The organism is Ruegeria sp. HKCCD4315 (assembly GCF_013112245.1).
In the GTDB taxonomy this organism is placed as follows: domain Bacteria; phylum Pseudomonadota; class Alphaproteobacteria; order Rhodobacterales; family Rhodobacteraceae; genus Ruegeria.
The window spans coordinates 562,501-619,355 of record NZ_WVRN01000001.1 but is presented as its reverse complement, the minus strand read 5'-3'; the positions used below and the strand labels follow the sequence as shown (position 1 = coordinate 619,355).

At 56.6% G+C, this 56,855-nt stretch carries 55 protein-coding genes, 1 tRNA gene and 2 rRNA genes (2 of these 58 only partly in view); 31 read left to right on the top strand and 27 right to left on the bottom strand.

Annotation, left to right across the window (positions count from 1 at the left end):
- Together GS646_RS03000 and GS646_RS02995 are read left to right on the top strand one after the other, a co-directional pair.
- Positions 1-363, top strand: partial view of a division plane positioning ATPase MipZ gene (locus GS646_RS03000; RefSeq protein ID WP_171096222.1) — the 3' portion only. Its footprint begins 447 nt before the window's first position; only the last 363 of its 810 coding nucleotides appear in the window; its start codon lies beyond the left edge, outside the window; it ends in the stop codon at positions 361-363.
- Between the two features lie 196 nt (positions 364-559).
- Positions 560-841: an HlyU family transcriptional regulator gene (locus GS646_RS02995; protein WP_171188850.1), complete on the top strand. Its 282-nt coding sequence runs from the start codon at positions 560-562 to the stop codon at positions 839-841.
- A 166-nt stretch (positions 842-1,007) separates the two neighbouring features.
- Here the strand turns inward: GS646_RS02995 and GS646_RS02990 are convergent, their stop codons facing one another.
- On the bottom strand, positions 1,008-2,258 hold the full coding sequence (locus tag GS646_RS02990; protein ID WP_171188848.1) for an adenylate/guanylate cyclase domain-containing protein: 1,251 nt from the start codon (positions 2,256-2,258) through the stop codon (positions 1,008-1,010).
- Positions 2,259-2,318: 60 nt separating this feature from the next.
- Positions 2,319-2,771 carry a MarR family winged helix-turn-helix transcriptional regulator gene (locus GS646_RS02985; protein ID WP_171188845.1) on the bottom strand — a complete coding sequence of 151 codons (453 nt, stop codon included), beginning with the start codon at positions 2,769-2,771 and terminating at the stop codon, positions 2,319-2,321.
- A gap of 57 nt (positions 2,772-2,828) precedes the next feature.
- On the opposite strand from GS646_RS02985, the gene hmgA reads away from it, so the two are divergent.
- The 8 genes from hmgA to GS646_RS02945 all read left to right on the top strand — a co-directional run bounded on the left by hmgA (position 2,829) and on the right by GS646_RS02945 (position 10,136).
- A complete protein-coding gene (gene hmgA / locus GS646_RS02980; protein WP_171648497.1) occupies positions 2,829-4,184 on the top strand; it encodes a homogentisate 1,2-dioxygenase in 1,356 nt (451 codons plus the stop codon).
- Positions 4,181-4,804, top strand: a complete 624-nt coding sequence (locus GS646_RS02975) for a LysE family translocator (protein ID WP_171188843.1) — start codon at positions 4,181-4,183, stop codon at positions 4,802-4,804. The genes hmgA and GS646_RS02975 overlap by 4 nt, the downstream gene beginning before the upstream one ends.
- 21 nt (positions 4,805-4,825) lie before the next feature.
- Positions 4,826-6,082 (top strand): fumarylacetoacetase, encoded by a 1,257-nt coding sequence (fahA, locus tag GS646_RS02970; protein WP_171648499.1) that lies wholly within the window; start codon positions 4,826-4,828, stop codon positions 6,080-6,082.
- A gap of 86 nt (positions 6,083-6,168) precedes the next feature.
- Positions 6,169-7,119, top strand: a complete 951-nt coding sequence (locus tag GS646_RS02965) for an MBL fold metallo-hydrolase (RefSeq protein WP_171188839.1) — start codon at positions 6,169-6,171, stop codon at positions 7,117-7,119.
- A 131-nt stretch (positions 7,120-7,250) separates the two neighbouring features.
- A complete protein-coding gene (locus tag GS646_RS02960) occupies positions 7,251-8,861 on the top strand; it encodes an FAD-dependent oxidoreductase (RefSeq protein WP_171648501.1) in 1,611 nt (536 codons plus the stop codon).
- A gap of 5 nt (positions 8,862-8,866) precedes the next feature.
- Entirely contained in the window at positions 8,867-9,064 is a 198-nt protein-coding gene (locus GS646_RS02955) for a DUF2783 domain-containing protein (protein ID WP_171105539.1), read from the top strand.
- An 11-nt stretch (positions 9,065-9,075) separates the two neighbouring features.
- A complete protein-coding gene (gene maiA / locus GS646_RS02950) occupies positions 9,076-9,714 on the top strand; it encodes a maleylacetoacetate isomerase (protein ID WP_171188835.1) in 639 nt (212 codons plus the stop codon).
- A gap of 86 nt (positions 9,715-9,800) precedes the next feature.
- Entirely contained in the window at positions 9,801-10,136 is a 336-nt protein-coding gene (locus GS646_RS02945) for a DOPA 4,5-dioxygenase family protein (RefSeq protein ID WP_171188833.1), read from the top strand.
- Here GS646_RS02945 and GS646_RS02940 read toward each other — a convergent pair.
- Positions 10,133-11,761 carry an acyl-CoA synthetase gene (locus GS646_RS02940; protein WP_171188831.1) on the bottom strand — a complete coding sequence of 543 codons (1,629 nt, stop codon included), beginning with the start codon at positions 11,759-11,761 and terminating at the stop codon, positions 10,133-10,135. The genes GS646_RS02945 and GS646_RS02940 overlap by 4 nt on opposite strands.
- A 222-nt stretch (positions 11,762-11,983) precedes the next feature.
- Here GS646_RS02940 and GS646_RS02935 point away from each other — a divergent pair, with 222 nt between their 5' ends.
- Positions 11,984-13,375: an aspartate aminotransferase family protein gene (locus GS646_RS02935; RefSeq protein WP_171096246.1), complete on the top strand. Its 1,392-nt coding sequence runs from the start codon at positions 11,984-11,986 to the stop codon at positions 13,373-13,375.
- 154 nt (positions 13,376-13,529) lie between these two features.
- The gene (locus GS646_RS23190) at positions 13,530-14,015 is read left to right on the top strand and encodes a DUF3124 domain-containing protein (RefSeq protein WP_171180915.1); all 486 of its coding nucleotides are present in this window, start codon (positions 13,530-13,532) and stop codon (positions 14,013-14,015) included.
- 256 nt (positions 14,016-14,271) lie between these two features.
- Here GS646_RS23190 and GS646_RS02925 read toward each other — a convergent pair whose 3' ends face one another.
- The 6 genes from GS646_RS02925 to pyk all read right to left on the bottom strand — a co-directional run bounded on the left by GS646_RS02925 (position 14,272) and on the right by pyk (position 19,743).
- Positions 14,272-15,078 (bottom strand): phytanoyl-CoA dioxygenase family protein, encoded by an 807-nt coding sequence (locus tag GS646_RS02925; RefSeq protein ID WP_171188829.1) that lies wholly within the window; start codon positions 15,076-15,078, stop codon positions 14,272-14,274.
- 201 nt (positions 15,079-15,279) lie between these two features.
- Positions 15,280-15,645, bottom strand: coding sequence for a 50S ribosomal protein L20 (rplT, locus tag GS646_RS02920; RefSeq protein ID WP_152457001.1), 366 nt, complete (start codon positions 15,643-15,645; stop codon positions 15,280-15,282).
- A gap of 14 nt (positions 15,646-15,659) precedes the next feature.
- Positions 15,660-15,860 (bottom strand): 50S ribosomal protein L35, encoded by a 201-nt coding sequence (rpmI, locus tag GS646_RS02915; protein ID WP_005981143.1) that lies wholly within the window; start codon positions 15,858-15,860, stop codon positions 15,660-15,662.
- 184 nt (positions 15,861-16,044) lie between these two features.
- Positions 16,045-17,595, bottom strand: coding sequence for a sodium:alanine symporter family protein (locus tag GS646_RS02910; RefSeq protein WP_171188827.1), 1,551 nt, complete (start codon positions 17,593-17,595; stop codon positions 16,045-16,047).
- A gap of 13 nt (positions 17,596-17,608) precedes the next feature.
- Positions 17,609-18,046: a universal stress protein gene (locus tag GS646_RS02905; RefSeq protein ID WP_171096253.1), complete on the bottom strand. Its 438-nt coding sequence runs from the start codon at positions 18,044-18,046 to the stop codon at positions 17,609-17,611.
- Positions 18,047-18,297: 251 nt separating this feature from the next.
- Positions 18,298-19,743 carry a pyruvate kinase gene (pyk, locus tag GS646_RS02900; protein WP_171188824.1) on the bottom strand — a complete coding sequence of 482 codons (1,446 nt, stop codon included), beginning with the start codon at positions 19,741-19,743 and terminating at the stop codon, positions 18,298-18,300.
- A gap of 141 nt (positions 19,744-19,884) precedes the next feature.
- Here pyk and GS646_RS02895 point away from each other — a divergent pair, with 141 nt between their 5' ends.
- From GS646_RS02895 to GS646_RS02885, 3 genes are all read left to right on the top strand, one after another.
- On the top strand, positions 19,885-20,622 hold the full coding sequence (locus GS646_RS02895) for an N-formylglutamate amidohydrolase (RefSeq protein WP_171188822.1): 738 nt from the start codon (positions 19,885-19,887) through the stop codon (positions 20,620-20,622).
- 87 nt (positions 20,623-20,709) lie between these two features.
- Positions 20,710-20,949, top strand: a complete 240-nt coding sequence (locus tag GS646_RS02890; RefSeq protein WP_171648503.1) for a DUF6868 family protein — start codon at positions 20,710-20,712, stop codon at positions 20,947-20,949.
- Between the two features lie 80 nt (positions 20,950-21,029).
- Entirely contained in the window at positions 21,030-21,344 is a 315-nt protein-coding gene (locus GS646_RS02885; RefSeq protein ID WP_170469595.1) for a DUF1244 domain-containing protein, read from the top strand.
- A 39-nt stretch (positions 21,345-21,383) separates the two neighbouring features.
- Here the strand turns inward: GS646_RS02885 and GS646_RS02880 are convergent, their stop codons facing one another.
- The 3 genes from GS646_RS02880 to dgcN all read right to left on the bottom strand — a co-directional run bounded on the left by GS646_RS02880 (position 21,384) and on the right by dgcN (position 24,296).
- On the bottom strand, positions 21,384-22,244 hold the full coding sequence (locus GS646_RS02880; RefSeq protein ID WP_171188817.1) for a D-amino-acid transaminase: 861 nt from the start codon (positions 22,242-22,244) through the stop codon (positions 21,384-21,386).
- Positions 22,245-22,254: 10 nt separating this feature from the next.
- The gene (gene dgcA, locus GS646_RS02875) at positions 22,255-23,220 is read right to left on the bottom strand and encodes an N-acetyl-D-Glu racemase DgcA (protein ID WP_171648505.1); all 966 of its coding nucleotides are present in this window, start codon (positions 23,218-23,220) and stop codon (positions 22,255-22,257) included.
- 74 nt (positions 23,221-23,294) lie between these two features.
- Positions 23,295-24,296, bottom strand: a complete 1,002-nt coding sequence (gene dgcN, locus GS646_RS02870) for an N-acetyltransferase DgcN (RefSeq protein WP_171188813.1) — start codon at positions 24,294-24,296, stop codon at positions 23,295-23,297.
- Between the two features lie 295 nt (positions 24,297-24,591).
- Here dgcN and GS646_RS02865 point away from each other — a divergent pair, with 295 nt between their 5' ends.
- A complete protein-coding gene (locus GS646_RS02865; RefSeq protein ID WP_171188811.1) occupies positions 24,592-25,554 on the top strand; it encodes an L-malyl-CoA/beta-methylmalyl-CoA lyase in 963 nt (320 codons plus the stop codon).
- Between the two features lie 45 nt (positions 25,555-25,599).
- Here the strand turns inward: GS646_RS02865 and GS646_RS02860 are convergent, their stop codons facing one another.
- Both GS646_RS02860 and GS646_RS02855 read right to left on the bottom strand, forming a co-directional pair.
- Positions 25,600-26,178 (bottom strand): PA14 domain-containing protein, encoded by a 579-nt coding sequence (locus GS646_RS02860; protein WP_171188809.1) that lies wholly within the window; start codon positions 26,176-26,178, stop codon positions 25,600-25,602.
- 119 nt (positions 26,179-26,297) lie between these two features.
- Complete coding sequence (locus tag GS646_RS02855; RefSeq protein WP_171188807.1) at positions 26,298-26,750, bottom strand: Lrp/AsnC family transcriptional regulator; 453 nt, start codon at positions 26,748-26,750, stop codon at positions 26,298-26,300.
- A 73-nt stretch (positions 26,751-26,823) separates the two neighbouring features.
- Between GS646_RS02855 and GS646_RS02850 the strand changes: the two genes are divergently transcribed.
- Positions 26,824-27,420 (top strand): LysE family translocator, encoded by a 597-nt coding sequence (locus tag GS646_RS02850; protein WP_171188805.1) that lies wholly within the window; start codon positions 26,824-26,826, stop codon positions 27,418-27,420.
- An 81-nt stretch (positions 27,421-27,501) separates the two neighbouring features.
- Positions 27,502-29,016 (top strand): malonyl-CoA synthase, encoded by a 1,515-nt coding sequence (locus tag GS646_RS02845; RefSeq protein ID WP_171648507.1) that lies wholly within the window; start codon positions 27,502-27,504, stop codon positions 29,014-29,016.
- A 12-nt stretch (positions 29,017-29,028) separates the two neighbouring features.
- Here the strand turns inward: GS646_RS02845 and GS646_RS02840 are convergent, their stop codons facing one another.
- Genes GS646_RS02840 through GS646_RS02830 form a run of 3 tightly spaced genes read right to left on the bottom strand, consistent with a single transcriptional unit; the run spans position 29,029 to position 31,099 of the window.
- Positions 29,029-29,826, bottom strand: a complete 798-nt coding sequence (locus GS646_RS02840; protein WP_171648509.1) for an iron chelate uptake ABC transporter family permease subunit — start codon at positions 29,824-29,826, stop codon at positions 29,029-29,031.
- On the bottom strand, positions 29,826-30,584 hold the full coding sequence (locus tag GS646_RS02835; protein ID WP_171648511.1) for a metal ABC transporter ATP-binding protein: 759 nt from the start codon (positions 30,582-30,584) through the stop codon (positions 29,826-29,828). The genes GS646_RS02840 and GS646_RS02835 overlap by 1 nt, the downstream gene beginning before the upstream one ends.
- A 2-nt stretch (positions 30,585-30,586) precedes the next feature.
- Positions 30,587-31,099, bottom strand: a complete 513-nt coding sequence (locus GS646_RS02830; RefSeq protein ID WP_171648513.1) for a transcriptional repressor — start codon at positions 31,097-31,099, stop codon at positions 30,587-30,589.
- 57 nt (positions 31,100-31,156) lie between these two features.
- Between GS646_RS02830 and GS646_RS02825 the strand changes: the two genes are divergently transcribed.
- Entirely contained in the window at positions 31,157-32,374 is a 1,218-nt protein-coding gene (locus GS646_RS02825) for a zinc ABC transporter substrate-binding protein (protein ID WP_171648514.1), read from the top strand.
- 182 nt (positions 32,375-32,556) lie between these two features.
- On the opposite strand, the gene GS646_RS02820 is transcribed toward GS646_RS02825, so the two are convergent.
- Positions 32,557-33,450 (bottom strand): LysR family transcriptional regulator, encoded by an 894-nt coding sequence (locus GS646_RS02820; RefSeq protein ID WP_171188794.1) that lies wholly within the window; start codon positions 33,448-33,450, stop codon positions 32,557-32,559.
- Between the two features lie 99 nt (positions 33,451-33,549).
- Here GS646_RS02820 and leuB point away from each other — a divergent pair, with 99 nt between their 5' ends.
- The 5 genes from leuB (at position 33,550) to GS646_RS02795 (ending at position 40,797) form a co-directional block, all read left to right on the top strand.
- On the top strand, positions 33,550-34,635 hold the full coding sequence (gene leuB, locus GS646_RS02815) for a 3-isopropylmalate dehydrogenase (RefSeq protein ID WP_171676380.1): 1,086 nt from the start codon (positions 33,550-33,552) through the stop codon (positions 34,633-34,635).
- Entirely contained in the window at positions 34,632-36,284 is a 1,653-nt protein-coding gene (locus GS646_RS02810) for a GMC family oxidoreductase (protein ID WP_171648520.1), read from the top strand. The genes leuB and GS646_RS02810 overlap by 4 nt, the downstream gene beginning before the upstream one ends.
- The gene (locus GS646_RS02805) at positions 36,281-37,762 is read left to right on the top strand and encodes an aldehyde dehydrogenase (protein ID WP_171648522.1); all 1,482 of its coding nucleotides are present in this window, start codon (positions 36,281-36,283) and stop codon (positions 37,760-37,762) included. The genes GS646_RS02810 and GS646_RS02805 overlap by 4 nt, the downstream gene beginning before the upstream one ends.
- 166 nt (positions 37,763-37,928) lie before the next feature.
- The gene (locus GS646_RS02800) at positions 37,929-39,275 is read left to right on the top strand and encodes an MmgE/PrpD family protein (protein ID WP_171648524.1); all 1,347 of its coding nucleotides are present in this window, start codon (positions 37,929-37,931) and stop codon (positions 39,273-39,275) included.
- Positions 39,262-40,797, top strand: a complete 1,536-nt coding sequence (locus GS646_RS02795; RefSeq protein ID WP_171648526.1) for a trimethylamine methyltransferase family protein — start codon at positions 39,262-39,264, stop codon at positions 40,795-40,797. The genes GS646_RS02800 and GS646_RS02795 overlap by 14 nt, the downstream gene beginning before the upstream one ends.
- A 123-nt stretch (positions 40,798-40,920) precedes the next feature.
- Here the strand turns inward: GS646_RS02795 and GS646_RS02790 are convergent, their stop codons facing one another.
- From GS646_RS02790 to GS646_RS02770, 5 genes are read right to left on the bottom strand one after another with little or no spacing between them, the layout of a single operon-like run.
- On the bottom strand, positions 40,921-41,928 hold the full coding sequence (locus tag GS646_RS02790) for an Ldh family oxidoreductase (RefSeq protein ID WP_171648528.1): 1,008 nt from the start codon (positions 41,926-41,928) through the stop codon (positions 40,921-40,923).
- A 12-nt stretch (positions 41,929-41,940) separates the two neighbouring features.
- A complete protein-coding gene (locus GS646_RS02785) occupies positions 41,941-42,570 on the bottom strand; it encodes a DUF3726 domain-containing protein (protein WP_171188780.1) in 630 nt (209 codons plus the stop codon).
- On the bottom strand, positions 42,567-44,255 hold the full coding sequence (locus tag GS646_RS02780) for a hypothetical protein (RefSeq protein ID WP_171188778.1): 1,689 nt from the start codon (positions 44,253-44,255) through the stop codon (positions 42,567-42,569). The genes GS646_RS02785 and GS646_RS02780 overlap by 4 nt, the downstream gene beginning before the upstream one ends.
- A 4-nt stretch (positions 44,256-44,259) precedes the next feature.
- Positions 44,260-45,234: a membrane dipeptidase gene (locus tag GS646_RS02775; RefSeq protein ID WP_171648530.1), complete on the bottom strand. Its 975-nt coding sequence runs from the start codon at positions 45,232-45,234 to the stop codon at positions 44,260-44,262.
- Complete coding sequence (locus GS646_RS02770) at positions 45,234-46,679, bottom strand: aldehyde dehydrogenase family protein (protein ID WP_171188774.1); 1,446 nt, start codon at positions 46,677-46,679, stop codon at positions 45,234-45,236. The genes GS646_RS02775 and GS646_RS02770 overlap by 1 nt, the downstream gene beginning before the upstream one ends.
- 99 nt (positions 46,680-46,778) lie before the next feature.
- On the opposite strand from GS646_RS02770, the gene GS646_RS02765 reads away from it, so the two are divergent.
- The gene (locus GS646_RS02765; protein WP_171188771.1) at positions 46,779-47,651 is read left to right on the top strand and encodes a LysR family transcriptional regulator; all 873 of its coding nucleotides are present in this window, start codon (positions 46,779-46,781) and stop codon (positions 47,649-47,651) included.
- Positions 47,652-47,682: 31 nt separating this feature from the next.
- On the opposite strand, the gene GS646_RS02760 is transcribed toward GS646_RS02765, so the two are convergent.
- Positions 47,683-48,582, bottom strand: coding sequence for a LysR substrate-binding domain-containing protein (locus GS646_RS02760; protein WP_171188769.1), 900 nt, complete (start codon positions 48,580-48,582; stop codon positions 47,683-47,685).
- Between the two features lie 134 nt (positions 48,583-48,716).
- On the opposite strand from GS646_RS02760, the gene GS646_RS02755 reads away from it, so the two are divergent.
- The 6 genes from GS646_RS02755 (at position 48,717) to GS646_RS02730 (ending at position 54,969) form a co-directional block, all read left to right on the top strand.
- Positions 48,717-49,805: an aromatic ring-hydroxylating dioxygenase subunit alpha gene (locus tag GS646_RS02755; protein ID WP_171188767.1), complete on the top strand. Its 1,089-nt coding sequence runs from the start codon at positions 48,717-48,719 to the stop codon at positions 49,803-49,805.
- The gene (locus GS646_RS02750; protein ID WP_171648532.1) at positions 49,805-50,533 is read left to right on the top strand and encodes a class II aldolase/adducin family protein; all 729 of its coding nucleotides are present in this window, start codon (positions 49,805-49,807) and stop codon (positions 50,531-50,533) included. Before GS646_RS02755 ends, GS646_RS02750 begins: the two co-directional genes overlap by 1 nt.
- Positions 50,530-51,174: an enoyl-CoA hydratase/isomerase family protein gene (locus tag GS646_RS02745; protein WP_171188764.1), complete on the top strand. Its 645-nt coding sequence runs from the start codon at positions 50,530-50,532 to the stop codon at positions 51,172-51,174. The genes GS646_RS02750 and GS646_RS02745 overlap by 4 nt, the downstream gene beginning before the upstream one ends.
- Positions 51,174-52,325 carry a CaiB/BaiF CoA-transferase family protein gene (locus GS646_RS02740; RefSeq protein ID WP_171648534.1) on the top strand — a complete coding sequence of 384 codons (1,152 nt, stop codon included), beginning with the start codon at positions 51,174-51,176 and terminating at the stop codon, positions 52,323-52,325. The genes GS646_RS02745 and GS646_RS02740 overlap by 1 nt, the downstream gene beginning before the upstream one ends.
- A 35-nt stretch (positions 52,326-52,360) precedes the next feature.
- Positions 52,361-53,191, top strand: a complete 831-nt coding sequence (locus tag GS646_RS02735; RefSeq protein WP_171648536.1) for an alpha/beta fold hydrolase — start codon at positions 52,361-52,363, stop codon at positions 53,189-53,191.
- Between the two features lie 263 nt (positions 53,192-53,454).
- Positions 53,455-54,969, top strand: coding sequence for a sulfatase-like hydrolase/transferase (locus GS646_RS02730; RefSeq protein WP_171648538.1), 1,515 nt, complete (start codon positions 53,455-53,457; stop codon positions 54,967-54,969).
- A gap of 319 nt (positions 54,970-55,288) precedes the next feature.
- Here the strand turns inward: GS646_RS02730 and GS646_RS02725 are convergent.
- From GS646_RS02725 to GS646_RS02715, 3 genes are all read right to left on the bottom strand, one after another.
- Positions 55,289-55,365 (bottom strand) — tRNA-Met (locus tag GS646_RS02725).
- A 125-nt stretch (positions 55,366-55,490) separates the two neighbouring features.
- Positions 55,491-55,605, bottom strand: a 5S ribosomal RNA gene (gene rrf / locus GS646_RS02720).
- A 190-nt stretch (positions 55,606-55,795) separates the two neighbouring features.
- Positions 55,796-56,855, bottom strand: a 23S ribosomal RNA gene (locus GS646_RS02715); it runs 1,806 nt beyond the window's last position.

Below are 56,855 nucleotides of genomic sequence, written 5' to 3'. Positions count from 1 at the left end.
AAGATCCTCGGCCCATCGGTCTATTCCGAAATGGTCTGGAACGCGCGTCAGTTACGGGCCCAAGCTGGGCTGAAACCCATCGACTGGGTCGTGGTCCGCAACCGGGTCGGCACGCAGCGTATGGTCAACAAGGAAAAGATGCAGCGCGCGATCGAGATGCTGTCTCAGCGCATCGGCTTTCGCGTCGCTTCGGGCTTTTCCGAACGGGTTATCTTCCGCGAACTGTTCCCCCGTGGCCTGACCCTGCTGGATCTCAAGGATATCGGCGTAAAGCAGTTGAACATCTCGAACATCGCCGCCCGTCAGGAACTGCGCGACATGATGAAAGAGCTGAGCTTGCCGGGCGTGGAGATCGATTTCTGATCCAAGGCCCTGTCGGACGCTGTGTAAACAAATCCAGCAGTTGGATTCCAGCACTGAGTGGCTGCTCTAGGCGCTTTGCGTTGGCAGCCAGGATGCAATAGAATCGAGGATCCGGTGAACCAACCGTACAGCGCACTTCAACCCCGCCCCTAGCCGCGTTAGTCTCTGATCCAAACAAGCTGAAAGGAGCTGGTCCATGTCACTCTTCTCAAAACTCTTTGGTGGCGGCGAAAAGTCGGGTCCTGAGCCGGTCGCATACAAAGGGTTCGAAATCTTCCCAGACCTGATTGCCGAGGGTGGCAAGTATCGCCTTTCGGCCCGAATCGAAAAGACCATCGACGGAGAACGAAGAACACAAGCGGTGATCCGGGCAGATGTCTTTGAAAGCCGGGATCAGGCCGAGAGCTTCAGCATCACCAAGGCGAAGCAGGTGATTGACGAGCAGGGCGAACGCATATTCGATGCTGGAAACCGATAGCTTTTTGCCCGAGATGCGATCGACGATTACCATGTGACCTGCGCTTGCCGAACGACACACCCTCGGCCTTGTTCATGCAGCCAATAGCGTCAATGTAGGGTACGACCGCAGAAGGAAGGAACCAAGACGTTCTGCAAGGTCCATCAACTTAGGAACAGGCTCAGTTTCAATCGGTTACGGATTGCCCACTGGGACTGTACACCGTAAACAACTCTTTCGGTTCGTTCACTCCGCGCAGCATGTAACGACCCACTGACACAAGCTCTTGCACGCAGGGTTGTGCGGCGCGGGCGACGTCGTCTGAGATCAGGATCCTCTGTCCCAGTGACCGGTGCATCCCCGCAATACGGGCGGCCTGATTGACGGCCGGGCCGATGACTGTGAAATCCAACCGCGTCTCGGAACCGATATTGCCATAGAGAATTTCGCCTGAATGCAGAGCCAGCGTGTAATTGGCCACTGGCAGGCCTTGCTCCTGTCGTTGAGCGTTCAACGCATCCATACGCGACTGCAAAAGGGGAACCGCGCTCAGCGCGGCGCGGGCGTCTTCGTCGATTTCGCCGACATCGAACATGGCCATCAGACCATCGCCCATGAATTTCAGGATATTACCGCCCCTGTCATGCACCACGCCCACTGCCACGGCCAGATAGTCGTTTAGCATGTCAATAATCTCGTGCCCCGGTAGATCCTCTGACAGGGTGGTGAAGCCTTCGAGGTCGAAATTCCAAATTACCGCATCGATCTGCTGCAAAGACCCGCGCTGGATTTCACCAGACAGAACCCGACGACCGGCATCGCGGCCCAGGTAAACACGCATCAGATCTTTGGTCAGGTTCTGGTTCTTGGCGGACTTAAGCGCCAGACCCAAATGCGGCAGAACGGTGTGGATTTGGTTCAGATCGCCGTCGTCAAAACCGGTTGGTGCGTCACTGGTCCAGGACATCAGAACGCCATCGCTGACCTTCTTTGCGCCATTGGGGCGCAACTGCTTAGCCCCTTCAAAAGACAAGCCCGTGGCATAATAATCGGTTGCCCCGATTTCCCGCAGGTCGTTCAACAGCGGAAAGCGACTGGGTTCATTATGTTCGACCAGTTTGACCCGGATTTCATCCAGATCCTCATGCAACAGGGCATACAGCGGACTTTGCTGCCAAACCTCGCTGGGTTCATCGGTATTTTCAAACCGCTCGAATTCACCGCCTGTGCCGTTGTACCAACTGTAACCCATACCGCCGTAAACTGGGTGCAAAGTGGACTGGGCTGCGTGAAAGCGCATCAACGGGATGCCCATATCGACCAGCCGGGTGCAAAAGCCTTCCAGCAATTCTTCCTGCCCGGCCCCTTCAAGCCCCTTATTGACCAACCAATCGATCAGCTTGTGTGTGGGCACCGACGAAGAGTCTAACGAGGTCATATTTGTGTCCGTATCAAGCATGTATCCCATCTGGGGATCATGCACATCAATTGCCAGTGGTCAGTCCAAACCAGCCAATCTTTGCAGCATTTTACGCAGCAGAGCGGCTTCCTCCGCTTCAAACAGGCCCGACAGTTTCGCATCATAGTCTGCGGCGACGCCATGCAAGTCACGATACACGGTTTGCCCAGCCGGTGTTAGTGTCAGCCATTCTGCACGCCGGTCCGCTTCATCGCGTGTGCGTTTCAAGTAACGACGCTGTTCCAGCTTGGCGACCGCGCGGCTGATCTTGGTCTTGTGCATTCTGGCACGTTCGCAAATCTCTTTCGCGGTCATCTCGCCAAATAGCCCGAGATGAAACAGCACCCGCCATTCGGTTCTGAGCATCCCATAACGGCCTTTGTATACGCTCTGAAATTCCAATGACGCCTGTTCAGCCGCCTGGTTCAGCAGGAAGGGCAGAAAATTTTGCAGATCAAACTCATCATTTTTTTTGGATTCTACGTGTGACATGCTTGTTAGTTACAAAATCAACTATTACCCGACAAGCAGCAAACGGAGGAAACCATCATGAATCGTCCGAGTGATCCGCATATGCTGACGCAGGCTGCAACGCCGGTCGGCACACATGCCGGCTATATGCCCGGCTTTGGAAACGACTTTGAGACCGAGGCCCTGCCCGACGCGCTGCCACAAGGGATGAACAGCCCACAGCGGTGCAACTATGGCCTTTACGGAGAGCAGCTGAGCGGCACCGCTTTCACTGCGAACCCGCCCGAACGCACTTGGTGTTATCGTATTCGCCCATCGGTGAAGCATTCACATCGTTACGAAAAAATCGACCTCCCCTATTGGAAATCGGCACCGTGCATCGACCCGGATGTGATCAGCCTGGGTCAGTATCGCTGGGATCCCGTCCCACATTCTGATGAAGGTCTGAACTGGATGACCGGGATGCGGACCATGACCACGGCGGGGGATGTGAACACGCAAGTGGGCATGGCCAGCCACATCTATCTGGTCACCGAATCCATGGTGGATGACTACTTCTTCTCGGCCGATTCCGAGCTGTTGGTTGTTCCGCAGGAAGGACGCCTGCGTTTTGCGACCGAGCTGGGTATCATCGATCTGGAACCCAAAGAGATCGCGATCATTCCGCGTGGTCTGCTGTACCGGGTCGAGGTTCTGGAAGGCCCCGCGCGCGGTTTTGTCTGCGAAAACTACGGGCAAAAGTTCGAGCTGCCGGGCCGCGGCCCGATTGGCGCAAACTGCATGGCCAACCCGCGCGACTTCAAAGCGCCCGTAGCTGCGTTTGAAGATCGCGAAACGCCGTCGACCGTGACGATCAAATGGTGCGGCCAGTTCCACACCACCAAGATCGGGCACAGCCCGCTGGATGTGGTTGCGTGGCACGGCAACTATGCGCCCTACAAATATGACTTGCGAAATTATTGCCCGGTTGGCGCGATCCTGTTCGACCATCCCGACCCGTCGATCTTTACGGTTCTGACGGCACCGTCTGGCCAGCCCGGCACGGCCAATATCGACTTTGTTCTGTTCCGCGAACGCTGGATGGTGATGGAGGACACGTTCCGCCCGCCGTGGTACCACAAAAACATCATGTCCGAGCTCATGGGCAACATTTACGGCCAGTATGACGCAAAACCACACGGCTTCGTGCCCGGTGGCACCAGTCTGCACAACATGATGATCCCGCATGGTCCCGACAGGGAAGCCTTTGACAAGGCTTCATATTCCAACCTGGGACCGGACAAGCTGGACAAGACAATGTCGTTCATGTTCGAAACCCGCTTCCCGCAGCATCTGACGCCATTTGCCGCCACCGAAGCGCCGTTGCAGGATGACTATATCGACTGCTGGACATCGCTCGAGAAAAAGTTCGACGGAACACCGGGTAAGAAATGAGCTTGGATATCTGGTTCACCTATGTGGCAACCGTCCTGCTGCTGATGAGCACACCGGGACCCAGCCAATTGCTGATGTTGTCAAACTCAGCCACCAACGGGCTTCGGCGCGGGCTATTCACCGCTGTCGGAGATCTGACGGCGAACTTTCTGCAGATGTTGGCGGCGGGGCTTGGCCTGGCCGCCCTGATTGCCACATCCGCAACCGCGCTGACAGTCATCAAATGGCTTGGTGTGGCCTATCTGGTTTATCTTGGGGTTAAACAGATCCTCAAAGCGCGCGTGTCTGATACGCAAACCGCGCCCAAGACAAGTCGCAAATCGCTTTGGATGCAGGGGTTTATTACCTCTGCCGCGAATCCCAAAGCCGTGGTCTTTTTTGCAGCGCTGTTCCCACTGTTCATTGACGGAGCACTGCCTTTCTGGCCGCAATTCGCCATTCTTTCGGCCACCTATCTGGTCATGGACGGGATGTTTCTGACCGCATATGGCGGCAGCGCAAGCTGGCTGGCCCGCCGTTTGCAAGGTCCTGCAAAGCTGTGGCTTGACCGCATTGGCGGCAGCTTCATGATCCTGGCTGCTATCTTGTTGGGGCTGAAATCCCTTCGCCCCTCAACTTAACCAACAAAACAGGGACATCGTATGCCTCTAATGACATCCTGGGTGACGTCGGCCAATGACGCGGCACATCCGTTCCCACTGAACAACCTGCCTTATGGCGTCTTCTCGACCGAGGGCGACGATCCGCGCTGCGGCGTGGCCATTGGGGATATGATCCTCGACGTCACCGCCGCCGAATCCGAAGGGTTGATCACCCTATGCGATGAGCCCCTGTTCGACATGCCGTTCTGGAACCCACTAATGGAGGAAGGTCCCGCTGTCTGGGCCGCCCTGCGGGAACGTCTGATCAGCCTTCTGACCGAGGGCTCGGACGAGCAAAGCAAGGTTGAACCATTGCTTGTCAAACAAGACGACGCCGAGATGCACCTGCCCTTCGCGGTCAGCGAATACACCGATTTCTACGCAGGCCGGAACCACGCCTTCAACGTGGGCACGATGTTCCGGGGGCCGGAAAACGCATTGCCGCCGAACTGGCTGCATATTCCCATTGGGTACAACGGACGCGCGTCTTCGGTCGTTGTTTCGGGTACGGATATTCGCCGCCCTTGGGGACAGCTAAAAGCGCCAGAACAAGAGCTGCCTGCCTTTCTGCCCAGCCGTCGTTTTGACATCGAGCTTGAGATGGGCGCGATTGTCGGCACCCCTTCGGAGGGTCCGATCTCGGTGCAAGAGGCGGACGACAATATATTTGGCTACGTCCTGCTGAACGACTGGTCTGCGCGCGACATCCAGGCTTGGGAATACCAGCCACTCGGTCCGTTTCAGGCCAAAGCCACCGCAACATCAATCAGCCCCTGGATTGTCACCAAGGCAGCGCTGGAGCCTTTCCGCTGTGACACGCCGGCCCGTGAGTTCGAGTTGCTGGATCACCTGAAAGACTGCGGCCCGATGCTCTATGACATTGATCTGTCGATCACCATGGCACCTGCCGGGCAGCCTGCCACGACAATTGCACAGACCAACTACAACCAGATGTACTATTCCGCCGCGCAGCAACTGGCCCATCACACGACGTCCGGCTGTCCGATGAATGCAGGTGATTTGCTGGGGTCGGGCACCATTTCCGGACCAACCAAACCCGAACGCGGTTCGTTGCTGGAACTCAGCTGGGGCGGCAAGGAACCTCTGACGCTGGACAGCGGCGAAACCCGCAGCTTCATCGAGGACGGCGACACACTCACCTTGACCGGTGCGGCCAAAGGCGACGGCTATACAATCGGCTTCGGTGACTGTGTTGGCACCGTTCTGCCTGCCCTTACTTCCCCTTTCGAACGATGACGCACTGACTTCATCTTTTTCCAAATACTCCCGCCGGAGGCTTCCAACCGCAGCCTTCCGCGCAAACGCAAAAGGACAATACCAAGATGGCCAAAGCATTCGCGTCCCAGGGGGACATGTCGGAGAAAAAGATCAGCTTCACCGAGGTGGGCCAAGGGCTCTATGCCTTTACGGCCGAAGGCGACCCGAACTCGGGCGTCATCATCGGCGATGACAGCGTGATGATTGTCGAGGCGCAGGCGACACCGCGTCTGGCCAACAAGGTGATCGAGTGCGTTCGATCAGTTACAGACAAGCCGATCACGCATGTGGCACTGACCCACTACCACGCCGTTCGCGTTCTGGGCGCAAGCGCGTTTGGCGCACAGCAAGTCCTGATGTCAGACATGGCCCGCGCCATGGTCGTGGAACGCGGGCAAGAGGATTGGGACAGCGAATTCCAACGGTTTCCTCGCCTGTTCGAAGGGCACGAAAGCATCCCGGGCCTGACCTGGCCCACCACCACGTTCAGCGACACGATGACCGTCTATCTGGGCAACCGTCGCGTGGATCTGATGCATCTGGGCCGTGCGCACACTGCCGGTGATATCGTAATTCATGTGCCAGACCAGAACGTGATGTTTACCGGTGACATCGTCGAATACCATTCGGCCTGCTATTGCGGCGATGGGCACTTCAGCGACTGGGGTGACACGCTGGATGCGATCAAATGGTTCGATGTCGACGCCATCGCTCCGGGTCGCGGCGACGCGCTGGTTGGTAAGGATATGGTCAATGCGGCCATTGAAAATACCCGCGATTTCGTCAGCAGCACCTACCGTCCTGCCGCCAAGGTGGCGGCGCGTGGAGGATCTCTGAAAGAAGCCTGGGACGCCGTACGCGCCGAGTGTGATCCGAAATTCGCTGACTACGCGATCTACGAACACTGCCTGCCGTTCAACGTGGCGCGCGCCTATGACGAGGCACGTGGCATCGACACGCCGCGTATCTGGACCGCCCAGCGCGACCTTGAGATGTGGGAAGCCCTGCAAGGATGACAAAACGACCCGGTTTGATCCAGATCGTTTTACGCGGCGGGATTCGATGAAACCATAAGCCAAGGCCTCCGGCGCCTGTCGCCGGAGGACAGGATATGCAGCACTTTGGTGCGTCTGCTTGGGGGGAGCCCATGAACAAGATCTTTGAAACACCGCTTTACGGCTATGAACGCAGCCCGGATCAGGACAGTCCCACGCCCGTCAGGCGCAAGGTCATCGTGATTGGTGCCGGTCCGGTTGGTTTGGCCGCCGCCATCGATCTGGCCCAACAAGGGATCGAAGTTGTGGTTCTGGACGAGAACGACAAGGTCAGTTTCGGCAGTCGCGCCATTTGTTTTTCTCAGCGCACTTTGGAAATTGCCGACCGTCTGGGATGTGGACACCGCTTGGTCGACAAAGGCGTGTTGTGGGATCGCGGCAAGGTCTTTTTCGATGATCGTCAGGTCTATGATTTCAACCTGCAACCGGATGAGGGATATGCCAATCCGGCTTTCATCAACCTGCAGCAATACCATTTCGAAGATTACTTCGTTCAACGGGTTCACGAGCTGCAGGCAGAAGGCGCACCGATAGAAATTCGTGGGCGCAACAAGGTCGAGGCCATTGGCACGCACGAGGATCACGTTCGGATGGAGGTCGAGACCCCCGAAGGCCCCTACACGCTTGAGGCTGAATGGCTGATCGCTTGCGACGGAGCCACCTCTCCCACCCGCCGGATGCTGGGCATTGATTTCGAAGGGCGTGTATTCGAAGACAACTTCCTGATCGCGGATGTGATCATGGATGCCGATTTCCCATCAGAACGCTGGTTCTGGTTCGACCCACCGTTCAATCGCGGTCAATCTGCACTGCTCCATAAACAGCCTGACAACGTCTGGCGCATCGACCTGCAATTGGGCTGGGACATCGACAAGGAGCGTGAAAAGCGCCCCGAGAATGTCATCCCACGCCTCAAGGCGATGCTGGGCGAAGACGTCGAGTTCCAGCTGGAATGGGTCTCGATCTATACCTTCCAGTGTCGCCGCATGGAAAGCTTCCGCAAGGGGCGTGTCCTGTTTGCAGGCGACAGCGCGCATCAGGTCAGCCCCTTTGGCGCACGCGGGGCAAACTCGGGCCTGCAAGATACCGACAATCTGTGCTGGAAACTGAAGCTTGTGCTCGAGGGCAAAGCCCCTGAAAGCCTGTTGGACACCTACAACGCGGAACGCGTGCAGGGGGCCGACGAAAATATCCAGAAATCCAGCCGGTCGACCGATTTCATCACGCCAAAATCCGAGATGTCGCGGCTTCTGCGCGATGCGGTTCTGGATCTAAGCGAACAGTATGAATTTGCCCGACCACTGGTGAATTCCGGGCGCTTGAGCCAACCCTGCACGTATGACGGGTCTTCTTTGAACTCGGCCGATGCGCTGAACGGCCCAGCCTGCACACGCCCGGGGTCGGCCTGCCCGGATGCCCCGCTGGGCGATGAATTCCTTCTGCCCAAGCTGGCGGGCAAATTTACCTTGCTGACCATTGATGCCGATGCCCCAGACACTCTGGAAGAGGATGGGATTGAGGTCACCCGGCTGGCGTTGTCGGTCAAAGACGACCTGACGCTGGCTCTCAAACGTCGTTACTTGGGTAATGCAACCAGCGCTGTGTATCTGATCCGCCCGGATCAGCACGTAGCCGCTCGACGGGACAGCTTTGAAGAAAACAGTTTCCGTCATGCGATCCGCAGAGCTTGCGGTAAGGAGTAAGCGCAATGTCAGACTTGATCCTAACCCCCAATTTCGACAACGCCGACGACTTTTACGCCACCCTTTTGGCGGCGCATGAAGGGCTTGAAAAAGCCGACAGCGACGCGCTGAACGCCCGACTGGTGTTGGTTCTTGCCAATCACATCGGCGACGGAACGGTGTTGTCCGACGCCATTCGCGCAGCCGCTTTGACCGAAAACTGACGGGTTTTAACGTGAACAAACCCGTTCTTTTCGACTATTGGCGGTCCTCAGCCAGCTATCGTGTGCGGATCGCCCTGAATCTGGCCGCAATCGACTATGACGCCGTTGTTGTCGATCTGGTGGGCGGCGAACACAAAGGCGCTGAGCATTTGGCACGCAATCCGCAAGGGTTTGTGCCGGTACTGGATGTCGACGGGCACCGCCTGACACAGTCTTTGGCCATCCTCGACTATCTGGACCGAACGCGCCAACTTAATTTACTACCCAACGACGCGGTCGAGCGCGCGCGTGTACAGGCACTTGCATATGCAATTGCGGTGGATATTCACCCGGTCTGCAACTTGTCTGTCGCACGTCACGCGACGTCGTTAAGCAAAGAAGCAACCGACATGCCCGGAGATTGGATGCGGCACTTCATCCGGCCCGGCTTGCAAGCCTTTGAGACCATGTTGGGCACGTTTGAACAGGCCCCGTATTGTACCGGTTCGCAGCCAAGCCTCGCCGACATCTGCCTGATCCCTCAACTCTACAATGCACGCCGCTGGCAGGTGGAACTGTCGGACATGCCACGTGTTCTGGGGGTTGAAGCAGCCTGCGCTAGTCATCCAGCCTTTGTTGCAGCGCATCCCGACGCGCATGCACCCCAATAACCCTGCACAGGCCCTGTGTGCCTGTGCGCCTAGGCGTATGCCCCGTTTGACCTTAGCTTTGATAAATCAAAGAAATGAGGTCCCCCATGCCCGAGATCACCGGCTACCACGCCCATGTCTATTTCGATGCCGACACGCAGGATACGGCGCAACAGGTCTGTGAAGAGGCCGCGCGGCTATTCCCGGTTCAGATGGGGCGTATGCATGCCCGCAACGTCGGTCCTCATCCGCGCTGGAGTTGCCAGTTAGGCTTTGCCGCCGACGCTTTTGATCAGGTCATGCCATGGCTGATGTTGAACCGGCAGGGCCTGACCGTGTTCACCCATCCCGAAACCGGTGAGCATCTGGAAGATCACCGCGATCGGGCAATCTGGATGGGTGAGATGCTGGATCTGAACCTTTCGATCTTCGACAAGCTTTAGTCCAGCGACCGCGCCTGATCCCGCAGGACAAATTTTTGCACCTTGCCCGTAGATGTCTTCGGCAGGGTGCCAAACACGACGGTCTTAGGTGCTTTGAAATGGGCCATGTTGTCCCGACAGAAGGCAATCAGCTCTGCTTCGGTCGCGGTTGCTTCGGGTTTCAGCTCGACAAAGGCACAAGGCGTTTCGCCCCATTTTTCGTCTGGACGCGCAACCACAGCCGCCTCCATCACCGCCGGGTGTTTATAAAGGATACCCTCGACCTCAACGGACGAGATATTCTCGCCACCTGAAATTATGATGTCCTTGGATCGATCCTTGAGGGCGATATATCCATCGGGATGCATAACACCCAGATCGCCGGACGCAAACCAGCCGCCTTTAAAGGCCCCGTCCGTGGCGTCCGGGTTCTTAAGATACCCTTTCATCACCACGTTGCCCTGCATGAAAATCTCACCCATAGTTTCGCCATCAGAAGGCACGGGTTCCATCGTTTCGGGATCGGCCACCATCAGGCCAGACAGCGCCGTGTACCGCACACCCTGCCGTACTTTCAGAGCAGCGCGATCTTCTGGCCCTTTCTCATTCCACTCGTCTTTCCAGGCACACACGACCGAGGGCCCGTACGTCTCGGTCAGGCCGTAGACATGGGTGACTTCGACGCCCATCGCCTCCATCGCTTCGATCACTGCCGCAGGCGGTGGGGCACCTGCGGTCATTACCTTGATCTGGTGATCAAAGTCTTTCAGCTCATCCGGTGCATGGGCCAGCATGTTCAAAACGATGGGCGCACCGCAGAAATGGGTGACTTTCTCATCGCGGAACGCCGCATAGATCGGCTCGGCCCGCACGGCGCGCAGACAGACAGACACACCCGCATTTGCCGCCATGGCCCAAGGGAAACACCAGCCATTGCAGTGAAACATCGGCAGTGTCCACAAGTAGACGGAATGTTTGGGCATATCCCAATCCAGCAAGTCCGACTGCGCGTTCAGGGTTGCGCCCCGGTGATGATAAACAACCCCTTTCGGGTTGCCTGTTGTACCAGAGGTATAGTTCAGCGTGATTGCGTCCCACTCATCGTTTGGCAAGGACCAATTGAATTCCGGGTCACCTTCGCTCAGCAAAGCATCATATGTCAGACTGCCCAGTGTCTCACCGCCCTCAAAGCTCGGGTCTTCGATATTGATAATCAAAATGTCACGCTCGACCTGCTTCAGCGCCTCTTTCACAACACCTGAAAACTCCGGGTCAACCAGCAGCACCTTGGCTTCGGCGTGATTTAGAATGAAAGCGACGATTGGTGCATCCAGGCGCGTATTGATGGCGTTCAAAACAGCGCCTGCCATCGGCACGCCAAAATGAGCCTCATACATCTCGGGAATATTCGCTGCGATGATTGAAACGGTATCGCCCTTGCCGATGCCACGCGCGGTCAGCGCACCCGCCAGTTGTCGGCACCGGGCATAGGTTTCAGCCCAACAATACCGGCGGTCCCCATACACCACCGAAGGGTAATCCGGATAGACCTGCGCCGTTCGCTCAAGGAACGTCAGCGGCGACAAAGGCGTGTAGTTGGCCCGGCTTTTGTCCAAATGACGCTCGTAGATGTTTGTGGCTGTCATCTGCTGATCCTCCCAAATCACAGTTCGCGCGACTTGAGCATAATCTTGGTGCTCTGACAAATCCGTAGTAATACGATAGGCCCAACTTCTGGCAATATGGGATGGCGCGATCTGGCCCTACTTACAACGGGCCTTTCGCGGTGATCTGAAGCATCTTAAACACAGGCGGGGGTGTGGCCTGACCAATAGCCCCTCAAGCGCATCTCAGTGAAAGGACTTGTCATGGACGGCACGTTCAACGAAAACGATCTTTCCCGCGTGGTCGAGGCCGACCGCGCTCATATCTGGCACCACCTGATTCAGCATAAACCCTTTGAAACCAATGACCCGCGCATCATTGTCGAAGGCAAAGGCATGCGCGTCTGGGACCAGAAGGGCAAAGAACACCTGGACGCTGTTTCCGGTGGAGTGTGGACCGTGAACGTTGGCTATGGCCGCGAATCGATCTGCAAGGCCGTCTATGATCAGTTGATGAAACTATGCTATTTCGCCAACTCGGCAGGCTCGATCCCCGGCGCAATCTTTGCCGAACAGCTGATCGACAAGATGCCGGGAATGAGCCGCGTCTACTACACCAACTCCGGCTCTGAAGCGAACGAGAAAGCCTTCAAGATGGTCCGTCAGATCGCGCATAAGCGCTACGGCGGCAAGAAGACCAAGATTCTGTACCGCGACCGCGACTATCACGGCTCGACGTTGGCAACCATGTCGGCCGGCGGTCAGGATGAACGGACTGCGCAATACGGACCTTTCGCGCCTGACTTCGTACGCGTGCCGCACTGCATGGAATACCGCAAGCACGAACTGGACGGCGCACCGGAAGAGAATTTCGGCGAATGGGCGGCGGATCAGATCGAAGAGGTCATCCTGCGCGAAGGCCCCGACACAGTTGGTGCCCTGTGCCTTGAACCGGTAACGGCTGGCGGCGGCGTAATCGAAGCGCCCGAAGGGTATTGGCAGCGCGTGCAGGAGATCTGCAAGAAATACGACGTGCTGCTGCATATCGACGAGGTTGTCTGCGGTGTTGGCCGGACCGGCACATGGTTCGGATACCAGCAATACGGCATTAAACCTGACTTCGTGACCATGGCCAAGGGCGTGGCCTCGGGCTATGCGGCGATTGCCTGCATGGTCACCACCGAAGAAGTCTTTGACATGTTCAAGGACGACGCGTCGGATCCGCTGAACTATTTCCGTGACATCTCGACCTTTGGCGGCTGCACGGCCGGTCCGGCGGCAGCGATTGAGAACATGCGCATCATCGAAGATGAGAACCTGCTGGGCAATTGCACCGACATGGGCGACCGCATGATGGGCAACCTGCAAGCGTTGATGGAAAAGCACAAAGTCATTGGTGACGTACGCGGCAAGGGCCTGTTCCTGGGGGCCGAACTGGTCACTGACCGTGCGACCAAAGACCCGATGGACGAAAAGCGGGTTCAAGCCGTTGTCGCCGATTGTATGGCGCAGGGCGTCATCATCGGTGCCACCAACCGCTCGATCCCCAGCCGTAACAACACGCTGTGCTTCTCGCCCGCACTGATCGCAACGGCGGACGACATCGACCAGATCACCGACGCGGTCGATGGCGCGCTGGGGCGTGTTTTCGGGTAAGCTGACCGAATATTAAAAAAAGAAAAACCGGCACATCGAGTGTCGGTTTTTTTTGTGAATAGTCGAAGTGCGGACAAAGCGGTCATTTTCTTGCGCCGAATCTTGTCATCCGTATGCTCATATTCACGACTGAACAAACGGAGCATTCTCCTAAATGAAGTTTTTCTCCCGCAGATATTTCTGGTCACTCTCAATGGCTTTGGTTTCGTTGACGACTGTACCAAGCCCTTCATTCGCACAAGTTTCGGAGAGTGTAACATCTCAAGTCATCTATGTTCCCTCCTACTCGCGAGTATTCACGCAGGAGGGGCGCAGCGAACCGCTCGCGTCTACCCTCGTTGTGCACAACATTAGTCTTCAATCAGAGATCAAAGTTGAGCGCGTCGAATATTACGACAGAGCGGGGCAGCTTCTGGAAACCCTCATAAATGAGCCCGTTCAACTGATGCCATTTGGGTCAATGAATGCGCTTGTACCTATTGGTAGCGTCGGAGACGGCATTGGCGCGAATTTCGTAGTCACATGGTCGGCAGAAGTTCCGGTGTCACCCCCTATCGTAGAAGCAATCATGGTCGGTGGAAGCGGCACTCAAGGGATCTCGTTTACAAGCCGAGGTCAGGTGTTGTCACAAGAACCGTAACACCGACCACTACTTTGCTTCTATGTGACCAGCTCGACCATTAAGCCAATACCTAAGCAACAGTGACTGGTTCTTTGCCACTGCGACTGGAGCTAAATTTGGGCTCAGAGCCGACATTCTCTACGTTCAAAAAAGGCCGCTCCAATCGGGACGGCCTTGAACTCGAAATCTCTCGAAAGAGGATCAGGCAGTCAGAGCGGCCAGCGTTTGGGCCACTCTCTGCTTTGCGTTTTGCCCAAAGCGTTTCGTCAATGCTTCAGGCTGTTCCTGCTATTTCAACATGACGCTGTTCCAGCTCGATTTGCCTATGCACCGCCACAGGATCAAGATCGCTTTCAGCGGGAGTGTCGATTCCAAAATGGCCGAAATTGTCTTCTCCGCGCACCAGCATTGCCGTATCGAGATCATGTTTGGTCTGACGTACATGCGCCGCAAGATACTGGATATTCAGCCCAATTCGGCGATCCTTACTTTTGTTCGGCATCGAGGCATGAAGCGTCCAACCATGGTGAAAACTCGCCTCGCCCGGACGCAGCGGACAAAGCTTAGCCTTGCTCTCATCAACTCCAAGAACAGTCTGCCCCTGCAAAAGAACGTTATCGTCATCTTCCGTTGTTTCATGGCTCATCACACCATTCGCGTGACTTCCCGGGAGCATTCGCATGCAACCGCTTTCCTCGTCCGCTGGCGACAAGGCGAGCCAAGCGGATACCTGGTCGTCATGACTCAGGCCCCAATACGTCAGATCCTGATGCCAACTGACATGCGAGGTCGAGCCAGGTTCTTTGATGATGTAGGTAACATTGTACAACAGAATGTCGGGCCCGATCAGCGCTTCGATGAGATCGAGCATCAGGGGGTGCGTAGCAAGCTTGTACGGCGAAGTTAGAATTGTGTGCGCTTTGGACTTATAATGCATGGACGCACCTAGTTGGTTTTCGGCCCATTCCATTGCGGCACGGTGTTCTTGCGCTTCGGATTCAGTCAGGATCGGAACACCACCTACATAACCGTCCCGATTGTAAGCGTTCGCCCAAGTTCGTACCCTTTGGTCGATTCCCATCGTCGCCTCCCACGAAATGACTAAGCAATCGTTAGTGGAAAAATATGACCTGCCAAGCCTGTTTCGGCTTTGGTTTGCGTCGGCGCCAATGAAAATTGAAACATACCGTACCGAATGCGCGCTTGGAGCTTTTCAACCCATGATGCAAAAAAGCCGCCCCAAACCGGGACGGCTTTTCTTTCACTGTCTCTTTTCAGAAGATCAGGCAGTCAGAGCGGCCTGAGCTTTGGCGACGATCGCGCCGAACGCTTCCGGTTCGTGCACGGCTAGGTCGGCCAGAACTTTGCGGTCCACTTCGATACCGGCCAGGTTCAGGCCGTTGATGAAGCGGGAATATGTCAGAGCTTCGTCATGCGAACGGACAGCAGCGTTGATACGCTGGATCCACAGCGCGCGGAAGTTGCGCTTGCGGTTCTTACGGTCGCGGGTTGCATACTGGTTGGCCTTGTCGACGGCCTGACGGGCAACCTTGAAGGTGCTCTTGCGGCGACCATAATAACCTTTGGCAGCCTTAATGACCTTCTTGTGACGGGCGTGAGTTACGGTTCCACCTTTAACGCGGGACATCTCTTAATCTCCTCTTAGCGGTCGTAGGGCATGTAGCCCTTGACGATCTTGGCGTCGGGGGCGGACAGGGTGGTGGTGCCACGGGCGTCGCGGATGAACTTCTTGGTCCGCTTGATCATGCCGTGCCGCTTGCCGGCCTGGCCTGCCATGACCTTACCGGTCGCAGTCACCTTGAAGCGCTTTTTGGCGCTCGACTTGGTCTTCATCTTAGGCATTTCCGTCTCCTTTTTCGGGTTCGGTTTCAAACGCGACTCGGCATGCCATCTCGGCCGGTCACGCGATCAGAAGCGCCATTTACGCAAGTTCCGTCATACTGGCAAGGGGGATTCGATCAGAATCTGCGCTTTGTGCGCGGTTGGTCTGACACCGGGGCGACGGTTGCCGCCCCGGTGGTTTGTGTTAATGGCCGAACTTGCGGATTTCACCGCTTTTCAGCCGTTCTGCATAAGATGCCAGTTCCTGACGCACCACTTTCATCAGGAAGTAGAGCGCAAAGACGTTCACCACAGCCATCGCAAAGATCGCCGCGTCCGAGAAGTCGATGACAGGACCAAGATTGGCCGCCGCACCGATGACAACGAAGACGCAGAAGATGATCTTGAACACCAGCTCTTTGGTGTGACCTTCGCCGAACAGGTAAGTCCAGGCTTTCAGGCCGTAGTAGGACCAACTGATCATGGTCGAGAAGGCAAACAGAACCACGGCAATCGCCAGGATGAAGGGGAACCAGCTGAACGCGCTGCCGAAGGCGGCAGAGGTCAGGCTGACGCCGGAGTTGCCATCAACGGTGGCAATGGCGTTACCCGCCTCGTTCAGCATGTAGTTGCCCGTCGCCGGATCGACGATCAGCTGCTGCGTGATAATGATTACCAGCGCTGTCATGGTACAAATCACAACGGTGTCGATGAACGGTTCAAGCAACGATACAAAGCCTTCGGTGATCGGTTCCTTGGTCCGAACAGCCGAGTGTGCAATGGCGGCCGAGCCCACACCCGCTTCGTTCGAAAACGCCGCTCGGCGGAAGCCCTGGATCAGCGCACCGACCATGCCGCCCGCAACACCGAGACCCGTGAAGGCACCCGCGAAGATCTGGCCAAAGGCCCAGCCGATCTGATCAGCGTGCATAATGATGATGACCAGCGCTGCCAGCACATACATCACGCCCATGAACGGTACGACCTTTTCAGTCACACGCGCAATCGACTTCAGACCACCTACGATTACCGCAAAGACAATGGCCGCAAAGACCAGACCAGTGATCCAACCGGGGTAATCCCCGACGATTCCTGCGATCTGCTGGTGCGCCTGATTGGCCTGGAACATGTTGCCCCCGCCCAGCGCACCAAGGATACAGAAGATCGAGAAAAGAACCGCGAGGATCTTACCGCCAGGCAATCCAAGCTCGGCAAAGCCCTTGGACATATAATACATCGGGCCGCCCGAGACGGTGCCATCGTCATATTCATTGCGGTATTTCACGCCCAGTGTACATTCGGTGAATTTTGAAGCCATGCCCAACAGGCCCGCGACGATCATCCAGAACGTGGCCCCCGGCCCACCGATCCCGATGGCAACCGCCACACCGGCAATATTACCAAGACCAACAGTACCAGACAGCGCTGTGGCCAGAGCCTGAAAGTGGCTGACCTCACCGGCATCATTGGGGTCGGAATAGTCGCCTTTGACAAGGCTGATCGAGTGCCCAAAAAAGCGGAACTGCACGAAAGCGAAATACAGCGTGAAAACCGTGGCTGCGACGACCAGCCAACCCACGATCCACGGAAATCCGGTTCCCGGAAACGGAGCGAAGATAAAGCTGACAAAGGGCCCGGTTGCATCAGCAAAGGCCTGATTAATCTTGTCATCCAGACCCGGAGCCTCTTGCGCCGAAGCGGCAGTGGCCATGAAGGCGGCAATCGCCGCAAGATACAGGTGTTGTAGCGTTTTCATTTTCCTGCCCACCTCAATTTACAACTGTGACCGGGACGTCGGCATGCATCACAAGGTTCTGTGTCGAGCTGCCGAAGATGCGTTTCTTGATACCATCTGCCGAAGCCCGACCCACAACGATTTGGGAGCCGCCGTTTTCGACCGTGATGGCATTCAGAGTTTCCGCCACATCGCCATGTCGAACGACGCCATGCGCTTCGAAACCAGCTGCCTTGAGGGCGTCAACGGCAGGTGTCACGATACGTGACGACGCCAAAGCGACCTCTTCCTCGCGCCGTTTGTGGCGCAGGGCGTTTTCTTCCGGTGTTTGAAATGTGTAAGGGGACCATTCTATCACATAGGCAACCAGCAATTCGCATGTTCCGATCAGCTTTGCCAGATCTTTGGCAAAGGCAATCGCGCGTTCGCCGGTCTCTGTCCCGTCGAGTCCTATGACAATCTTTGTTGTCATCTTGTTCCTCCATTATTGTTGTTCAGTCCGGGGCCCGTGCCCCCGGCAGGGCAGCCGGAACTTGGAACTTTGGCTAAGACTGCCCCTAGGTCATTTATCTGGAAATTCTACCCACGAATGAAGCCCATTGTGCCAAATTCACCTGTACGGGTCAAATTTCGCTTATAAATCAAGTTTTTCGCGTACAAAAAAGGAAACGGCCGCTTTGCCAGCGGCCGCTAACTAAATTCCGGGACTATCCGGGGAAAAGCCTATTCAGGATCGGTGCTGTAGATCAGGCGTTCGTCGCAGGGGGCCACGCGCAGGATGTTCGTGGTACCCGGAACGTTGAAAGGCACGCCCGCCGTGACGACAATCTGATCCGCCTCGGACGCAAATCCCCCAGCACGTGCAGCGCGGGCCGCGTTGACCACTGCACCCTTGAAGCGTTGCAGTTCAGGCGTCATCACGCAGTTACAGCCCCAGCTCAGACACAACCGACGCGCCGTGCCGCGTTGCGAGGTCATGGCAATGATCGGCACCCCTGGACGTTCGCGCGCAGTCAGAGAGGCCGTTGTGCCGCTTTGGGTGAAACAACAGATGGCCTTGATGTCGGTCTTTTCTGCAATCTCACGGGCTGCCGCTACGATGCCGTCGGCAACAGTGGTACCCTTGGCAGTGCGCGAGGCGGAGATGATCTGGGTATAAGTCGGGTCGGCCTCAACCTCGATGGCGACCTTGTTCATGGTCTGCACAGCCTCAACCGGATAGGCTCCAGCGGCCGATTCCGCGCTAAGCATGATGGCGTCCGTTCCTTCATAGATCGCCGTCGCCACATCCGATACTTCGGCGCGGGTGGGCATCGGGCTTTCGATCATGCTTTCCAACATCTGGGTCGCCACAATGACCGGTTTGGCAGCGCCACGGCACCTACGGACCAGACGTTTCTGGATTGGCGGCACAGCAGAGACCGGCAGTTCCACGCCCAGATCACCCCGCGCCACCATGATCCCATCTGACGCATCGAGAATATCGTCAAACGCCTCAACCGCAGCGGGCTTTTCAATCTTTGACAGGATCGCAGCACGACCGTCAGCCAAAGACCGGGCCTCGAACACATCCTTGGCACGCTGTACGAAGCTCAGCGCCAGCCAGTCGACACCCAGCTGACAGACAAACTCCAGATCGTCGCGGTCCTTGGCCGACAACGCCGCCAGCGGCAGCACAACATCCGGGACATTCACACCCTTGCGGTTCGAGATGGTGCCGCCAACCTCGACCGTGCAGTTGGCGAAATCCTGACCGCAGTCCTGAACCGTCAGGCGGATCTTGCCATCATTCACCAACAGGCGCGCACCCGGCTCAAGCGCCGCAAAAATCTCGGGATGCGGCAGGCATACCCTGTTTATGTCTCCGGCGGTGGGATCAAGATCAAGGCGGAAGGCCGCGCCTTCCTCCAACTCTTCCGCCTCATTGGCAAAGACGCCAACGCGCAGCTTTGGCCCCTGAAGGTCAGCCAGAATGGCAATCGGGCTGTCCAGATCCTTTTCGACCTGCCGAATAATCTTGTGCCGCTCGCGGATCTCATCGTGGCTGCCGTGGCTCATGTTGAGTCGAAACACATCGGCCCCTGCCTCATGCAAAGCACGAATGGTGTCATAGTCACTCGACGCCGGTCCCAGCGTCGCCACGATTTTTACATTTCTCAGGCGTCGCATTGGTCTTGATCTCCTTACGTCGTCTTACTTGCTGATTAGGGTACAGCAAAATGTTACCGCAAACATCGGCTGAGTGCTTATTGCGCAATTCCCTTTTCAAAGCAACTGCCCTACACCTGCGACAAACTAGATGACAGGCTCATGACGTACACCCCATTTTTTGTTCACGGCGCGGATCGCCCGTCGCGCTGGTTGATTACATGTGATCACGCAACCAATACCGTTCCCCCCGAAGTAAACGGCGGCGACCTTGGTTTGCCACGTGAAGATATGGAACGCCACATTGCCTATGATGTCGGCGCATATGAAGTCTCCAAGCATCTCGGAGAGATTTTGGATGCACCAGTGATTGCCGCCAATTTCTCGCGCCTTGTCATTGACCCCAACCGTGGCGAGGACGACCCGACCCTGTTGATGAAGCTCTATGACGGTTCGATCATCCCCGGCAATCGCCACGCGGACGCCGCCGAGCGCGTAAGGCGGCTGAACATGTGCTATCGCCCCTATCACGAGGCGCTGGCGCAGATGGCCGCCCTGCCCCATGCGGTGGTCGTTTCAATGCATTCCTTCACCCGCCAGCTTCGCGGACGTGATCCTCGCCCCTGGCACATCGGCGTCTTGCACACCCCGGACAAACGTTTTTCACGCCCCCTGATCGAACGTCTTCAGGCCGAAGGTGATCTGTGTGTTGGCGTCAACGAACCTTACACTGGCGTGTTGCCGGGTGACGCGATTGACAAGCACTGCACCGCTTTTGGCCGTCCTAACGCTTTGATCGAGTTGCGCAATGACCTGATTGCAGATCACGCTGGGCAAAGGGAATGGGCCGAACGTTTGGCAGTTGTCTTGCAAGACGCACTGGATTCCAGTGACCTTTGAAGACGCAGGTCGCGGTTTGCGATCCGTACTTCACGCTGTTGTGAGCGCACAGCTTGATCCCCATATAGTAGGGGAAAGGGGATCGTCGTGACACATGAGTTTCTGACAACTTTTTTCGGCTGGATGGCCGCCCTCAATATCGCGGTTCTTCTGTTCACCACTGTCATGGTCCTGCTGCTGCAGGATTGGATTGCGGGCATTCATGGCAAGCTGTTCCAAATGGAGCAGCCAGACGTGAAACGTGCGTATTTCAGATATCTTGCCAATTACAAGATTCTAACCCTTGTCTTTTGCATTGTGCCCTGGCTGGCTTTGAAACTGATGTAGGTGGGCCAGCCGGCTTATTGTAACAAGGCTGCGGGGTTGTTAGGTCAAGCACAGCACACAAAGCCACCCGGAGCAGCCTTATGGACAAGCAAACCGAAATCGAACTTCAGGCCGCCGCGTTTCGTCGGCTGCAAAAACACCTGATGGAAGACCGCACCGACGTTCAGAACATCGACATGATGAATCTGGCCGGATTCTGCCGCAATTGCCTGTCGCGCTGGTATCAGGAAGCCGCCAATGAAAAAGGCATCGAGATGGGCAAGGACGAGGCCCGCGAGGTGTTTTACGGCATGACCATGGATGAATGGAAAGCCAACTATCAGACCGACGCCAGCCCCGAGAAACAGGCAGCCTTCAAAGTTGCTTTCGAAGAAAATGTAACGAAAAAGGGCTGAGCCCAAATAAAAAGCCCGCCAAATCGGCGGGCCTTTTCTTTAGATCGCTGCCTTGCGGCTTTCGTCCAGATAAATTTCGCGCAGCCGTTTGGCAATCGGCCCCGGTGTGCCGTCGCCCAGCGCAACCCCGTCGATCTCGACCACCGGCATGACAAAAGCACTGGCCGAGGTTGTGAAGGCTTCATCCGCTTCTTTGGCCTCGTCGATTGTAAACAAACGCTCTTCGATTTCCATCTGCGCTTCGGCTGCCATGCGCAATACAGCCTTACGCGTGATTCCGTGCAAAATATCGTTGGACAGCGGGCGGGTGACGATTTTGCCGTTTTTGACGAAATAAGCGTTGTTGCTGGTGCCTTCGGTCACATAACCGTCTTCGACCATCCAGGCATCGTCGCAGCCTGCTTTTTTGGCCATCATCTTGCCCATCGACGGGTAGAGCAGCTGGACGGTTTTGATATCGCGGCGGCCCCAGCGGATATCTTCAATCGAGATGATTTTGGCGCCTTTCTGTGCAGCCGGACTATCAGCCAGCCCGGGCTTGTTCTGCGTAAACAGAACAAGGCTGGGTTTGGTATCTGCGGATGGGAAAACAAAATCCCGGTCGCCATCGCTGCCGCGTGAAACCTGCAGGTAAACCAGACCTTCTTCGATTTCGTTCAGCTCAACCAGCTTGCGGTGAATCTCAAGCAACTCGTCCTTGGTGCAGGGTTCGGCCATCTCCAACTCGTCCAGCGATCGTTTCAGGCGAACCGCATGACCTTCGAAGTCGATCAGCTTGCCATCCAAAACGCTGGTGACTTCGTAAACCGCGTCTGCAAACAGGAAGCCACGGTCAAAGATGGATACCTTGGCTTCGGTCTCGGGCAGGTATTCGCCATTTACGTATACGGTTCGGGTCATGTTTGTCTCCTCAGCCCCAGAGCGCGGACACCGGCGGGTGCACTCCGGCGTCGTCAAAAATCAGCGGGGTGTCGCGGTCTTCGGCCAACAAAAGCGGCCCGTCAAGGTCTGTCACCATCGCACCCTGCGCCAGAAGTGTCGCAGGGGCCATGGCAAGTGAACTGCCAACCATGCAACCCACCATGATGTCATAGCCTTCGGCAATTGCGGCCTTGCGCAGCTCCAGCGCCTCGGTCAGACCGCCGGTTTTGTCGAGCTTGATGTTAATGACATCATATTTGCCCTTCAGCTTGGGCAGGCTGGCGCGGTCATGGCAGGATTCGTCTGCGCACACCGGCACGGGACGGTGCATACCAATCAGCGCATCGTCGTCCCCCGCAGGCAAAGGTTGCTCAACCAACGCCACACCCAAACGTACCAGATGCGGGGCGAGGTCGGCGTAAACCTCGGCAGACCACCCTTCGTTCGCGTCTACGATAATCTTGGATTTAGGCGCTCCAGCACGCACAGCCTCAAGCCGAGGCATATCATCAGGCGTACCCAGTTTGATCTTCAGCAGCGGGCGATGTGCATTCACAGCCGCCTGTTTCTGCATCGCCTCCGGCGTGTCCAGCGACAATGTGTAGGCCGTGATCTCGGGGCCGGGTACCGGCAGGCCAGCCTGATCCCAAGCACGCTTGCCAGCGCGTTTGCATTCCAGATCCCACAACGCGCAATCCACGGCGTTCCGGGCAGCTCCCGCAGGCAGCAGGTCCATCAGCGACTGTCGGCTAAAGTCCACAGGCAGACCGGCAATCTCGGCCTCAACCGACTCGAGCGTTTCATCATAGCGCGCGTAAGGAACGCACTCGCCCCAGCCCTGATGCGTCCCATCCGAAACCCGAACCGTCAGCACTTTTGCTTCGGTTCGCGACCCGCGCGAGATGGTAAAAACCTGCGCCAGCCGAAACACATCGCGAGAGACCTCTATCTGCACGCAACCGCTCCTTCATCTTTTTCCAAATACTCCCGCCGGAGGCGGAAGAACCCGCCACCGGCACGTGTCTCAGATCATATCGCAGCCAGCGCGTCCACCAGCTTGCCGGATCCAAAGCGGAACGGGTCGGTTGCAGGCAGGCCCATGTCGGCTTCGATCTTGGCCAAATAAGCCGTCGCATCCTCTTCAGACATATGCTGCGTGTTCACCGAAACGCCGACAACCTGACAATCCGGGTTCGCCACTTTGGCCAGCGCCAGCGCGGTGTCGCGCAGGGCTTCCAACGATGGCTGCTGATAAGTCGGCAGACCACGCATATGTTCACGGGTGGGTTCGTGGCTCAGGATCAGGGCGTCCGGCTGACCCCCATGGATCAGTGCCATCGTCACGCCGGAATAAGACACGTGGAACAGCGAACCCTGCCCTTCGATCAGGTCCCAGTGGTCCTCATCATTGTCGGGCGTCAGCCATTCGATTGAACCGGCCATGAAATCCGCAATCACCGCGTCAAGCGGCACACCATCGCCGGTGATCAGGATGCCGGTCTGACCAGTCGCCCGGAACGTTGACTTCATACCACGCTTGCGCATTTCCGCGTCCATCGCCATCGCAGTGTACATCTTGCCGACCGAACAATCGGTGCCCACAGCCAGACAACGCTTGCCCTTGCGCTTGATTCCGTTGGCAATTGGGTAATCCACCTCAGGCACACGCACGTCGTGCAGCTTTTGACCGGTTGCTTCGGCGACGGCCACCAGATCGGGTTCGTCGCGCAGAAGGTTGTGCAGGCCCGAGGCCAGGTCGAATCCTTCCTCCAGCGCCATAACCAGAACCTTTTTCCAGTCCTGGCTGATGACACCGCCACGATTGGCCACGCCGATAACCAAAGTCTTTGCACCGGCTTCTTTTGCCTCGGTCAGGGTCATATCCGTCAGACCCAGGTCAGCCTTGCACCCTTCCATGCGGTATTGGCCGACGGCGTTTTCGGGACGCCAATCTTTGATGCCCACAGCCACTTTGGCCGCCAATTGGTCGGGCGCATCGCCCAAAAACAGCAGGTACGGTGTCTCGATCATTGCGGTCACTCCTTTGATTCCGGCCTAAGCTAGAGAAGCGGCAAAACGAGCGTTTCGCGTTTTTGTCCGCCCAGAATGGTCGGGGCGCGATTATCGTGCGCAGATTTGCCAAGAAGCGCAAAAATCTTCGAAGTTTTCAAAGTGACTAAACTTTAATCACCTTCTTCAACTTGCTCCATTGCTGCATTCTGCAACCGCATTGCCGCAGGTGCACAAACGCTCTTGCGCCGCCATGCGCAATTTAATACCTCATTGAGCAGGAAAATCGCAATTTCATTACTCACACGAGGTCCAGATGAGTTTTCGCATCCAACCTGCCGCACCGGCGCGTCCAAACCGTTGTCAGCTTTTTGGCCCCGGGTCGAACACCAAGCTGTTCCCCAAAATGGCCGCTTCGGCTGCGGATGTGATCAACCTTGACCTCGAGGATTCGGTTGCGCCTTCGGACAAGGATGTTGCACGCACCAATGTCATTGAAGCGCTGAATACCGTTGATTGGGGCAACAAATACATGTCCGTCCGGATCAACGGGTTGGACACGCCCTACTGGTACCGCGATGTTGTCGACGTTCTTGAGCAGGCAGGCGACCGTTTGGACCAGATCATGATCCCCAAAGTCGGATGCGCGGCGGATGTCTATGCGGTGGACGCGCTGGTCACTGCCATCGAACGCGCCAAGGGCCGCACAAAACCAATCAGCTTTGAGGTCATCATCGAATCTTCTGCCGGCATCGCGCATGTCGAAGAAATCGCGGCCTCATCCCCCCGCCTTCAGGCCATGAGTCTTGGGGCAGCGGATTTCGCGGCCTCGATGGGAATGCAGACCACCGGCATCGGCGGCACGCAGGAAAACTACTATATGCTGCGCGATGGTGAAAAACACTGGTCTGATCCGTGGCACTGGGCGCAAGCCGCCATCGTTGCTGCTTGCCGAACTCATGGCGTGTTGCCGGTGGATGGGCCGTTCGGTGATTTCAGCGACGACGAAGGCTATATCGCGCAGGCCAAACGGTCGGCAACTTTGGGTATGGTCGGTAAATGGGCGATCCATCCCAAGCAAATCGCATTGGCCAATCAGGTCTTTACCCCATCGGACGAAGCCGTTTCCGAGGCGCGCGAAATTCTTGCGGCCATGGAGCAGGCCAAGGCAAATGGCGAAGGCGCGACTGTTTATAAAGGGCGTTTGGTCGACATCGCCTCAATCAAGCAGGCCGAAGTCATTGTGGCTCAGGCTGAACTGATTGCGGCAGGCAGCTAAGTTAAAAAAGGGCGCTCAATCGAGCGCCCTTTTTTTGCGGATACTTCAACGACCAAATACTTCATTGGGTGTCCACGTAAAGCGTTCACCCTTTTTTCCTGACTTCATCATCAGGCAAGAGGTTCCCAGCTTCTGGAAGTAAACGATCTTCAACGGATACCAGCCCGCCTTGGGCACTTCTACTTCGGTGCGCTGATTGGCTTCACAGCCTTGAATGCCGGATACACGGCCAATCTGTTGGCCTCCTACCCAAGCCTCGATCCCGTCATTGGACCACGTTTCCAACTCGTAAACCCCGGGCGAGTTGAACCGCATATAGCCTGTCACTTCGGCGGCAACGTTATAAGCCTGGTCGAACGTCATAACGTCTTCGCCCTTGCTTGTGTCCCTGTAATCCAACCCCCGCAGCGGTTGTCCGGGCTTCGCTTTAGACAATAGGCTTTTTGCCTGACTCAAATCCCGGATCTTCTTGTGCTGGTTGCCCGTACCAAAGTACTTTACGTTCAACCCTGCCTTCGGGCTGGGTTGCGGACTGGCGGGTTGTAGTTTCAGCGGTGCAGACCAAGCAGCCCCGGCAACCACCGACACGGCAATTGCGGCTGCCAATGTTTGAACAAGTTTCATCGTTATCTCCCTGTTTGCGTGCCGTTTTGGCTAGGCTTATCCCCTGGCAACGTCATTACAGTGACACTAGGCCGTGAATTTTTACCCTGCAAGAGAGTGAAGCTTCACAATTTCAGACGTTACGCGCGCAAGTCCTTGGGCGATCCCATAACCACATAAGATGTGATCGACGTAACATGGGGCAGTGTTCCCAACACCTCGGTATGAAAAGTCTTGTAGGACGGCAGGTCGGCGCATTCGACCCGAAGTAAGTATTCGATAGTGCCAGTGATGTTGTGGCATTCGACAACCTCGGGGGCTTGTTGCAGGGCGCGTTCAAACCCCTCTTGCGCGGCTTTTGTGTGCTCACCCAAGCCAACACCGATATAGGCAACAAAGCCCACCCCCATGGCGGCTGGGTCCAGAACCGCGCGATAGCCAGTGATAACCCCAGCCTTTTCAAGCTCTTGCACGCGGCGCAGACAGGCCGAGGGCGACAGACCGACCCGTTCGGCCAATTCCAGGTTACTGATCCGCCCATCACGTGTTAATTCACGCAATATCTGGCGGTTTATTTGATCATTCTTCATCATATGTTGCGAACTTACCGAAAAGACGCACGAAAAAGCAATTTCATTCTTTCAGACCCGGGCAATACTGCGCGCAATGACCTATGACATCCTGATGGCCCTGATCGTCTTTGCCTTCGTGACCTCGATCACCCCGGGGCCAAACAACCTGATGCTGATGGCATCAGGCGCGAATTTTGGTTTTCGACGCTCGATCCCGCATATGTTGGGCATTGGCCTGGGGTTCACGGTCATGGTGCTGCTGGTTGGTGCAGGGTTGGTGCAGGTGTTCGACAGATACCCGATCAGCCACACAGCGTTGAAAATCGTTTCCGTCGTCTATCTGCTGTATCTGGCTTGGAAGATTGCCCATGCCGCACCAGCCCAAGGATCCGAGGCGTCGGGTGTCCCGATGACATTTCTGCAAGCGGCCGCCTTTCAATGGGTGAATCCCAAGGCGTGGGCCATGGCCCTGACGGCCACGACGGCATATGCCCCCAATCAGACACTGTACGCGATCCTGCTGGTGGCCCTTGTTTTTGGGGCGATCAATCTGCCCTCGGTCAGCACCTGGACGGTCCTTGGTCAGCAGATGGCGCGCGTGCTGACAAATCCGCGCAGGCTGGTGGCCTTCAACTGGACTATGGCAGCGCTGCTTATTGCCTCGCTCTACCCTGTGCTTTGGCCGCATTGAGTTATGATGACAAGCCGTGGTTCTTGGGCTATCCCGCATAGCATCTGACACGCTATGCGGCATACAAGAAAGGTATCCCTGATGGCCAACCCACTTTACGATGGTTTGTTCGGCGTTCACGCAGGAAAAGACACAACTTTTTTGTATTTGCCTGATGGTGAAGCCCTCAGCTATCAGGCGTTTTTGAACACCGCGGCTCAAATCGCGCATGTATCGGCAAAGCTGGGTCTGAAACCCGGGGATCGCGTGGCCGCGCAGATCGAAAAATCGCCCGAGGCGCTGGCGCTTTTTGCCGCCTGCGCGCAAGCGGGCCTTGTGTTTCTGCCGCTCAACACCGCCTATACTGCGGATGAGCTGACCTATTTCATCGAAAACAGCGGTGCGTCGTTAGTTGTTTGTGACAGCGGCGCCCTAGACAACCTTTCGCCTATTGCAGCCCGGCTTGACGCACAGGTTGAGACCCTGAGCGCCGATGGCACAGGCTCTTTGATGGATCAGGCGAAAGATATGCCTGTGCATTTCGAGACCGTTGACCGGGACGGAGAGGACCTGGCCGCGTTCCTCTATACATCCGGAACTACGGGGCGGTCGAAGGGCGCGATGCTATCGCAGAACAACTTGTTGTCCAACGCGCAAACATTGGTCGAGGAATGGCGCTTTACCTCAGACGATGTGCTGCTGCACGCCTTACCGATCTTTCACACCCATGGGCTCTTTGTGGCGACTAACGTCATGCTGGCAGTCGGGGGCAGCATGATCTGGCTGCCCAAATTCGATCTGGACCAGATCATCGACTGGATGCCGCGCGCCACGTCAATGATGGGCGTTCCAACCTTCTACACCCGCCTTCTGGGCGACGCGCGTTTCACCAAGGACCTGTCGGCCCATATGCGGTTGTTTGTGTCCGGCTCTGCCCCTTTGCTGGCCGACACCCATGTGCAGTTCGAGGATCGCACCGGCCACCGTATCCTGGAACGCTACGGCATGACCGAAACAAATATGAACACGTCAAACCCCTATGACGGAGAGCGCCGCGCCGGGACAGTCGGCTTCCCGTTGCCCGATGTCGAGCTGAAGGTTTGTGACGCTGACGGCAACACCCTCCCGCAAGGAGAAATCGGTGTCCTAGAGGTACGTGGCCCCAATGTCTTCAAAGGCTATTGGCAGATGCCCGAGAAGACCGCTGCGGAACTGCGCGCGGATGGGTTCTTCATCACCGGCGATCTGGGGCGCATAGATGAGGACGGGTATGTCCTTATCGTTGGCCGAAACAAAGACCTGATTATCTCGGGCGGCTACAACATTTACCCCAAAGAGATCGAGTTGGTTCTGGATGACCAACCCGGTGTGCTGGAAAGCGCGGTGATCGGTGTGCCGCACCCGGACTTCGGCGAAACCGTCCTGGGTGTGATCGTGGCCGAGCCCGGAGAAAGCCCCGATTTGGACCAGATACAAACCTCAGTGTGTGAAAGCCTGGCGCGGTTCAAACATCCGCGCAAATTGATCGTGATGGATGAACTGCCCCGTAATACCATGGGCAAAGTTCAGAAAAACGTCTTACGCGATCAGTACAAGGACATGTTCACAAACGCCTAAGGTTGAGCGTCTTTATACCCTGCCTTGGGATTTCCATCCAAGGATGCTGAGGCAGGCAAACAAAACTGCCGCCACACAGACAATCGATGGTCCCGCAGGGGTGTCAAAAACATAAGCCGCTCTTAGCCCTGCAACGGCTGAAAACGCGCCGATCCCGGCGGAAATCAGGGCCATGGACTCGGGTGAACGCGCCAAGTTGCGGGCCGCTGCGGCCGGAATGATTAGCATGGCCGCAATCAGCAGAACGCCCACAACTTTGATCGCTACGGCCACGGTGACAGCCAGGGATAATGTCAGGATCAACTGCTCTCGCTTAGGATCAAAGCCACTGGCATAAGCCAGTTCTTCGTTCAAAGTGGCCGTCAACAACTGCGACCAGCGCCAGGTGATCAGCGCAACAACCAACGCCGCACCGCCCCAGATCACGATGAGGTCCGAACGGGAGACTGCCAGAATATCCCCGAACAGATACGCCATCAAATCGATGCGTACACCGGACAGGAACGACACAGCCACCAATCCAAACGCCAGGGCAGAATGCGCCAGAACGCCCAATAGGGTATCCATCGCATAGCCGCGACCGGCCAACAGGGTCACGGTCAGCGCCATGATCAACGCAACGGCCAGTGCGCCGGTGAAGATCGACATCTGAAAGGTCAGCGACAACGCCACGCCCAGAATCGCGGCATGCGCCGTTGCATCCCCGAAATACGCCATCCGCCGCCACACGACAAAGCACCCCAAAGGGGCCGCTGCAAAGGCCACGCCGACACCGGCGAGCGTCGCGCGAGTCATGAAATCATCAAGCATTATTCTGCCGCTTCTTTGGGTGGGTGGTCATGATCATGATCATGATCATGATCGTGATTGTGGTCATGCTCGTGCCGGTACAACGCCAGCGCACCACCGGTGCCCGTGCCAAACAGGGCCCGGTATTCCGGTGCCGATGCCACAACCGCCGGAGAGCCTTCGCAACAGACATGCCCATTGAGGCAAATCACCCTGTCCGAGGCGCTCATGACCACGTGCAATTCGTGGCTGATCATCAGGATGGCACATCCGGTTTCACGGCGCACCGCCTCAATCTGTTGATAGAAGCTGGCTGACCCACGTTGATCCAGCCCCTGGGTCGCCTCGTCCAGCAACAGAATATCAGGCCGGTTGATCAACGCCCGTGCCAACAGCACCCTTTGGAACTGTCCACCGGACAACTGCGACATCTGGCGGTGCAACAGATCCGGCACACCGGCAGTTTCCAGCGCTGCAACACACTGCTTGCGCGACACACGGTCGGTCAGGCGCATAAACCGTTCGACGGAAATGGGCAAAGTCGGGTCGACATGCAGTTTCTGAGGTACATACCCAATCTTCAGACCTGGCTTCAGGGACACTTGCCCAGAAGACGGACGCGTCGCACCGATAATGGCCCGCAGCAAGCTGGTTTTTCCCGAACCATTGGGACCGACGATGGTGACGATCTCACCCGGTTCAACTGCCATGTCAACGTGGCTCAGCACGGTATGCGCCCCATAGCGCACGCTGAGGTTTTCAACGGTGATCAAGGCCATCTTTATGCCTTTTCGGTGCAGTCGGGGCAGAGACCCTCGGCTTCCACAACCGTACGCTCAATCTCGAAACCCGCCGCGCGTGCGGCAGCGCCCAGAACACCTTTGGCGGGGGCCGATTGCGCTTCGGCCACGGCATCACACTTTCTACAGATCATGAACGCCGGAGAATGCGACTGACCCGGATGCGAGCACGCCACAAACGCATTCAACCGCTCGATCTTGTGGACAAATCCGTTCTGCACCAGAAAATCCAATGCGCGATACGCAACGGGCGGCTGTGAGCCAAAACCTTCATCGCGAAGCCGGTCCAGAATTCCGTAAGCGCCAATCGCGCGATGCTCTTGCAGCAGCATTTCAAGGACCTTGCGGCGCACTGGCGTCAGGCGCAGCCCTTCAGCCGCACACCGGGCTTCGGCCGAGGCCAGGGCCGTCTCGACGCATGTCTGATGGTCATGTTCTTGAAACCCTACCGGAGCCGTGTCTTTGGCCGGTACAGGGCGTGCATCACTTGTCATGTTATTTCATATCATGTATTGCCACTCGCAACGTTATAAAATCACACAGAGGGTCTGATGTCCAGAAAGCTTCTTCCATTGTCGATCACAGCTGCATTGATGGGTGGAACGGCCCTTGCGGACGCACCAAATGTTGCGGTTGATATTGCACCGGTCCATTCGCTGGTCGCCCGTGTTATGGACGGTGTCGGAACCCCGGACCTGATCGTTGCGCCGGGCGCATCGCCGCATGAATACAACCTTCGCCCGTCTGAAGCCGCTGCGCTGCAAGAGGCCGATCTTGTGTTCTGGATGGGCGAAGATCTGACGCCATGGATGGAGAATGCGATCGATACGCTGGCCGACGGTGCAACCGTCACATCCATGCTGGAGGCCGACGGTACTGTTCTTCTTGATTTCCGCGAAAACGCACTGTTCGAGGCGCATGATCACGGGGACGAAGATGGCCATGACGACCACGCCGAAGACAAGGATCACGACGATCACGACCACGGCGATGATCACGACCATGAAGATCACGCCAAAGAAGATGGGCACGATCATGACGAGCACGATCATGACGATCATGCCAAAGATGACGACCATGATCACGAAGAACATGCGGACCACGACGGGCATGATGATCACGACGATCACGACCACGAAGATCATGCCGAAGAAGATGGGCATGATCACGACGATCATGAGGAGCACGATCATGACGATCACGCCAAGGATGACCATGATGATCACGACGACCATGGCCACGAAGGGCACGCCCATGGCGACCATGACCCCCATGCCTGGCTGTCACCGGCAAATGCAGAAACCTGGCTGAATGTGATCGCGGCGCAGCTGTCTGCGGCGGACCCTGAAAATGCTGGCACCTATTTTGCCAACGCCGCAGCTGCGCGCGACGAAATGGCTGCGCTGTCTGCTGAAGTGGCCGAAACACTGGACCCCGTACGCGGCGGCAGTTTCATCGTGTTCCACGACGCCTACCAGTATTTTGAGGACGCCTTCGACTTCCCCGCCTCAGGCGCAATTTCGATCGGTGATGCGTCCGACCCAAGCCCAGCGCGCATAGCAGAAATTCAAGGGCGTATCCGCAATGAAGGTATTGACTGCGTCTTGGCAGAACCACAGTTCGACCCGGGGATCGTAGAAAGCGTTATGGGTGGCGTCGAAGCAAAAACCAGCGTGATTGATCCGCTGGGATCCAATCTGGAACCGGGTGTCGATCTTTATCCAAATGTCATTCGTAGTCTGGCGAAATCCCTGGCCGAGTGCCTCTGAATCTGTCTTTTCAGCCCGGCCAAGGTCGGGCTGCTTGCAGCCCGGGGCAACGCTTTTTGCGAGTATTTCAGTTGGGTGGCAGTGTTACCCCGGGCGCTCAAATAATCACGTCAACACCCGGTTCAAAAAAGGCGCGCAATCAATCGCTGTCGGTCTTTGCTGCAACACAAACCGCGCAAAAGTCAGCTTGTGTTGCGATCCGATTGCACAATCCAGTCCAAAAACTGTGCGGCGCCAGCCTTGCCAGAGCCCGATGGGGTAACCGAACAAAAGTACCCTCGTGACGTCTCGCGCTCGTGATCGCAGGCGCGTAACAGCGATCCATTTGTAAGGTATTCACGCATCAAGGGAGACCAGCCGATTCCGACACCGAGCCCGTTCAAAATCGCACGCAGGTAAACCATGTAACTGACATACGTGTCATGAGGTGGCGGTTGCGAAATAACAAGCCCAGTTCCGGCGAAGAAACGATTCCAGTCGCCACGATGATCTGCGCTGTTGAGGTGCAGTAGTTTCTGTTCCGACAGCGATTGCAAATCGAAGGGCGCACGGTTGTCCAACAGATCAGGATGGCACACAGCGATCATGCCTTCCTTGAAAATCAAACCGCTTACGGTTTGCGCAAGCCCCCCTTCCCCGAACAGAATAACGACATCGCAGGCGTTTGGATCGAAATCGTCGTTCTGATCTCGCGTCATGACCTGAAGTTTGACATCCGGAAAGGTGGCCTGAAACTCGGCCAGCCTTGGCAGCAGATAGTGGCTAGTGAAGCCGATACTTGCACTGACCTTCAAGGTGTCAACCGCGTGACGGCTTTGCAACGCTTCAAACCCGTCTCGGATCGCCTCGAAACCTGCGCCTACGGCTTTGGCCAGAAGGGTTCCGTCTTCGGTTAAAGTCAGTTTCGGCTTACTTCGAAGGAATAGCTGCGTACCCAGCTCTGCTTCAAGGGCGGCGATCTGACGGCTGATCGCTGGCTGCTGGACGTTCAGTTCCCGCGCGGCCCGCGAAAAACTCAGATGTCGCGCTGATGCATCGAATGCATTGATCTGGTGAAGAGGGATCGGCCGCGTCACAATCATTCCTAAGGTGAATGTATTCCATTCATCGTTTCCGTCTTTCCTCAAATTTTCAACCGCGAAATGATGCTGGGGACAACGCGAGGGGAACAGGTCTTGCAGAAACGTATTCTGGCGCTTGGTGGAGATGGCATTGGCCCGGAAATCCTGACCTACGGGTTGCAGACCGTTCAGCAGCTTGCAGCCCTTGCCGGGATCGAGGTTGAGGTCACACACGGGCTGCTTCACGACGCGGCGTGGGAAGCGCATCAGACATATTGTACCGACGACGTTCTACAGCAGGCACGCATATCAGATGCTGTTCTGATCGGCGCTGTAGGCGGACCCCAATGGGATAACATCCGCGTCCCCGGAGGTGCCGAATGCCAGGACGGGCTGATGTATTTGCGTCATCATTTGCAAACCTATCTGGGTTTGCGCCCGGTACGTGCCTGGGCACCTTTGTTGGGCAGAACCCCGTTTCGCGAAAATCTGGCACACCAGACAGATGTCCTGATCCTGCGTGAAATGTGTGGCGGCGCCATGTTTGCAACCGAACGTGGACGACGCGACGTAGGGGGTCTGCGGCAAGGCTATGACCTGACCGCCTATGACGAGGCCGAAGTGGCGCGCTTCGCGCATGGGGGATTTCAGCTGGCCCGGCAAAGGCGCGGCAGACTTGTCAGCTGCGACAAATCCAACGTCATGGAAAGCTACAAACTCTGGCGCGAGGTCGTGACGGAAGTGTCCCGCAACTATCCGGATGTCGTGTTCAAGAACATGTTTGCGGACAATTGCGCCTATCAGCTGATGATGCGGCCACATGATTTCGACGTGATCCTGAGCTGCAACCAACTGGGCGACATTCTCAGCGACCTGTCGGCAGTTTATGCCGGTTCGTTGGGAATGCTGCCTTCCGCCTGCCTGTCGGCCAACCCGGATCAAGGACCGGTCTTTGGAATTTACGAAAGCACCGCCGGATCAGCCCCTGATATAGCAGGCCAGGGCATCGCAAACCCAATAGGGACAATCTTGTCTGTCGCGATGATGTTCACCTACAGTTTTGGACTTCCTGAGTTCGAAACCAAAGTGGAAGCGGCAATAGACGCCACCCTGAAAGACGGCATCAGGACGCCCGATATTGGCGGTTCCGCCACTGGGTCCGAGGTGACGCGAGCGATCCTTGAAAGGCTCACCGGATGAGCGCGTTCGACTATGTGATCGCCGGGGGAGGTTCGGCCGGGTGCGTGCTGGCTGCGCGACTGGCCGAAGAGCGCGACGTGTCGGTCTGTCTGGTTGAGGCAGGCGGTCGCGGACGTGATCTTTTTATTCAAATGCCCGCAGGAAACGGGTTTGTCTTTGGCAATCCCAAACTCGATTGGGGATATGTGTCGGTCCCTCAGGTGGGTTTGAACGGTCGTTCAATTTACTATCCACGCGGCAAATCGCTTGGCGGGTCGTCGATTGTCAACGGCATGATCTATATGCGTGGTGTTGCCGCCGATTATGATACCTGGCAACAACCCGGTTGGAGTTTCGCCGAGGTTCTTCCTTATTTTCGTCGGTCCGAAGGGTCACGTGACCGGCGTGATGCCTGGCATGGCACAGACGGACCTCTCAAGACCGAACCCGCGCGCAATTTTGGCCCAATGGACCAAGCCTTTATCGACGCAGCGATCTGCGCAGGGCACCGTGAAACCAGTGACTTCAACGGGTCTGAAAGGACTGGTGTAGCCCGGAATGACAGCACGGTCAGCAACGGCGTCAGGCAATCTGCAGCTATATCCTACCTTCGAAAAACGCCGCCAAACCTGACAATTCGAACCGGAACTCATATCGCGCGGATCGTGACACGAGGCGGCAGGGCAACAGGGATTGAAACGCTTGCGGGTGAAGTAATCGAAGCCGAACGCGAAGTGATCTGTTGTCAGGGTGCTTTTGGGACACCGCAGCTTTTGATGCTGTCGGGGATCGGTCCGGCCGATCACTTGCGCTCTCATGGGGTCAAGGTGGTGGCCGACTTGCCTTCGGTCGGTGCGCATTTGTCTGACCACCCGGATGTTTCAATGCAATGGGGATCAACGCGGCATGACCTGAGCCACGCTAGATATCAGCGCTTCGATCACGCCATGAAATTGATGCTCCACTGGCTGGTGAATGGCGGTGGCCCCGGAGGTGGTGCGTTCTTCTCTACGGTTTTGTTCCACGCTTTTGAGGATCCGATGTTACCCGAGCTCGAGGTTTTCATGACGCCAATGGTTGTCGAGGAAAACCTGGGAAACGGCGCGCGGGAAGATGTGCCCTTGCTGCAGCGCTTGGGTCGCAGGTTGTTGGTACGGGGGCGAAAGATGGCGCGGTCCGGCGTTCAGATCGACGTCAATCTCGAACGTCCGCGATCAGAAGGATCTGTTCGATTGGCCGGTGCTGATCCTCGGAGGCATCCGGTAATCGACCCCAACTATTTTTCCGACCCCCACGATATCGACGTCCTGCGGCGGGGCGTTGAGGTCATGCGCGAGATCATGGGGCAAAACCCGATTGCCAAATTCGTAACAGAAGAGCTCGGCGTCTGGAAAAACGCTAAAACCGATGCCGAGATCGAACGGGCAATTCGAAACACCGCTTACACAGGCCACCATCCTGCATGCACATCCCGAATGGGCGAGGTTTTAGATAATGAGCTGCGCGTGCACGGGATCGAGGGACTGCGTGTTTGCGATGCCTCTGCCATGCCACGCCAGATCACAGGCAATCTTTATGCAACGGTCGTTATGATGGCCGAGAAAGCTGCCGACATGATCCTTGGCCGCCCCCCGCTTGCGGCCGAATACCCGATGGAGCATGACCTATGAGTGACATCCGAACCTTCAAATTCTTTGCTGGCAATACATGGCATGAGCCATTCGGTGGCAGCTATATCGACAGCGAAAACCCAGCCACTGGCAAGGTCTGGGCCAGAGTACCCGATTGTCGTCAGATGGACGTGGAGCTTGCAGTCGCCGCCGCGAAATCGGCCTATTACGATGGGCCTTGGGGGCGGATGCAACCTGCAGAGCGGGGTCGCATTTTACGGAGAATGGGAGACGTGATTTCCCGCCATGCCGACAGGTTGGGTCAGGTCGAAACCCGCGACAACGGCAAATTGCCTTCGATGATCACGCCCGGTTTACGAGAGGGTGCGTGGCTGGTGGACAGTTTCCATTACTACGCTGGAATGTGCGACAAATTCGAAGGCCGCGTTACCCCGGCCGAGGCTTCGAACATCCACAATTATGTAAAATATGAACCGTTCGGCGTCGTGGCGCAGGTGCTGCCCTGGAATTCGCCTCTGGGCACTCTGCTCTGGAAACTCGCCCCGTGTCTGGCGGCAGGCAATACGGTGGTGATGAAGCCATCCGAGCAATCCAGTTGCTCGACCTTGGAATTGATGGCGGTTTTACTGGAAGCGGATTTGCCGCCCGGCGTGTTGAATGTTGTCACAGGATATGGTGCGACAACGGCCCAACCCATGATCGAACATCCTGACGCGCGCATGGTCAGCTTTACAGGTGGCACAGCCGGGGGGTGCGCGGCCGCCATTGCCGCTGCCAAGGGCGTAAAACCCGTGGTGATGGAATTGGGAGGAAAGTCACCTCAGATCGTGTTGCCGGATGCCGATCTTGATCTGGCCGTCAATGGAGTGGCGTCGGGGATTTTCCCACCGGCCGGGCAAAGCTGCATAGCAGGATCACGCCTTTTGGTGCATCGGGATATCATTGATGTGTTCTCGGAAAAGCTAGTTGAAACGGTCGCAAAAGCCCGTGTCGGCGATCCGCTAGATCCAGCCACACAGATCGGCCCCATAGCCAACAAGCCTCATTACCAGCGCGTTCTGCAGCACATTGCAGATGCTGAAATCGCCGGGCACAGGCTGTTGCTTGACGGCAGAACGGCCTGTCGATCCGAAGGCTACTACATCGGCCCAACCATTTTTGCCGACGTACCGAACGACGCGAAACTTGCGCAGTCCGAGGTATTTGGACCTGTCGTCAGCACCGAGAGCTGGGAAAACGAAAGAGATGTGATCCGAACCGCCAACGATACGCCCTACGGTCTTGCTGCGGGCATCTGGACCCGTGACGTGGCCAAAGCGATGCGGATGGCCGACCGGATCGAAGCCGGCACTGTGTACATCAACAACTACTTCAATGCGTCGACCCAATCTCCAGTCGGGGGGTACAAACAGTCCGGCTATGGGCGCGAAAACGGCTGGGACGGGATGCGATGCTTCTTACAAACCAAATCTGTCTGGCTCTCCACAGATCCCCATCAGCTTGATCCGTTTGCATGAACGGCAGTGTTGCGCAGCAGAGGAAGAATGACATGAAAGGCATTTTCGGCGACGGCAGCAGATTAACACAACATATCCGTGCCGCTGCGGTTCTTGGGCCGCTGCTCACCATGCGGATATGTGCGGGGGAAAAGGTCAGGTTCCAGGCAACTCTGGGTGCGGTTTCATGACCGCAATTTCCCGGCTGGCGCAGTTTGCAGTCCATGCAGTTCCCCCGCCTGATCTACGCAAAGTGATTGCCCCGGCAATCGCCGACTGCTTTGGATGCATCCTCGCCGGGTCGACAAGCGAAGTTGTCATGCGCGCGACCCGGGCCTTGGGCGGGTTTGGCGCAGGCCCCTGCCCACTATTTGGCACGAACCAGACCCTGAGCGCGCTCTTTGCCGCTCAGATCAATGCGATCGCTGGTCATGCCTGGGATCTGGATGATTGGGAGGAGCCGGGGAACTCGCATCCTACCGTGGTGTTGCTGCCCGCCCTTCTCGCGGCCAGTACGTTTCGCCGCACCACCGGGGCAGAGCTGTTGGCGGCTTATGCAGTTGGCACCGAAATCATCATGCGCCTTGGCGAAGCCGTGAGCTTGGATCACTATGCGCGTGGGTTCCATTCCACGGCTACATTGGGCACGATCGGCGTTGCCGGGGCGGTATCGCGCCTGCTGGCCCTATCGGCGGATCAGACTGCGCACGCCCTGTCGTTGGCAACCTCGACTGCGTCAGGATACACGCTGCAATTCGGGTCAAACACAAAACCGTTGCAAGCCGGATGGGCGGCACGGAATGGCTTGGAAGCAGCTGTGTTGGCAGCGCAAGGCGTGACGGGCCAACCGCACGTTCTGGATCATGCGCGAGGCTTCGCCGGGCTTCAAGGAAACTACGATCCATCTGTATTTAACGCCGCGATGGGCAAAATGGGATCGCCTTGGGCTTTGGGTGAATATGGCCTTGTCCTTAAACCCTGGCCCTCTTGCGGGTATACACATCGGCTGATGACCGCTGCGATAAACCTGCGCCCGGCGGTTAACGGAAGGTTTGGGGGCATCACCGCGATTGATACCCGCTTGCCTGACTTCCACGCCGAGATATTGCCGTTCAATCACCCCAAGTCACGCGCGGAAGCCTTGTTCTCAATCCCAGCCTGCGTCGGTCAAATTCTGGCCTCAGGGAACCTTACGCTATCAGACAGCGAAGACGCGTTCTGGAAATCACCTGCTGTTTCAAGGTTGATCCAACTAACGCGTGTGACAGCCGAACCCGCACGAAACTCGAACCTCAACTATGACCCCGATCAACCTGACCTGCTGCGCATAGAATTTAATGACGGGAGCGCAGTTTCGGAAGCCTGCGCTTTTCCGCTTGGCGCATCGCAAAACCCGATGACCAACGCACAACTGGCCGCAAAATACACCGCGCTCACAGGACAACCGGAACGCGCATTCAACGGCCTTCTTGCATGGCCTGATGCACAGGACAGTGCCACGTTATTCAAGGGATATTCAAATGAACCAGCGTAGACGATCAGGTGGCCGTGCGGCGCGACACCAAGCGAGAAACGATGGGGCCGGGTCTGGGCCGACACGCGCGATCTGGCCTGGAATTGAGGGCGGGCAATATGCGCCCCTCACCCAGGCCGAGATTGAAATGGTCGATCACACTGCCATGCGTATTCTCGAAGAAATTGGCGTGAAAGGCGCGACGCCGCGATGCATCGAAACACTATGTTCAGCAGGTGGGTCCCTGACGGATGACGGGCGTTTGTTGTTTCCTGAGGCAATGGTTCGAAAGACCCTTCAGATTGCAGGCCGCGGCTTCAAACTCTGCGGTCTGGATCCCGCAAATGACATCGACCCCTCTTCGTCGCGAACGCATTTCGGCACATCGGGTGCTGCCGTCCACATGATAGACAGTCAAACAGGCAAAATACGCGACACAACTCTGCGCGACCTATACGACATGGCGCGCTTGGCTGAACAACTGCCGAACATCCATATGTTCCAACGCACTGTTGTCGCGCGTGACATTGCGGACCCGCGTGAAATGGACCTCAATACGCTCTACGCCTGTCTGAAAGGAACAAGCAAACCCACAGGTACGTCTTTTGGATCGCCAGACGTCATGGAAGAGGCTGTCCGAATGCTTGCCCTTCTCATGGGCGGGCCCGATGCCTTGCGTGCACGACCGCCGGTTTGCGTGTCCACCTGCTTTATCGTCCCGCCGCTGACATTCGCCGAAGAAGCACTTGGTGTGATCGAATGTGCGGCACGGCACGGTATTCCGCTCAAGCTTGTCGCGGCCGGTCAGGCTGGTGCGACCAGCCCGGCCCCATTGGCCGGGGCCGTGGCGCAACAAACCGCCGAGGTCCTGGCCGGGATTGTCTATGTCAACCTGCTGAACCCCGGTCACCCAGCCACTTTCGGAGCGTTGCCATTTGTCAGTGATCTGCGGACCGGGGCCATGTCCGGAGGGTCCGCCGAGCAAGGTTTGCTGATGGCCGCCTGCGCACAAATGGCGCGCCACTATGATATCCCATGCGCTGTCAGCGCTGGCATGACCGACAGCAAACTCCCTGATTTTCAAGCTGGGTACGAAAAGGGATACACGGAACTTCTGGCCTCACTTGCTGGCGCAAATCTGGTCTACGAAGCGGCAGGAATGTACGGTTCGCTTCTTGGCGCATCGCTCGAAAGTTTCGTATTGGACAATGACCTCATTGGTTCAGTGATGCGGGCGACCCGCGGGTTCGAAGTATCGGAAGACACATTGTCACTTGAAACCATCCGCGATGTTTGCGTCGGAGGACCGGGGCACTTTTTGGGTCACGCGCAGACCATAAACCGAATGGAAAGCGACTATTTCTACCCGGCGATGGCGGACCGCAGAACGCCGCAGGAGTGGTCTGAGGCACCTGATAAAGATGTCCTCGAACGGGCCCGACTGCGCACGCAAGAACTGCTTGCCAACCCAAGCCCTACGCATATCCCTGAAGACATGGACAAGGCGATACGGCAACATTTTCCCGTAAGGGACCTGCGGTAACGTTGGTGAAACTCTTAGGCCCAACTTAAAGGTCGAGGTATTTGCAGCGCTATATCAAACGCAGTTGAAACGCGGCGCATCCGATTTAAGAAAGCCGCGCCCCAAGGGCCGTTCGAGCGCACGTCACAGAAATTTTGATATCTTGTCGAGCGTGGCTTTGCTGACTGCGACGCCCGATTTACGAGCGATCTGGCGCTTCGCACTGCGGCCGTCACCGGGCAAATGCGCAGCCTCTTGAGCACGGATCGCGCCGACCAATTCGGCAATCCCAGTCTCAAACCCACTCGACGTCGTCGCGCTTGGATCAATCGCAATGAAGAACTGACCTGTCTTCGGGGGGCCGCCCAAAGTTCCTGAAAACGGGGATGCGTTGATGCCCAAACTGGCACCTGTCAGAGCCGCCGCCATAAGCTCTACCATCAGAGCCACACCGACACCCTTGTATCCACCCGACGGTGCCATGGATCCCTTCAATCCAACCTCAGGATCGGTTGTTGGATTGCCGTCTGCGTCCAAGGCCCATCCCACCGGGATTGGCTTGCCTTCACGCGCATGTTTCATGACCTCGCTTTTGGCGATGGTACTGGCGCTCTGGTCGATCAGCAGGGCGGGTTCACTATCGGGACCGGGCGCGGCAATGGAAAAAGGATTGGTGCCCACCACAGGCTTCGACCCGCCGGACGGTGCGATCGAGGCGGGGGCGTTGGTGAACCCCAGCCCCACCAGCCCTGCCTGGGCCAGCCGATAGGTGTGGTAGCCCAAAACGCCACAGTTATAGCTGTTTTTAATAGCCAAAACCGCGACGCCCTGTTCTCGGGCCGCCGGGATCAGGACCTCAAACCCTGTGTCGATGGCCGAATGCGCAAAGCCGGTTGCGGCGTCAACCGCCACGACACCGGGTTTGGGGCGTGACAGAACGGGAACCGCTAAACCATCGACCTTGCCGCATTGCACATGCTCGCAATAGATCGGGATATAGGCGAGCCCGTGACTTGCAACGCCATCGGCCTCGGTTGCCGCTGTGGCCTGCGCCAGCGGGCGGGCATTTTCTTTGGATGTGCCAGCCGCTACGAGCGCGCGGAAAGACAGGTCTTCGATCTCAGCAAGGGTCAGGGTTTGTGTATCGGTCACTTTGGCGTCTCTTCAATCATTGTCAGAAAGCCCGGACCCTGCACCCAGCAGGCGGGATTCCTCGGTTGCGGGGGCATAGGTGCGGTGGGCAAAGCGGTTCAGTGTGTCCCAATCCTGTGGGTCAGGATAGGCGCGCGTCTCTTGTTCACGTGTTGTGATCGGCGCACCGCCTCGGGAAACCACGACCGTGTGGGCCGTTTTTGGCAAACTGTCCGGGGCCATGAGCCAATCCTCGCCCACGACACCCTGAACCGTGTCGATCTCAATCGTCAGCGCTTCATTCAAAATGCGCGCGGCATGACGCGCAAACGGCAGCATCAAGGCGGGCACTGCGACGTTCCGCATCTCAATTGGGCCCGTTTTCAGAAAGTGGGCCGCATCAGACAACAAAGGCCCCGCAGACAAGGGACACAACGCTTCTTTGCCTTGCCAGAGGCAATTAATCTGCCCAGGGCGATGCGCTGCCGGATCCGAAGCCAGCCCCTGCTCCAACAACAAGGACAAAATCCCCGCCCCGTCCAGCCCCTGCACGCACAGCCAGCGGGCCGCCTTCGACGCCTCCTCGGCCTGGCCCCAGGAATAGCCCGCGCCACGGGTGGCCCGTTTTGCGGTTGCTTCCATCTCGTTGAGCGAAAAATTCATGTTGGTTCCTGCGGGTATACCCAAAGATCCGCGTTTTCAGAAGTCAGCTCCTCCGGGTACGGCGCACCGGAATACATGCAGATTCGCACCCATCGATCCGAACGGGGGTCAAAATGGGTTGCCCCAAAGAATGACAGCTTTGCACGCAGCATGTCGATAGGCAGCACCTTTGACCCAATCGTGTTATCCCGGATTTCGCCATAGGGTGCGGATGGGGTCATTTGAACGCGCCGGATCGTGTGGCGATGTTCCGGGTGGCGCAGCAGAAATTCGGCCACGGGCTTGGTGTCTTCCCACCCGCCCAGCGCGTCATAGGCAGCCGCTGCATCCCGCGCCGGGGCCAGAGGTTGTTCATAGTCAGAAATGGGTTCATCAAACCGTTCCCCCATGCGGGGTTCCAGCTTTTCTTCAGAAACATACCACGCCCGCGCGCAATTCTCGCGGACGTCCCAATCCAGATCCAAAGCCCAGGCATATGTTTCCCGGATAAGATCACGGACTGCCCCGATAGGCATGGTTCCATCTATCACAAACGCCTGCGAGCGGGTATCTGCCATGCACGAAGCCAGCCCGTCCACCAAATCGCCATAAGGCTCCAGGATCAGCGACGCCAGCAACTCCTGACCTTCCTCGCTAAGCGCGGTTTCTGACCAGTCCACCAGTCGATTCCACGGTCGATCTGCGGTCAAATCATCTTGGCTCAGATACTCGGAGATCAACAACAGGTCGGCCTTCAACGCCTCGAGCTTTTTGACCTGTATCTGATGTTCAGATCGCCACCACGAAACCGACAGTCGGCTGCGTTCGAAAACTTCGCGGAACCGCGCGATCTCGGCGTCGCTGGCAACTTCCGCAGACCGAACCCGCGCAATCGCTTCTTCCCGTACCATGATCCAGTTGTTGAACAGAACCGGGTGGTTGACGATGAACGGTGCCATGCCAAGCCCGGTGGAGTTACCAATCCCCAGCCAGCGGGAAATTTCTGGGTCCAAAGTCGCCGCTTTATCGCCGCCTTGGACATTCGCCATGTGTTGCACCAGATCCCGCACAAACGCTCGGGTCAGAAAGACCGATAGCATCTCGACCTGAAACGGGGCCTGCGTCTCGGGCCGGTCAGCAACTTTTTCCCGATCCGCCGCGCCAAATTTGCCCGAGCCATATACAGCAGTTGTCCGCATCAGGTACCCAACTTGATAGATCTGCTCTACATCCGGCTGCTGGCCTGCGGCCAAGGATTTCACAACATGGTCCCAAAGGCGGACCGAGCGATTGGCACGAGACAAGGACAGCTCGCTTTCGCTCACCCGCCCGGCCTCTTGCAGGGGTACGTTTTGGGAAAGGCGGTCAATGTCGGCCTCGGTCGGGATGCCGTCGAACAAAGCAAAGGTGGCATCCCACGCTTCGGCAATCACCCGATCCGACCGTTGTTCCGGTGGCAAGTCATGAGCAAAGGCCACCAGCGAATAAGTCCGATCCGGCCCTTGAGCGGTATAGACCGCCCGACCAACACCATTGGCGTCAATGTCAAAGACAGGCCGTGTGAACGACCAGTTTTCCCGCGCCATTCGGCGGGTCAATTGCCGCATGAAACTCAGCCGACACTGATGCAAAGAACCCAACCGCGACAGCCGCATAACTGTGGCCGGGTCTCGTCTTTCGATCTGTGTCTGCGTCAGTTTTTCCATTCATCTACCCTTGAGGCCCGAAGTTCTCGGCAAAGAACCTGTACCAGTTTTCACCCATGATACCGGCCACTTCTTCATCGTTCAGACCGGTCGCTCGCAACCCGGATTCGATGTTTCCAAAGTCCCGATTGTCCTGAAACCAGGACGGCATCGGGGGGAATCCGGGGTTACTTGCCGACCCCTCGCCATAGTCGATCTGCTTCGACCAACGGCCAACCCGCATCCATTCGACAACGCTGTCGGGCTGATCCTGACACAGATCCGTACCGATCCCCAGATGTTCCGCTCCGTATTTCTCAGCCGTCCGCGCAATCATCTCGCAGAAGCTTTCAAGAGTGCAGTCCGACTTGTCCTTCAGGTGATGAGGATAGACCGAAAACCCCAACATCCCACCGTTTTCAGTCACCGCACGTATTACTTCGTAGCGTTTGTTACGCAGGGCCGGGGCCCAATCAAACGGGTTAGCGTGGGTGATCGCAATCGGACGCTCGGACAGCTCGGCCGCCTCGATCGTGGACCGGTCGGCTGAATGGCTCATGTCAACGACAAGCCCGACCCGGTTCATTTCCTTGATCACCTGACGCCCCATGCGGGTGATCCCAGTGTCTTCGGCCTCGTAGCAGCCTGTCGCCAAAAGCGATTGGTTGTTGTAGGTCAGCTGCATGAATCGCGCGCCCAGTGTATGCACGATTTCGACCAAGCCGATGTCATCTTCGATGGGCGATGGGTTCTGAAACCCAAAGAACACTGCTGTGCGCCCGGTTTCCCGCGCCGTGTCAATGTCGCTGGCCCATTGACCCTTCATGATCAGGTCCGGGTATTGTTCGAACCAGCGGTTCCATTTCTCAAAGTTCAGAACCGTCTCGCGGAAATTCTCGTGATAGGCGATGGTGACGTGGATCGCGTCCACGCCCCCTTCGCGCAATTGCCGAAAGATCTTTTCGGACCAGTTGGCGAATTGCAGCCCGTCGATCCGCATCAGATCGGCTTTCCGGCGCTGATATATGCGGTTTTGACCGTCGTGTAGAACTCGGCCGCAGCCTTGCCCTGTTCACGTGGGCCATAAGAGCTGTCACCACACCCGCCAAAGGGTACATGATAATCCGTGCCCGCTGTGGGCAGGTTTACCGTCACAACCCCGGTGCGTGCATTGCGCCGGAAATGTGTGGCGCGGGCCAGATTTTGCGTGACGATGCCCGAGGTCAGACCGAAATAGGTATCGTTGACCGTTGCCAAAGCCTCATCATAGCTGTCGACCTTGATGACCGAGGTCAATGGCGCGAACATCTCTTCCCGGTTGATGCGCATGTCGTTGGTGGTGTTCAGGAACACGCCGGGGCTCATGTAATACCCATCATGCGGCATCTCCAAACGCTGTCCACCGCAAGCCAGTTCAGCCCCTTCAGATTTGCCCAGATCGACATAGGCCAGGTTCTCGGCCAGTTGCTGCGCGCTGACGACAGGGCCCATCTGAGTCCCCTCTTCCAGCGCGTGACCGACTTTCATCGCCTGAGCACCAGAGACCAGTTTCTCGACAAACGCGTCATGCACAGCAGCATGAACCACCAGCCGCGATGAGGCGGTACATTTCTGACCGGTTCCCCCAAATGCGCCACCCAATGCCAACGAAACGGCAAGGTCGAGGTCGGCGTCGTCCATCACGGCCAGCGCATTTTTCGAACCCATCTCCATCTGCACCTTGGTCAGGTTCTGGATGGCAGCTGCTGCAATGCCCTTGCCCACCGGCACCGATCCGGTGAACGAGATGGCGTTCACCTTCGGGCTTTCCGCCAGCCGTTGCCCAATGGATCGACCCGAGCCCATGACAAGACTAAACAGGCCCTTGGGAATATCCTGACGGTTGATGATCTCGGTCAGGGCCACGGCAGAGGCAGGCGTGATGTTGGCGGGTTTCCAGACTACCGCATTGCCATAGCAGAGCGCCGGCGCGATTTTCCACGAAGCCGTCGCGGTCGGGAAGTTCCACGGGCTGATAACGGCCACAACGCCAACCGCCTCGCGGCGCACGTCAATCTCGATATCAGGACGTACGGAATCCGCGTTCTCGCCGATCTGACGCAGGCATTCAGCTGCATAATAGGTAAAGAACTGACCGGCGCGATAGACCTCGCCCTTCCCTTCTGCAAAGGGTTTACCTTCTTCACGGCTGAGCAAAGTGCCCAGCTCTTCGGCGCGGGCCATCAGTTCGTTGCCAATGTTCATCAACACGGCCTGCTTGCGTTCCAGCCCATAAGCGGCCCATTCGGCTTGCGCGATGCGCGCCTGGTCCAGTGTCGCCTCAAGCTGATCCGCACTGGCTTGTGCGAAATGGCCGATCAGGTCGCTCAGATCAGACGGATTGCGGTTTTCGATTTCACTTTCACCGGCAAGCCATTCGCCAGCGATGAGATTCAGGTTGGTCACGACGGGCCTCAAGTTCAAGAAAGTTTGCCCGAGAATGGACTTTTGGGGCCATATCAGTCAAATTCAAATAAATTTACCAAACTTCAGGAAAACTGAAATTTGACAATCAAGATTGAAATGCTGCGTTGCTTTTGCGTTGTCGCACAAACCGGCAACCTGTCGGAGGCTGCCGACCGGCTGGGACGTACCCAATCCGCTGTCTCGATGACCCTTAAGCAATTTGAAGATCACCTGGGGAAAAAGCTGTTTGTCGGCGAACGTAAAAACCATCTGTCCGCTTTGGGTGAGCAGGTGTTTGAGTTATCCCTCAAACAGGTGCGCCAGTTTGATGAGACAGTGCAATCCATCGAAGCTGCGGCCCACGCTGCCAATGGGTTGATCCGAATAGCGTCCGTCCCCTCGGTCGCCGCGTTGATTTTCCCGTCCGTGCTTGAACACATGACACAATGTTTTCCTGGCGTTAAAGTTGAGCTTCGGGATGCTGATACGCGACAGGTTCTGGACGCGCTTGCAGACGGGAAAGCCGACATTGGAATTGCGTCTGGCTTTCATCCAGTCAAGGGCGTCAAAGCCTATCCCTTTTTCGAAGATCAATTCGGTCTGGTCTGTACGGCTGACCATCCGCTGAATAAAATGGCCGATCCGCCGACCGTGGATGAGGTGGTAACACCCACATTTGTTCGAAATGCCCTGTGTGATCTCATTGAGGCACAGGAATATGTTGAAGCGCTGGAAGGGACCAACGTTACGATTCACAACACCCAGTCCCTGATAGCAATGGTGGCAACTGGAAAGTGGATCACCATCCTTCCCCAAACCGTTGCTCGCATTATCCCTGAAAGCATGGCCTTTCGCACGTTGTCCGATCTACCCGACAGGCGACAGGTCTATTTGTATGTCAAGGAAAAGCCCCGCTTCAAAGCATTGGCAGACGCGTGTAGCACGTTCATTCTTTCCAGCGACCTGACCTAAGGGCTGCAAGTTATCACCTCAGCACCGAACATCAACCGTTCTGGCCCGCTTCTTGCACAATCCAATCCCGAAAAGCTTTTAGCTGCGGCTGTTCAATTGCATCGGATGGGTAAACCAGATGGTAGGATCTTGAAGGCGCAAAATCGTTGTCGAACGGTCGGATCAACTGGCCGGATTGCAATTCGACTTCAATCAACGGCAATAACCCAAGTGATACACCCTGACCCGACAACACCGCCCGGAGCAGAACACTCGAATCGTCTATAATCACACCGGGAAGGTGGTCGCCGGTTTCCACCCCGTGTGCATCGAACCACTCCAGCCAGTCGACTTGATCCTTCCAGTGCAACAGAGGTAGGCGCAGCAGATCCGCAGGCTTCAAAGGGCGCGCACTCTCGGCGATCAGAGTTGGGCTGATGACGGGCGACGTTGGAAATCGCAGCAGCGGTTCCGATGTCAATCTCGGCCAATCTCCGTCCCCCCATGCCAGCATCATGTCGGTCTGACCGTCCGAAAACTCCACCCCGCCCGGGGAATACTGAAGATGCAGGCCCGTTTCGGGAAAGCGTTGCCAAAAGCTGAACAGGCGGCGGGATAACCATTGCGACCCGATCAGCGCGCCGACGCCAACCGTTATAGACGATCTATTCGCTGTCTGGCGTACGTCCTGCACGGCCCGGTCAAGCCGCGCAAATACCGCCTCGCAGGCTTCGGAAAACTGCTGCCCTGCTTCGTTCAAAACAACCGACTGCGCGTGGCGTTCGAACAGGGGACAGCCCAGATGAGCCTCGAGCGATTTGATCTGCGAACTCACGGCTGTGGGCGTCACGCCCAGCTCTGTCGCTGCGCGTTTGAAGTTTCCATACCGCGCGGCAATCCAAAAGACACGAACCGCCCCGAGCGGTGGAACGTCAACGGTGTTTTGGGTCATGAGGGCAATCTGAAGTTATCCTAGATGTAAAGATTCTATATCTGTGCAAAGGGATCAGTGCAATGCAGGCTAATGCTGAACAACATCCCCGCGATGCGGCGCCACTTGGGCAAGCCAGCCAGGAGAGACCCCAGATGCCACGAGATTTGCCTTTGCAGGCCAAATATTACACTCAGCCGGACTGGTTCGAGGTTGATAAGGAAAAAATCTTCTTCCGAAGCTGGCAATGCGTATGCCATGTGTCCGAAATTGCCGATCCGGGCGATTTCAAGACCTTTGCCATTGTGGATGAGGACATCTTTATCATTCGCGCGCAGGATGGTGGTATCAATGCGTACTACAATATCTGTCGCCACCGTGGTCACCCTCTGGTCGAAGGGACAGGCAAGGGCAAGAGGGTTTTGGTCTGCCCTTATCATGCGTGGACGTATGAAATTAACGGCCGACTGCGCCGCGCACCCGGCTCGGTCGAAAGTGATGGCCTAAGCTGCGACCAAATCAATCTGCGTAAAATCCGGGTCGAAGAGTTTTGCGGATTTATCTTTGTCAATCTGGACGAAAATGCCGAACCCATGGGCCCCGATCTAGAAGAATACCGCCAGAACCTGCTGAGCTTTCACGCCGACCCCGGCCAGCTGAAATTCGTTTGCGAAACCGAGATCACGCACGATAGCAACTGGAAGCTTACGGTCGAAAACTACAACGAATGCTACCATTGCCCGACCGTGCACGCGAGCTCGCTGACCCATGGCGTTCTTGAGATGGATGGATACACTACGGTCCCGCATGGCAAGACAATCTGGCATGATGGCAAGGCACAGACGAAGAACGAAAAGCAGTATGACTATGATCTGAATGCCAGCCCACGCGCAGATGATTATGGTGCTTATTGGATCTTTCCCAATGTATCGATGTGCTGTTACCCCGGAGGGTACTTTACGATCCGTCAGTTTTTGCCTGTGGCCTGGAACAAGACGATCTATCGCTATCGATGGTTCTCGAGCGGCAACATCGCGGACGAGGATGTGATCGCATTGATGCACAAGCACAAGGAAACAACCGGGGCCGAAGACGAAGTGGTTGTGTCGAAAATCCAGAAAGGCATGCAAAGCCGCGCGTTCGAGCCGGGGCCTTATGTTATCGGTGACGGCTGCGGCGCGATGAGTGAGGTCGGACTACGACATTTCCACAATTTGTACCGCGAAGCGCTGGGAGAGACGTGATGAGTAACGTGATCCGTCAGGACTTGGCCGCGCTTTATCGCCTTGCTCATCATTACGGCTGGACCGACCTGACATCGACCCATATCTCGGCGCGTCTGCCAGAAGACCCTGACCATTACCTGTTGAACTCTCATGATTTGATGTTCGACGAAATCACGGCTTCGACCCTGACCCGCATGTCGTTCGACGGGCAGGCCGTCGATGACGGGCCGGACAGCAGTAAGATCGTCAATCTGGCCGGACACATCATCCACTCGGGCATCCTGTTGGCCCGGCCTGACGTGAATTACGTGATCCACAGCCACACGCGTGCTGGCGTTGCCGTTTCGGCCATGCCCAATGGGCTGTTGGCCTTGTCCCAACATGCAGGGTTTGTATTAGGCACACTGTCGAGCCATCCCTATCAGGACTCTACAGCAGTTGAGGACGAAGGTGCCCTGTTGGCGCGCGACCTTGGCAACAACTTTGCCATGTTGTTACAGAACCACGGGCTATTGGTGGTCGGACGCACGGCGGCAGAAGCCTTCATTTATCACTACTACCTTGAGATGGCCTGCAAAATTCAGGTCGATATTCTGAGTGCGACGGACAAGCCGATCACGATCACAGACGATGCGATGGATGCCTTGCACGACTGGGGCGCGCCGCAAAACGGACCACATGGGGGCGTCCAGTGGCCAGCACTGATGCGTATGCTGGATCGAAGCGTGCCGGAGTTCCGGTCATGAGTGACAACGACCTAGTCCAAACCCAACGCGAAGGTGCCTGTCTGACTGTTACAATCAACAGACCAGTGAAGGCTAACTCACTGACACACTCGATGCTGGTCTCTCTGCGTGACATCTTCCTTGAAGCCGCCAGTGACACAGGGCTGCGTGCCGTGATTATTACTGGCGCGGGCGGGCGCGTTTTCTGCGCTGGTGCGGATCTCAACACACTTTCAACCCACGTGAACGGCCCAGACCCCTGGGACGAAATGGCCCAAGCGCTCAGAGCTATCCCGGTGCTGACCCTGGCTGCCATTAACGGACCTTGCATCGGCGGGGGTATGACCCTGGCCCTTGCGTGCGACATCCGGGTTTGTGTGACCGAAACACGGTTTTCCTACCCGGTGCTCAAGAACAATGTTTTGCCCGGTCAATACGATGTAAACAGGCTACAAGCGCTAATTGGCCCGGGTCGGAGCGCAGCGATCCTTTTGGGGGGCGATGCCGTCAACGCAGAAGATGCAGCCATGTGGGGTCTGGTCGACCGAATGGTGACGCAAGAGGATTTAGCAGACACCTGCCAAGCATTGTGCGCCCCAGCCATAGCCTCTGCCGACGGGCATCTGAAAACCCTAAAATCCATGCTCGGAAGGAGTTCTTGATGAAAGGTATCCGAATTGTCGACATGACATCCGTCCTGTCCGGGCCGTTCTGCACGTGGTTGATGGCCAGCCTGGGCGCCGACGTCATCAAGGTGGAAAACCCGGCTGGCGACATTGCCCGCACAACTCCGCCGTTCGAGAATGACATCAGCCTCTATTTTGCGTCCCTGAACCGCAACAAGCGCTCGGTCGTTCTGGACCTGAAGACGGAACAGGGCAAAGAAGCCCTGCACAAGCTGCTGGCCACGGCAGATGTGTTTGTCGAGAACATGCGGCCCGGTGTGCGCGACCGGTTGGGATGCAGCGACGCCGATCTGAAACGGATCAACCCGCGCCTGATCTCGGCCTCGATCAGCGGCTTTGGGCAAACCGGAAGCCTTTCGCACCGCCCTGCCTATGACATCGTGGTCCAGGCAATGAGCGGCATGATGAGCATAAACGGAGAGTTGGACGGTGACCCCACCCGCGTCGGCTTTTCGATAGGCGACATCTCGGCCGCGCTGTTCACCACCATCGGCATTCTGCAACGTCTGTATGAGCGCGACGCAAATGGGGTTCAAGACACCAGCCATCTGGACGTGTCCATGCTGGCCTGTCAGTGGGTCTGCCTGGAAAACGCGTTTGCACGCTATCTCAATGCCGGGATCGTTCCAAATCCCATCGGCTCACGCCACCCGTCGATGACCCCTTTTGAGCCCTATCCGACAGCGGACCGGGATATCGTCATAGGTCTGGGCAGCGACAAGGACTGGCCCCGGTTCTGCGAGGCCATCGGGTATCTTGACCTGCTGGATGACCCTCGTTTTCAGGGGGATGAGGCCCGGCTGGCCAATCGCGACGCCTTGGATCAGGTCTTGGGCGCGCATCTGAAGCAGCATACGGCATCTCATTGGATACAGATTTTGATCGACAACAGCATTCCGTGCTCGGTGGTCGAGAACATCCAAACAATTGCAGACAATCCTATCGCAGAAGAATACGCCGCCTTTTCCACCGTAAGCTCTGAAGGGAAAGATATGCGTTTTGCGCGCAACCCCATTGCTGATCGCGGCCTTCAGGAAAACCCGGCACCCCGCCTGGGGCAACATACAAGCGAAGTTCTGTCAGAACTGGGATATGACGATGCAGCCATCGCATCTTTGACACGCTGAACTCAAAACCCTCGGACCAAAACAGGACTATTCGAATGCCCGTGCTTCAAACGCCAGACGGCACAACGCTTTATCACGAGGTGACCGGAAAAGGCGACCCGATTGTGTTTGTTCACGAATTCGGTGGCGACTATCGCAGCTGGTATCGACAGATATCAGAGCTGTCGCGGTCATTTTGCTGCATCACATTTTCGGCGCGCGGGTTTCTTCCGTCTGATATCCCTTCGAACCGTTCCCAATATGGGCAAGAGCAATCGACCGGCGATCTGTTGGCCCTGCTCGATCATCTTAACATAGAAGCCGCGCATCTTGTCGGAACGTCAATGGGCAGCTTCACCAGTCTGGACTTTTCGCTGAACCATCCCGATCGCGTACTCAGCGTGACGCTGGTAGGCAACAGCTCGGGACCCCGGGACGCGGACGAACGGGAAAACTATCGGAAAACCTGGGTCGGGCACGAAATCCAACTGCGCGAAGACCGGGGCGGTGATGGAGCCGTTGCTGTGCTGGAGGATGACACCGCCTATCAGAGTTTTCAGAAAGATGACCCCGAAGGATGGTCAACATATGCCGCAAACCTGCGCGATCAGTCCCCCGAAGGGGCGGTGCATGTGCTGTCCACACTGCATTGGAACCGGCGCTCATTGTTTGACGACGTGGCCCGGCTAAAAGCGTTCGACAAACCCGTTATGCTCGTGACCGGTGATGACGACTACTATCTGGTCGGCGAAACAAATGCCTTTCTCAACGACGTCCTTTCCGATGTCAGATGGCATCGCTTTCCAGCAACCGGTCATTTGGTCAACATCGAACGGGCGGAGGCATTCAACAACCAACTGGCCGAGTTTGTCGGGAAACAGGAATAGCGGACCTAAACCACTCCGGGGTTCCAGCGTACAATCCAAGCCCATATCGACTATGTGGGCTTGGGTCATCAGTGTAGCAATTGCGTCGAGATATGAGAAATGGCTAGTACTGCAGAAACATTGGCAAACTCCGCTGTTCATTCTTTGAGTGCGCTCAGAGCTACCCTCGTCTACGCAACAGTCGGCAGCAGTGGGCTAACCTTGACCGAATTGACGTTTTGAACGACCGTCCGGTGTGAGACGTTGCAGGAAGGGGCAGCCCCATGAGCGATCAATCCAACGAGGCAGACAAAACACAGCGTCGCGAAAGATCAAACATTCTGATCATCATCTCTGACGAGCATCGCAAGGACGCGATGGGATGCATGGGGCACCCAATCGTCAAGACGCCAAACCTGGACGCATTGGCTGCTCGAGGTACGCTTTTTACCAATGCCTACACGCCATCGCCCATGTGTGTGCCAACCCGCGCCGCGATTGCAACCGGTGATCACGTTCACAAGACCCGACACTGGGATAGCGCCTCGCCCTATGATGGACGGATCCGAAGCTGGATGCGTCATTTACGCGATCGGGGAATTCAAACTGTGTCTATCGGCAAGCTTCACTTTCGGTCGACCAAGGACGACAACGGATTCTCTGAAGAAATCCTGCCAATGCACGTCGTGGGCGGCGTCGGATGGCCCATCGGCCTCCTTCGCGAAACCCCTCAACCTTATGATGCGGCGGCCGAATTGGCCGCCGACGTTGGTGTTGGAAACAGCACTTATACCGACTACGACCGAGAGATCACGAAAGCTGCCGAAGCGTGGCTGCACAAACAAACAGGCTCGGATCAACCTTGGGCCGCGTTCGTGTCACTGGTCAGCCCCCATTACCCGCTCACGTGCCCGGAAGAGTATTATACCATGTATTACCCGGCACAAATCGACTTGCCGGTAGGCTATGAGGATCGCTTCCGGCCAGAGCACACCGAATTGCGCAATGTCGCTGAGTTCTTCGATTACGAGAAGTACTTTGATGAGCAAAAAATGCGTGAAGCGAAAGCCGCCTACTATGGCCTTACGAGTTTCATGGATGATTGCGTCGGCCGCATTCTGAGCGCTCTGGAAAAAAGTGGTCAGGCAGACGACACAGTTGTGGTTTATGTCTCGGACCATGGGGACATGATGGGTGATCAGGGATTTTGGACAAAACAGGTGATGTACGAACAATCCGCCGGTGTGCCCATGATCCTCGCAGGGCCTGGCGTTCCTAAAAGGCGCAAGGTGACCACTGGAGCTTCACTGGTGGACCTGGCCGCGACTGCGGTAGACGTCACAGGTGTATCCCATGACGAAACAAGCCGTGATTTGCCAGGTATTTCTCTGCGCGAACTGGCTCTTGAAGCAGACAATCCCGACCGCACGATCCTGAGCGAATACCATGATGGTGGGTCAACCACCGGGACATTCATGATACGGTGGCAGCGTTGGAAATACGTTCACTATGTCGGCCATGATCCGCAACTTTTCGATCTTACAAACGATCCTAATGAACTTCGGGATCTTGTGGCTCTGCAAGCAGATGACCCGCAGACAATAGCTGCATTAGCGGAAGGCGAACATCGTTTGAGAAAGATTTGCGACCCGGAAACCGTCAACACATTGTGCTTCGCGGACCAGAAAGCACGCATAGCCGAACTGGGCGGAAAGGAAGCTTGCCTGACAGCTTATTGCTTCAACCACACGCCCACGCCACGCGAGCAGGAAAAGATGCGCGAAGCAAGCGCTTTGTGAGATTGTCTATTGGAATATTCGCAACGGAAACCGACCGCCGCTAACCCAAGAAAAAGAAGATGCGATGGTAAAACGTGCAAAAGAACCACCAAGGGAAAACAGTTGTTTAAGCTGTGGATCGACAAACTTTCGGAGCGCTGATGCAATTCGGATTATCTTGATAAAGCGATCACTAGGCGGTCAAATATGTCAAAGTTGACGTTTCCGCTATTTGAACCTCTGACCTTTTGGTTTTGAACCTGAGGAGGTTTGATCGTTAAGCCCACAGTCCAGTGGACTGTTTGTAGATCGACTGGTCTGTGTTGGGATTTTCCGACGCTGGTTGCGGGAGCAGGATTTGAACCTGCGACCTTCAGGTTATGAGCCTGACGAGCTACCGGGCTGCTCCATCCCGCGACACTTTGCGTTGGTCTACCGCCTATTCGGCTACTTGAGACCGTTTGTTGGCCTATCGCTTACGCTGCTTGAGGCCGGGTAGTGTTCTTTTCATCGTATTAGAGAGATTGTTGGGCTTTTTCTAGGTTTGGCGGTGACCTACTCTCCCGGGGCTTAAGCCCAAGTACCATTGGCGCGGCAGTGCTTAACTTCCGGGTTCGGTATGGGACCGGGTGTTTCACTTGCGCTATGACCACCAAACCGAGGAAAAGCCCATGTCGACTTTCTTGCGGAGCAAGAAAGCGACGGGTGGCAGGCAGCGTATTCGCTTGCGAATGCGCGGTGCCACTCGGTTGTGTTTATCAACCAACAGTGCCGCTTGGTGCGACACGGTTATCCAAACCAAGGTCGGTGTATGCTTTTGGTTTGATTTGTCTTTCTGTTACTGGATCAAATCAAGCCTATCGGGCGATTAGTACCGGTCAACTGAACGCATTACTGCGCTTACATCTCCGGCCTATTGACGTGGTGGTCTTCCACGGCCCTCAGGGAGACCTTGTTTTGAGGGGGGCTTCCCGCTTAGATGCCTTCAGCGGTTATCCTGTCCGATCATAGCTACCCAGCACTGCCGTTGGCACGACAACTGGTCCACCAGTGGATCGTTCACCCCGGTCCTCTCGTACTAGGGGCAACTCCTCTCAAGTCTCCTACACCCACGGCAGATAGGGACCGAACTGTCTCACGACGTTCTAAACCCAGCTCACGTACCTCTTTAAACGGCGAACAGCCGTACCCTTGGGACCTGCTCCAGCCCCAGGATGAGATGAGCCGACATCGAGGTGCCAAACACTGCCGTCGATATGGACTCTTGGGCAGTATCAGCCTGTTATCCCCGGCGTACCTTTTATCCGTTGAGCGATGGCCCTTCCACTCGGGACCACCGGATCACTATGGCCGTCTTTCGACTCTGCTCGACTTGTCAGTCTTGCAGTCAGGCTGGCTTCTGCCATTGCACTCAACGAGCGATTTCCGACCGCTCTGAGCCAACCTTCGCGCGCCTCCGTTACGCTTTAGGAGGCGACCGCCCCAGTCAAACTACCCGCCACGCAGGGTCCCGGATCCGGATAACGGACCGCGGTTAGACATCAAGAGTGCGAAGGGTGGTATCTCAAGGGAGGCTCCACGGATACTTGCGTTTCCGCTTCAAAGCCTACCACCTATCCTGCACATCACAATCCTGATGCCAGTGCGAAGCTGTAGTAAAGGTGCACGGGGTCTTTCCGTCTAACCGCGGGAAGCCTGCATCTTGACAGGCAATTCAATTTCGCTGAGTCGATGTTGGAGACAGCGGGGAAGTCGTTACGCCATTCGTGCAGGTCGGAACTTACCCGACAAGGAATTTCGCTACCTTAGGACCGTTATAGTTACGGCCGCCGTTTACCTGGGCTTCAATTCAAGGCTCTCACCTCTCCTTTTAACCTTCAGGCACCGGGCAGGCGTCAGACCCTATA

Excerpts from the sequence above, each read along its gene's own strand:
- GS646_RS02995 (WP_171188850.1), top strand. The coding sequence starts at position 560 with ATGTCACTCTTCTCAAAACTCTTTGGTGGCGGCGAAAAGTCGGGTCCT.
- GS646_RS02990 (WP_171188848.1), bottom strand. The coding sequence starts at position 2,258 with ATGACCTCGTTAGACTCTTCGTCGGTGCCCACACACAAGCTGATCGAT.
- GS646_RS02985 (WP_171188845.1), bottom strand. The coding sequence starts at position 2,771 with ATGTCACACGTAGAATCCAAAAAAAATGATGAGTTTGATCTGCAAAAT.
- hmgA (WP_171648497.1), top strand. The coding sequence starts at position 2,829 with ATGAATCGTCCGAGTGATCCGCATATGCTGACGCAGGCTGCAACGCCG.
- GS646_RS02975 (WP_171188843.1), top strand. The coding sequence starts at position 4,181 with ATGAGCTTGGATATCTGGTTCACCTATGTGGCAACCGTCCTGCTGCTG.
- fahA (WP_171648499.1), top strand. The coding sequence starts at position 4,826 with ATGCCTCTAATGACATCCTGGGTGACGTCGGCCAATGACGCGGCACAT.
- GS646_RS02965 (WP_171188839.1), top strand. The coding sequence starts at position 6,169 with ATGGCCAAAGCATTCGCGTCCCAGGGGGACATGTCGGAGAAAAAGATC.
- GS646_RS02960 (WP_171648501.1), top strand. The coding sequence starts at position 7,251 with ATGAACAAGATCTTTGAAACACCGCTTTACGGCTATGAACGCAGCCCG.
- GS646_RS02955 (WP_171105539.1), top strand. The coding sequence starts at position 8,867 with ATGTCAGACTTGATCCTAACCCCCAATTTCGACAACGCCGACGACTTT.
- GS646_RS02945 (WP_171188833.1), top strand. The coding sequence starts at position 9,801 with ATGCCCGAGATCACCGGCTACCACGCCCATGTCTATTTCGATGCCGAC.
- GS646_RS02940 (WP_171188831.1), bottom strand. The coding sequence starts at position 11,761 with ATGACAGCCACAAACATCTACGAGCGTCATTTGGACAAAAGCCGGGCC.
- GS646_RS02935 (WP_171096246.1), top strand. The coding sequence starts at position 11,984 with ATGGACGGCACGTTCAACGAAAACGATCTTTCCCGCGTGGTCGAGGCC.
- GS646_RS23190 (WP_171180915.1), top strand. The coding sequence starts at position 13,530 with ATGAAGTTTTTCTCCCGCAGATATTTCTGGTCACTCTCAATGGCTTTG.
- GS646_RS02925 (WP_171188829.1), bottom strand. The coding sequence starts at position 15,078 with ATGGGAATCGACCAAAGGGTACGAACTTGGGCGAACGCTTACAATCGG.
- rplT (WP_152457001.1), bottom strand. The coding sequence starts at position 15,645 with ATGTCCCGCGTTAAAGGTGGAACCGTAACTCACGCCCGTCACAAGAAG.
- rpmI (WP_005981143.1), bottom strand. The coding sequence starts at position 15,860 with ATGCCTAAGATGAAGACCAAGTCGAGCGCCAAAAAGCGCTTCAAGGTG.
- GS646_RS02910 (WP_171188827.1), bottom strand. The coding sequence starts at position 17,595 with ATGAAAACGCTACAACACCTGTATCTTGCGGCGATTGCCGCCTTCATG.
- GS646_RS02905 (WP_171096253.1), bottom strand. The coding sequence starts at position 18,046 with ATGACAACAAAGATTGTCATAGGACTCGACGGGACAGAGACCGGCGAA.
- pyk (WP_171188824.1), bottom strand. The coding sequence starts at position 19,743 with ATGCGACGCCTGAGAAATGTAAAAATCGTGGCGACGCTGGGACCGGCG.
- GS646_RS02895 (WP_171188822.1), top strand. The coding sequence starts at position 19,885 with ATGACGTACACCCCATTTTTTGTTCACGGCGCGGATCGCCCGTCGCGC.
- GS646_RS02885 (WP_170469595.1), top strand. The coding sequence starts at position 21,030 with ATGGACAAGCAAACCGAAATCGAACTTCAGGCCGCCGCGTTTCGTCGG.
- GS646_RS02880 (WP_171188817.1), bottom strand. The coding sequence starts at position 22,244 with ATGACCCGAACCGTATACGTAAATGGCGAATACCTGCCCGAGACCGAA.
- dgcN (WP_171188813.1), bottom strand. The coding sequence starts at position 24,296 with ATGATCGAGACACCGTACCTGCTGTTTTTGGGCGATGCGCCCGACCAA.
- GS646_RS02865 (WP_171188811.1), top strand. The coding sequence starts at position 24,592 with ATGAGTTTTCGCATCCAACCTGCCGCACCGGCGCGTCCAAACCGTTGT.
- GS646_RS02860 (WP_171188809.1), bottom strand. The coding sequence starts at position 26,178 with ATGAAACTTGTTCAAACATTGGCAGCCGCAATTGCCGTGTCGGTGGTT.
- GS646_RS02855 (WP_171188807.1), bottom strand. The coding sequence starts at position 26,750 with ATGATGAAGAATGATCAAATAAACCGCCAGATATTGCGTGAATTAACA.
- GS646_RS02850 (WP_171188805.1), top strand. The coding sequence starts at position 26,824 with ATGACCTATGACATCCTGATGGCCCTGATCGTCTTTGCCTTCGTGACC.
- GS646_RS02845 (WP_171648507.1), top strand. The coding sequence starts at position 27,502 with ATGGCCAACCCACTTTACGATGGTTTGTTCGGCGTTCACGCAGGAAAA.
- GS646_RS02840 (WP_171648509.1), bottom strand. The coding sequence starts at position 29,826 with ATGCTTGATGATTTCATGACTCGCGCGACGCTCGCCGGTGTCGGCGTG.
- GS646_RS02835 (WP_171648511.1), bottom strand. The coding sequence starts at position 30,584 with ATGGCCTTGATCACCGTTGAAAACCTCAGCGTGCGCTATGGGGCGCAT.
- GS646_RS02830 (WP_171648513.1), bottom strand. The coding sequence starts at position 31,099 with ATGACAAGTGATGCACGCCCTGTACCGGCCAAAGACACGGCTCCGGTA.
- GS646_RS02825 (WP_171648514.1), top strand. The coding sequence starts at position 31,157 with ATGTCCAGAAAGCTTCTTCCATTGTCGATCACAGCTGCATTGATGGGT.
- GS646_RS02810 (WP_171648520.1), top strand. The coding sequence starts at position 34,632 with ATGAGCGCGTTCGACTATGTGATCGCCGGGGGAGGTTCGGCCGGGTGC.
- GS646_RS02805 (WP_171648522.1), top strand. The coding sequence starts at position 36,281 with ATGAGTGACATCCGAACCTTCAAATTCTTTGCTGGCAATACATGGCAT.
- GS646_RS02800 (WP_171648524.1), top strand. The coding sequence starts at position 37,929 with ATGACCGCAATTTCCCGGCTGGCGCAGTTTGCAGTCCATGCAGTTCCC.
- GS646_RS02795 (WP_171648526.1), top strand. The coding sequence starts at position 39,262 with ATGAACCAGCGTAGACGATCAGGTGGCCGTGCGGCGCGACACCAAGCG.
- GS646_RS02785 (WP_171188780.1), bottom strand. The coding sequence starts at position 42,570 with ATGAATTTTTCGCTCAACGAGATGGAAGCAACCGCAAAACGGGCCACC.
- GS646_RS02780 (WP_171188778.1), bottom strand. The coding sequence starts at position 44,255 with ATGGAAAAACTGACGCAGACACAGATCGAAAGACGAGACCCGGCCACA.
- GS646_RS02775 (WP_171648530.1), bottom strand. The coding sequence starts at position 45,234 with ATGCGGATCGACGGGCTGCAATTCGCCAACTGGTCCGAAAAGATCTTT.
- GS646_RS02760 (WP_171188769.1), bottom strand. The coding sequence starts at position 48,582 with ATGACCCAAAACACCGTTGACGTTCCACCGCTCGGGGCGGTTCGTGTC.
- GS646_RS02755 (WP_171188767.1), top strand. The coding sequence starts at position 48,717 with ATGCCACGAGATTTGCCTTTGCAGGCCAAATATTACACTCAGCCGGAC.
- GS646_RS02750 (WP_171648532.1), top strand. The coding sequence starts at position 49,805 with ATGAGTAACGTGATCCGTCAGGACTTGGCCGCGCTTTATCGCCTTGCT.
- GS646_RS02745 (WP_171188764.1), top strand. The coding sequence starts at position 50,530 with ATGAGTGACAACGACCTAGTCCAAACCCAACGCGAAGGTGCCTGTCTG.
- GS646_RS02740 (WP_171648534.1), top strand. The coding sequence starts at position 51,174 with ATGAAAGGTATCCGAATTGTCGACATGACATCCGTCCTGTCCGGGCCG.
- GS646_RS02735 (WP_171648536.1), top strand. The coding sequence starts at position 52,361 with ATGCCCGTGCTTCAAACGCCAGACGGCACAACGCTTTATCACGAGGTG.
- GS646_RS02730 (WP_171648538.1), top strand. The coding sequence starts at position 53,455 with ATGAGCGATCAATCCAACGAGGCAGACAAAACACAGCGTCGCGAAAGA.